52 protein-coding genes and 3 pseudogenes (1 of these 55 cut by a window edge) are annotated in these 57457 nt (G+C 60.9%); 24 read left to right on the top strand and 31 right to left on the bottom strand.

What is annotated here, in order from left to right; all coding sequences use genetic code 11:
- The 4 genes from BACI9J_RS23965 to BACI9J_RS23955 form a co-directional block, all read left to right on the top strand.
- A protein-coding gene (locus BACI9J_RS23965) for an AAA family ATPase (protein WP_159736797.1) crosses the window boundary here: on the top strand, nt 1-229 show its final stretch. It extends 404 nt beyond the left edge of the window; only the last 229 of its 633 coding nucleotides appear in the window; its start codon lies off the left edge, out of view; the stop codon is at nt 227-229.
- A complete protein-coding gene (locus tag BACI9J_RS23960; RefSeq protein ID WP_159736796.1) occupies nt 229-549 on the top strand; it encodes a hypothetical protein in 321 nt (106 codons plus the stop codon). The genes BACI9J_RS23965 and BACI9J_RS23960 overlap by 1 nt, the downstream gene beginning before the upstream one ends.
- A 528-nt stretch (nt 550-1077) precedes the next feature.
- Nucleotides 1078-1332, top strand: a complete 255-nt coding sequence (locus tag BACI9J_RS24825) for a recombinase family protein (protein WP_442858674.1) — start codon at nt 1078-1080, stop codon at nt 1330-1332.
- A 468-nt stretch (nt 1333-1800) separates the two neighbouring features.
- Nucleotides 1801-2673, top strand: a complete 873-nt coding sequence (locus BACI9J_RS23955; RefSeq protein WP_159736795.1) for a hypothetical protein — start codon at nt 1801-1803, stop codon at nt 2671-2673.
- Between the two features lie 322 nt (nt 2674-2995).
- On the opposite strand, the gene BACI9J_RS23950 is transcribed toward BACI9J_RS23955, so the two are convergent.
- A complete protein-coding gene (locus BACI9J_RS23950) occupies nt 2996-5311 on the bottom strand; it encodes a tetratricopeptide repeat protein (protein WP_159736794.1) in 2316 nt (771 codons plus the stop codon).
- A gap of 927 nt (nt 5312-6238) precedes the next feature.
- Between BACI9J_RS23950 and BACI9J_RS23945 the strand changes: the two genes are divergently transcribed.
- A complete protein-coding gene (locus BACI9J_RS23945) occupies nt 6239-8359 on the top strand; it encodes a KAP family NTPase (RefSeq protein ID WP_159736793.1) in 2121 nt (706 codons plus the stop codon).
- An 88-nt stretch (nt 8360-8447) separates the two neighbouring features.
- On the opposite strand, the pseudogene BACI9J_RS24680 reads toward BACI9J_RS23945, so the two are convergent.
- Nucleotides 8448-8660, bottom strand: a pseudogene (locus BACI9J_RS24680) (DUF3806 domain-containing protein); the annotation flags it as partial.
- Between the two features lie 254 nt (nt 8661-8914).
- Between BACI9J_RS24680 and BACI9J_RS23935 the strand changes: the two are divergent.
- Nucleotides 8915-9373 (top strand): hypothetical protein, encoded by a 459-nt coding sequence (locus BACI9J_RS23935; protein WP_159736792.1) that lies wholly within the window; start codon nt 8915-8917, stop codon nt 9371-9373.
- A 95-nt stretch (nt 9374-9468) separates the two neighbouring features.
- On the opposite strand, the gene BACI9J_RS23930 is transcribed toward BACI9J_RS23935, so the two are convergent.
- Nucleotides 9469-9831 (bottom strand): hypothetical protein, encoded by a 363-nt coding sequence (locus BACI9J_RS23930; protein ID WP_159736791.1) that lies wholly within the window; start codon nt 9829-9831, stop codon nt 9469-9471.
- 413 nt (nt 9832-10244) lie between these two features.
- On the opposite strand from BACI9J_RS23930, the gene BACI9J_RS23925 reads away from it, so the two are divergent.
- Both BACI9J_RS23925 and BACI9J_RS23920 read left to right on the top strand, forming a co-directional pair.
- Nucleotides 10245-11942, top strand: coding sequence for an FG-GAP-like repeat-containing protein (locus BACI9J_RS23925; RefSeq protein ID WP_159736790.1), 1698 nt, complete (start codon nt 10245-10247; stop codon nt 11940-11942).
- A 533-nt stretch (nt 11943-12475) separates the two neighbouring features.
- The gene (locus BACI9J_RS23920; protein WP_159736789.1) at nt 12476-12814 is read left to right on the top strand and encodes a hypothetical protein; all 339 of its coding nucleotides are present in this window, start codon (nt 12476-12478) and stop codon (nt 12812-12814) included.
- A gap of 105 nt (nt 12815-12919) precedes the next feature.
- Here the strand turns inward: BACI9J_RS23920 and BACI9J_RS23915 are convergent, their stop codons facing one another.
- Entirely contained in the window at nt 12920-13498 is a 579-nt protein-coding gene (locus BACI9J_RS23915; RefSeq protein WP_159736788.1) for a hypothetical protein, read from the bottom strand.
- Between the two features lie 543 nt (nt 13499-14041).
- Between BACI9J_RS23915 and BACI9J_RS23910 the strand changes: the two genes are divergently transcribed.
- The 8 genes from BACI9J_RS23910 to BACI9J_RS23875 all read left to right on the top strand — a co-directional run bounded on the left by BACI9J_RS23910 (nt 14042) and on the right by BACI9J_RS23875 (nt 23697).
- A complete protein-coding gene (locus tag BACI9J_RS23910) occupies nt 14042-14620 on the top strand; it encodes a recombinase family protein (RefSeq protein WP_159736787.1) in 579 nt (192 codons plus the stop codon).
- Between the two features lie 364 nt (nt 14621-14984).
- Nucleotides 14985-15584 carry a hypothetical protein gene (locus tag BACI9J_RS23905; RefSeq protein WP_159736786.1) on the top strand — a complete coding sequence of 200 codons (600 nt, stop codon included), beginning with the start codon at nt 14985-14987 and terminating at the stop codon, nt 15582-15584.
- A 430-nt stretch (nt 15585-16014) separates the two neighbouring features.
- Nucleotides 16015-17502, top strand: a complete 1488-nt coding sequence (locus BACI9J_RS23900; protein ID WP_236558910.1) for a type I restriction-modification system subunit M — start codon at nt 16015-16017, stop codon at nt 17500-17502.
- Entirely contained in the window at nt 17492-18703 is a 1212-nt protein-coding gene (locus BACI9J_RS23895) for a restriction endonuclease subunit S (protein WP_159736784.1), read from the top strand. Before BACI9J_RS23900 ends, BACI9J_RS23895 begins: the two co-directional genes overlap by 11 nt.
- Nucleotides 18704-18707: 4 nt before the next feature.
- Complete coding sequence (locus tag BACI9J_RS23890) at nt 18708-21740, top strand: type I restriction endonuclease subunit R (RefSeq protein ID WP_159736783.1); 3033 nt, start codon at nt 18708-18710, stop codon at nt 21738-21740.
- A 333-nt stretch (nt 21741-22073) separates the two neighbouring features.
- The gene (locus tag BACI9J_RS23885) at nt 22074-22553 is read left to right on the top strand and encodes a hypothetical protein (RefSeq protein ID WP_159736782.1); all 480 of its coding nucleotides are present in this window, start codon (nt 22074-22076) and stop codon (nt 22551-22553) included.
- A gap of 156 nt (nt 22554-22709) precedes the next feature.
- Entirely contained in the window at nt 22710-23237 is a 528-nt protein-coding gene (locus BACI9J_RS23880; RefSeq protein ID WP_159736781.1) for a hypothetical protein, read from the top strand.
- Nucleotides 23238-23334: 97 nt separating this feature from the next.
- Nucleotides 23335-23697 carry a hypothetical protein gene (locus tag BACI9J_RS23875; protein WP_159736780.1) on the top strand — a complete coding sequence of 121 codons (363 nt, stop codon included), beginning with the start codon at nt 23335-23337 and terminating at the stop codon, nt 23695-23697.
- A 31-nt stretch (nt 23698-23728) separates the two neighbouring features.
- Here the strand turns inward: BACI9J_RS23875 and BACI9J_RS23870 are convergent, their stop codons facing one another.
- From BACI9J_RS23870 to BACI9J_RS23850, 5 genes and pseudogenes are all read right to left on the bottom strand, one after another.
- The gene (locus BACI9J_RS23870) at nt 23729-24490 is read right to left on the bottom strand and encodes a hypothetical protein (RefSeq protein WP_159736779.1); all 762 of its coding nucleotides are present in this window, start codon (nt 24488-24490) and stop codon (nt 23729-23731) included.
- Nucleotides 24491-24617: 127 nt separating this feature from the next.
- Entirely contained in the window at nt 24618-24761 is a 144-nt protein-coding gene (locus tag BACI9J_RS23865; protein WP_201296741.1) for a hypothetical protein, read from the bottom strand.
- Between the two features lie 9 nt (nt 24762-24770).
- Nucleotides 24771-25169: a hypothetical protein gene (locus BACI9J_RS23860; RefSeq protein WP_159736778.1), complete on the bottom strand. Its 399-nt coding sequence runs from the start codon at nt 25167-25169 to the stop codon at nt 24771-24773.
- Entirely contained in the window at nt 25169-25483 is a 315-nt protein-coding gene (locus BACI9J_RS23855) for a hypothetical protein (protein ID WP_159736777.1), read from the bottom strand. Before BACI9J_RS23855 ends, BACI9J_RS23860 begins: the two co-directional genes overlap by 1 nt.
- A gap of 27 nt (nt 25484-25510) precedes the next feature.
- Nucleotides 25511-26356: pseudogene (locus tag BACI9J_RS23850) on the bottom strand (DUF4113 domain-containing protein); the annotation flags it as partial.
- Between the two features lie 159 nt (nt 26357-26515).
- On the opposite strand from BACI9J_RS23850, the gene BACI9J_RS23845 reads away from it, so the two are divergent.
- The 3 genes from BACI9J_RS23845 to BACI9J_RS23835 all read left to right on the top strand — a co-directional run bounded on the left by BACI9J_RS23845 (nt 26516) and on the right by BACI9J_RS23835 (nt 29930).
- The gene (locus BACI9J_RS23845; protein ID WP_159736776.1) at nt 26516-27625 is read left to right on the top strand and encodes a tyrosine-type recombinase/integrase; all 1110 of its coding nucleotides are present in this window, start codon (nt 26516-26518) and stop codon (nt 27623-27625) included.
- Nucleotides 27622-27882 carry a helix-turn-helix domain-containing protein gene (locus tag BACI9J_RS23840; RefSeq protein ID WP_201296740.1) on the top strand — a complete coding sequence of 87 codons (261 nt, stop codon included), beginning with the start codon at nt 27622-27624 and terminating at the stop codon, nt 27880-27882. Before BACI9J_RS23845 ends, BACI9J_RS23840 begins: the two co-directional genes overlap by 4 nt.
- A 761-nt stretch (nt 27883-28643) precedes the next feature.
- Complete coding sequence (locus tag BACI9J_RS23835; protein WP_159736774.1) at nt 28644-29930, top strand: hypothetical protein; 1287 nt, start codon at nt 28644-28646, stop codon at nt 29928-29930.
- A gap of 178 nt (nt 29931-30108) precedes the next feature.
- Here the strand turns inward: BACI9J_RS23835 and BACI9J_RS23830 are convergent, their stop codons facing one another.
- The 8 genes from BACI9J_RS23830 to BACI9J_RS23795 all read right to left on the bottom strand — a co-directional run bounded on the left by BACI9J_RS23830 (nt 30109) and on the right by BACI9J_RS23795 (nt 39532).
- Nucleotides 30109-31092: a substrate-binding domain-containing protein gene (locus BACI9J_RS23830; RefSeq protein ID WP_159736773.1), complete on the bottom strand. Its 984-nt coding sequence runs from the start codon at nt 31090-31092 to the stop codon at nt 30109-30111.
- Between the two features lie 54 nt (nt 31093-31146).
- Nucleotides 31147-32316 carry a Gfo/Idh/MocA family protein gene (locus tag BACI9J_RS23825; protein WP_159736772.1) on the bottom strand — a complete coding sequence of 390 codons (1170 nt, stop codon included), beginning with the start codon at nt 32314-32316 and terminating at the stop codon, nt 31147-31149.
- Nucleotides 32313-33368: a Gfo/Idh/MocA family protein gene (locus BACI9J_RS23820; protein ID WP_159736771.1), complete on the bottom strand. Its 1056-nt coding sequence runs from the start codon at nt 33366-33368 to the stop codon at nt 32313-32315. The genes BACI9J_RS23825 and BACI9J_RS23820 overlap by 4 nt, the downstream gene beginning before the upstream one ends.
- 243 nt (nt 33369-33611) lie before the next feature.
- Nucleotides 33612-34367: an HAD hydrolase-like protein gene (locus BACI9J_RS23815; protein ID WP_159736770.1), complete on the bottom strand. Its 756-nt coding sequence runs from the start codon at nt 34365-34367 to the stop codon at nt 33612-33614.
- A 90-nt stretch (nt 34368-34457) separates the two neighbouring features.
- Nucleotides 34458-35999, bottom strand: a complete 1542-nt coding sequence (locus tag BACI9J_RS23810) for an aldehyde dehydrogenase family protein (RefSeq protein ID WP_159736769.1) — start codon at nt 35997-35999, stop codon at nt 34458-34460.
- Between the two features lie 22 nt (nt 36000-36021).
- Nucleotides 36022-37161, bottom strand: a complete 1140-nt coding sequence (locus BACI9J_RS23805; protein WP_159736768.1) for an iron-containing alcohol dehydrogenase family protein — start codon at nt 37159-37161, stop codon at nt 36022-36024.
- A gap of 20 nt (nt 37162-37181) precedes the next feature.
- Nucleotides 37182-37961 carry an enoyl-CoA hydratase/isomerase family protein gene (locus BACI9J_RS23800; protein ID WP_159736767.1) on the bottom strand — a complete coding sequence of 260 codons (780 nt, stop codon included), beginning with the start codon at nt 37959-37961 and terminating at the stop codon, nt 37182-37184.
- A complete protein-coding gene (locus BACI9J_RS23795) occupies nt 37958-39532 on the bottom strand; it encodes an acyl CoA:acetate/3-ketoacid CoA transferase (RefSeq protein ID WP_159736766.1) in 1575 nt (524 codons plus the stop codon). Before BACI9J_RS23795 ends, BACI9J_RS23800 begins: the two co-directional genes overlap by 4 nt.
- A gap of 174 nt (nt 39533-39706) precedes the next feature.
- On the opposite strand from BACI9J_RS23795, the gene BACI9J_RS23790 reads away from it, so the two are divergent.
- Nucleotides 39707-40516 carry an IclR family transcriptional regulator gene (locus BACI9J_RS23790; RefSeq protein ID WP_159736765.1) on the top strand — a complete coding sequence of 270 codons (810 nt, stop codon included), beginning with the start codon at nt 39707-39709 and terminating at the stop codon, nt 40514-40516.
- A 4-nt stretch (nt 40517-40520) separates the two neighbouring features.
- On the opposite strand, the gene BACI9J_RS23785 is transcribed toward BACI9J_RS23790, so the two are convergent.
- From BACI9J_RS23785 to BACI9J_RS23750, 8 genes are all read right to left on the bottom strand, one after another.
- Nucleotides 40521-41468 (bottom strand): sugar kinase, encoded by a 948-nt coding sequence (locus tag BACI9J_RS23785; RefSeq protein ID WP_159736764.1) that lies wholly within the window; start codon nt 41466-41468, stop codon nt 40521-40523.
- Nucleotides 41465-42130 carry a bifunctional 4-hydroxy-2-oxoglutarate aldolase/2-dehydro-3-deoxy-phosphogluconate aldolase gene (locus BACI9J_RS23780; protein WP_201296739.1) on the bottom strand — a complete coding sequence of 222 codons (666 nt, stop codon included), beginning with the start codon at nt 42128-42130 and terminating at the stop codon, nt 41465-41467. The genes BACI9J_RS23785 and BACI9J_RS23780 overlap by 4 nt, the downstream gene beginning before the upstream one ends.
- Nucleotides 42127-43005, bottom strand: coding sequence for an HAD family hydrolase (locus BACI9J_RS23775; protein WP_159736763.1), 879 nt, complete (start codon nt 43003-43005; stop codon nt 42127-42129). Before BACI9J_RS23775 ends, BACI9J_RS23780 begins: the two co-directional genes overlap by 4 nt.
- Before the next feature lie 25 nt (nt 43006-43030).
- Nucleotides 43031-44374, bottom strand: a complete 1344-nt coding sequence (locus tag BACI9J_RS23770) for an MFS transporter (RefSeq protein ID WP_201296738.1) — start codon at nt 44372-44374, stop codon at nt 43031-43033.
- Nucleotides 44375-44379: 5 nt separating this feature from the next.
- A complete protein-coding gene (locus BACI9J_RS23765; RefSeq protein ID WP_159736762.1) occupies nt 44380-45522 on the bottom strand; it encodes a glycoside hydrolase family 88 protein in 1143 nt (380 codons plus the stop codon).
- 35 nt (nt 45523-45557) lie between these two features.
- A complete protein-coding gene (locus tag BACI9J_RS23760) occupies nt 45558-47111 on the bottom strand; it encodes a sugar ABC transporter ATP-binding protein (protein WP_159736761.1) in 1554 nt (517 codons plus the stop codon).
- 64 nt (nt 47112-47175) lie between these two features.
- On the bottom strand, nt 47176-48138 hold the full coding sequence (locus BACI9J_RS23755) for a substrate-binding domain-containing protein (RefSeq protein WP_159736760.1): 963 nt from the start codon (nt 48136-48138) through the stop codon (nt 47176-47178).
- Nucleotides 48139-48180: 42 nt separating this feature from the next.
- Complete coding sequence (locus tag BACI9J_RS23750) at nt 48181-49215, bottom strand: ABC transporter permease (RefSeq protein WP_159736759.1); 1035 nt, start codon at nt 49213-49215, stop codon at nt 48181-48183.
- A 252-nt stretch (nt 49216-49467) separates the two neighbouring features.
- Here BACI9J_RS23750 and BACI9J_RS23745 point away from each other — a divergent pair, with 252 nt between their 5' ends.
- Entirely contained in the window at nt 49468-50238 is a 771-nt protein-coding gene (locus tag BACI9J_RS23745; RefSeq protein ID WP_159736758.1) for an IclR family transcriptional regulator, read from the top strand.
- Here the strand turns inward: BACI9J_RS23745 and BACI9J_RS23740 are convergent.
- The 6 genes and pseudogenes from BACI9J_RS23740 to BACI9J_RS23715 all read right to left on the bottom strand — a co-directional run bounded on the left by BACI9J_RS23740 (nt 50227) and on the right by BACI9J_RS23715 (nt 54712).
- Nucleotides 50227-51222: a PIN domain-containing protein gene (locus BACI9J_RS23740; protein ID WP_159736757.1), complete on the bottom strand. Its 996-nt coding sequence runs from the start codon at nt 51220-51222 to the stop codon at nt 50227-50229. The two genes, BACI9J_RS23745 and BACI9J_RS23740, sit on opposite strands and share 12 nt — an antisense overlap.
- A gap of 791 nt (nt 51223-52013) precedes the next feature.
- A pseudogene (locus tag BACI9J_RS23735) lies at nt 52014-52448 on the bottom strand (Y-family DNA polymerase); the annotation flags it as partial.
- A 56-nt stretch (nt 52449-52504) separates the two neighbouring features.
- Complete coding sequence (locus tag BACI9J_RS23730; protein WP_159736756.1) at nt 52505-52936, bottom strand: LexA family protein; 432 nt, start codon at nt 52934-52936, stop codon at nt 52505-52507.
- Between the two features lie 177 nt (nt 52937-53113).
- A complete protein-coding gene (locus tag BACI9J_RS23725) occupies nt 53114-54127 on the bottom strand; it encodes an ATP-dependent DNA ligase (protein ID WP_159736755.1) in 1014 nt (337 codons plus the stop codon).
- A 42-nt stretch (nt 54128-54169) separates the two neighbouring features.
- Nucleotides 54170-54493, bottom strand: coding sequence for a hypothetical protein (locus tag BACI9J_RS23720; RefSeq protein WP_159736754.1), 324 nt, complete (start codon nt 54491-54493; stop codon nt 54170-54172).
- A 24-nt stretch (nt 54494-54517) separates the two neighbouring features.
- On the bottom strand, nt 54518-54712 hold the full coding sequence (locus BACI9J_RS23715; RefSeq protein ID WP_159736753.1) for a hypothetical protein: 195 nt from the start codon (nt 54710-54712) through the stop codon (nt 54518-54520).
- Between the two features lie 1401 nt (nt 54713-56113).
- Here BACI9J_RS23715 and BACI9J_RS23710 point away from each other — a divergent pair.
- From BACI9J_RS23710 to BACI9J_RS23700, 3 genes are all read left to right on the top strand, one after another.
- Nucleotides 56114-56551, top strand: coding sequence for a hypothetical protein (locus tag BACI9J_RS23710; RefSeq protein ID WP_159736752.1), 438 nt, complete (start codon nt 56114-56116; stop codon nt 56549-56551).
- A gap of 65 nt (nt 56552-56616) precedes the next feature.
- Nucleotides 56617-56898: a hypothetical protein gene (locus BACI9J_RS23705; protein ID WP_236558906.1), complete on the top strand. Its 282-nt coding sequence runs from the start codon at nt 56617-56619 to the stop codon at nt 56896-56898.
- 76 nt (nt 56899-56974) lie between these two features.
- Complete coding sequence (locus BACI9J_RS23700; RefSeq protein ID WP_159736751.1) at nt 56975-57325, top strand: hypothetical protein; 351 nt, start codon at nt 56975-56977, stop codon at nt 57323-57325.
- The last annotated feature ends 132 nt before the right edge of the window (nt 57326-57457 follow it).

Below are 57457 nucleotides of genomic sequence, written 5' to 3'. Positions count from 1 at the left end.
ACGTGTTCGGGGAGCCCTGACGCGTGTATCAACAAATGCCTTTGAGTCAGAGAGCGCTGACGCAAGAGAGTATCTTGCCGATTACCCAAGCATCGAGCCACTCCAGACTGTTCTGTACGAGCGTAAGGCCTATCGCGACGTAGTAGGTGAGGGGTTAGGTGTCGTGGAATGGAAGAATCCCAAAGCTGCGCGAGAGATCCGCGGTTTAGTAGAGGAGTTGATCGGCTAATGGCGCTCAAAAAACGTTCCGCTTCGGAGAAAGCGCGGGAGGAAGCGATAGAAGCGTTTGGCAACGCAGCTGAACCTCTTCTGGCAGCGCCGGTCGCCAGAGACCAACGCATCACGCCTGTTCGACCGAGTTTCACACCTGAGCTTAGTGATATACGGGATAAGGAGCGCCCGAAAACGATGCTGCTCCGATTCGACAATGACCTGGATCTTGTGGAGCTCCTGTCAATGGTGGCAACCCTGGAGGGGCGGAAGAAGCACCCGATGGCGCTGAGAGCTCTGCGGATTGGACTTGAGCAGGTGCGAGACAGCTATGAGTAGAGAACGCTAGCTGTTTAGTATCACTTCGATAGCGTTCACTACCGACCAAAGGATGCTCGATTGTCCGTAGGCCACCGCCGGTCCCGCACGGCCGGGAGTCGGATGTCGACAATTGAAGTCCGGCTGCACATGAAGTCAGGCGCCTGAACCTGAATATCTTGAAAAGAGGGGGACCGCATCGCGATCTGTGTCGTGGGCGTTACTTTCTGCATGCGAAGTGGCTCACGCCCTTCGGGGGGGATTTCAGGTCGGTGCAGGCCCGCAGTTCGTTGTCTACAAAAGGTAAAGGTTAACGAGACGCTGACATTCGCCTTGACGGAACGCCGATTCGGACCGGTCATATCCGATTCTAAATGTCTCGCCAACTCGTCTCGTCGTGCATCGTCTTAGGACAGCCGATGGATAGGCGCATGAGGCAGATGGCTCGATGAAGCTACTTTGGTAAGCAAGGGTCAGCACACTTGCTCAGGAAGCGCAACGGCAGCTGGACGCACACTCTTGATTGTTGGCTTGCAGAAACGGGATGTCATGTCCGCTAGCCGGGGTAGCGGCCGAGCGTCAATGATCAAGAGGCTTCTGGAGTTGCGGAGGCGGGGACATTTTGGTTGTGTGGCGCGTGGATCGTCTGGGAGTTCGCTAACAGGTGTGTTGAACACGGTTACTCTTCTTCGCGGCAGGGGAGTGGAGCTCCGCTCGATCTCTGATGGGATCAATTCGGCAACCACCGCCGGCCGGTTGATGCTGAATATGCTGGTCGCGTCGCTGCCTATGAACGCGACCTGATTACCGAACGCTATGGGGGCATCGCTGCAGTCAAAGCCAATGACACCAGATTAGGTCCGGCCATTGGTGGATCCTGAGGTGATTGCCTACAAGCTCTCGATCTGTAGAGCAAGAGCGCGAGAGGGGTCGCGCCGCTGCAGAAGCCGCGCGGCTGGCGGGTTGGAGCCGGCCACCTTGTACAGACTCCAGCACTCAGCTGTCCGTGAGAGTGGCCGCCACTAGCCCTTACTTAGTACGTGTCCGCCCGCCTCGGCACCGTAACAGAAATGGGGACCAGGCCGAATGCCGTTCTCCGAAAGGGCATTGCCCAAGTGTTAATCGGAGTTGTTCTAGAAATGGCGCCTTAATGCATGATCGGCAGAGGACTGGTGAGCCAGGCTAGATAGGGGGACGGTATAGCTTTCCTCACAACCGCAACATGACCACAGGAGAAAGCAAAGCCGGACCCTCTTGAATTAGGCTGAGGAAGTGTCATCTCCATCTCATCAGGCCTTAGAACTGCAGCAGATCGTGCAGCAGGTGCCCAAAGTAACAGCAGTAATAAACTCAGGGGCTGGCAAGCACCAGGCAGGGCTTCAGCTCCGCGAAGACGGCAGGTTCTTATTCGCGCACGTTCTGTCGTCCGCCAGCGGCAAGACACCCTTCCGTTTCTGTGTGGGAGATCCGACAGCCAGGTCTTCGGTCTGGAGAGTATTTGCGGGCCGAAATGCCAGTGATGTCTATATTGCGATTCGGAGCAGCGCATCCCTTCACAAGATCAGTCTTCATGAATCCGGTGACTTCAGGTACCAACTAATAGGGATGACTCAGGACGAAGTCAACAGGCCTGATTTCGCCATCGTCACCCTTAGCGATGAAGACGACAAGGACAGCGGTCGGATTCTGCATCAGTGGACTCGTCCCGAATCGTCGCCGGAAGGATGGACCGAGGGTTTCAGGTTGATCATCCCTGGTGACGATCTAATGCCCGGACCCGCTGGGAAAAAAGATCTTGGAGACGTCGAATGGATTCCGGCACCCTCGGACGGCCGGGCAGTGGAGGTTCGGGGCTACTTTGTTGATCCGGGCATGGGCGAGATGGACCTCAGCAGCCTCGTCGGAGAGGTAGGCATCTTCTCGTTCTTGGGTGGCTTCAAGCTTAAGAACGAACAGGTCTTCGTGGTGTTCTCGTCAACGGTCACGCTCCTAGAGTGGGAATTGGAAACGCTGAAGGAGATGAGAGAAAAAGGGCGTGCGAATGCCCACCCCGAGTTTGATTGGTCGAAGGAGAAGGGATCGCGCATCCTGGCCTATCCCTCGGATGAAACAGGATTTCCCACCTTCATTGATGCCAAGGCTTAAATGGCTGATGGATTCAAGTAATCACCTGTGGTGGCGGCTCGGGAACAGCGTCATGCCTTACATCGTCTCGACCGGACGGTCGCAGCTACGAAAGCAGCAGATGCTTCCTGGATGGACATTGACCGCGTGCTGTTGGGATCAACCGGGAGGCCGCGCACGACTGCAAACTAAAAATAGTAAGCGCAACTGCGCGGCCTGCCGCGAAAGCTCGAGATGTCGACTCAGCTAACCGCAGTGCGGTGATGCTACGGGCTAGTGATCGAAGAGCGCCCGGGCGGAACGAATAGGTCCACCTCCAGATGAATCTTGGTCCAGAACTTGATCACTCAGGAGGTGAGGTATTGAGAAATTCGTAGAGGGCAACTGCAGCTTCGGCGTCATCTGCTGACTTCGCCCGTTCGATCAGCAACTGGGCTTCCGTGTCTTCACCACGATGTTTATGGAAGAGCGACAGCAAGACCATCCCCTGGCCGCTCCCGTCGGCTACTGCATCCCGGCACAGCTGTTCGGCCTCTTTTTCATCGTTATCCGCGCCTGTCATGAGCAGGAGCTGCGCGAGATTGACCTTGGTCTGAATCAAACCACCCGGAATCGAGCCGTGCCCGATGGCTGTGCGGTAGTGTTCCATGGCTTGGCCCCGTTCACCCTTGCCGGCTGCAATTACTCCCAAGCAGTGATGGGCAAAGGGTTCCCCCAGTTCTGCGGCCCGCTCTAACACGGATTCTGCTTCCGCAGTTCGTCCTTGTTCCGCTAGAAACCTGCCAAGATTCGCTTGGTATCCAGGGCCCCTCTCTGCGGCCCTTCTGTACAGTTTTTCAGCCTCATGAACGTTGCCCTTTTGGAGCATGATTCCTGCCAGCTTGTGCATAGCGCTGGGATTGCCGCCCGCCACGGCACGACGCGTGAGCAGTTCTGACTGTCCCTCGTCACCCTGCTTTGCGTAGACCTCCGACAGTTCATAGAGGCCCCCCGCGCTGTTCCTTGCCGCTGCTCGCCTGAACAGAACCTCGGCTTCCTCGTCCCGACCAACTTTTGCCAACTCGGCGCCGTAATTTGCCATGCCATACGCGCTGCCCGCCGCTGATGCTCGTCGATACCACTCGGTGGCTTCAGTCACGTTCCCCTGCCTCAAGAACAAGGTACCTAGATTCGCCATCCCATCAGGATTTCCGTGCTCGGCAGCCTTCCGCAGGTAGGTCCCTGCTTCGTCGTAATTTCCTTCGGCCATGAGCGCGATGCCGACCCCCGTCATGCCGTGGCTACTGCCGGCAATGGCTGCCTGACGGTAGTACTCCAATGCCTCCTCGAAACGGTCTTGGAGATCCAATGTCTTGGCCCAGTTGGCCATGCCGTCGGGGTCGCCTGCCAATGCTGCCCGTTGGAACAGTTTGTCTGCGATATCGGCCTGGCCATTGAAGTGGGCAGACAGGCCTGCAAAGTTCAGGCGGGCAGGAGGAGCGTCGTGCTTTACGACGAGTTGCCACAAGTGCCCGGGAATCGGGTCACCGGCTGCTGCTACTTCATCAACCAAGAAGTCAAAAGGACGCCACGAGTCGTCATCTTTCATGGGGAGACCTGCCCTTCCGCCAAGAGGCCTGGTGTCGCTTGCCCATGCAATGGCGCCGGATAGAGCTTCCTCGTTTAGCTGAGAGTTGTCAGCGCCAACGTATCCAGGAAGGGCGGCTATCAGGACGTCATGAGGAATCGTTTCGGCGATGCCCGTCCGCTGCCAATCAATCGCTGTGCTGATCAGTGCGACCCCGATCGGATTGGTGGATTTTCCTCCGAGGAATCTTTCTCGGGCTATGTACCCGCCGCCGACGTATGTCCCTAATCCATATTCGATGATCCCGTGTCGAAGCTGTGGGTCCGCCACCCGAGACGCAAGACGGGCCTGTTCTTGGCTCTCGTTGATTAGATGTACCTTTTGGAACTTTCTGAGAGTTTCCCACTGGGTCTTGGGCATTGCCTCAGAGGGCTGAAAAGCCTCGTACTGGCTTGCTCTCATCGTGGCAACAATTAAGTTGCCAGCCTCGCTCAGCTCATCCAGCCAGCGAGCCTTGAGGTGCTTGGGATCTGCTATGTAGCGATCCAGGTCATCCAGCCAGACAATCGTATATTGCGGAACATCACCGGCTGCCATCAGTGTGGCCAGGCCGTCGGGTACGTCAGGCATAACCACCTGCCGGTCGGGATAGCACTCCTGTACCAGCTTCACCGCCATACGGGTTTTCCCGGCCATTGATGGACCAACGACTAGTACCGGCTGGTTGCCTTCGACGGCCTCCAGGATCTCACCCTCACGATCCCTTTTGAGGTATGGAAGGTTTATGAGAGAAGGATGCACACCCCAATCCTCGAGGGCTACATCCTTGGCTAGGGGTGCTTCCCCGGACTTCGAATGAGCCGTGCGCATGGAGTTCTTTTTAGCGCTTGTGGAATCATCAATTTGTTTGGCCCGTTGCTTGGCCGCAGTAACGACCAAGGGTACTGCAGCGGTCAGAACCACACAGAGCACTAGGACCGGTGTGGGCCATTGGAGCAGAGCTGCCGAACCAGACAGCGAAGAGAAAACGACGAGAGGTACTAGCCACCACCAGGAATTCTCTCGTTTGCTTACTTGAAGCCAAAACGACACAGGCTTTCCTGCCTTGCTCTCCCGTCCGACATTTCCGCTGTCATTCTTCCAGTCGTAGGAGCGTATCGGGTACTTTTACGGCCACAGCGGCTGGTTTGTCTTGCGTGGAGAAGAAGAAGGCACTCGATACCAAATGCTGGGTATGTTGAAGACCTCAGTGCGCAAAGTTCTTAGAACGCTCGTGTGGCCCGTGCTCTGGGAACGCTACCCAGAACTGCGAGGGGATCAGTCGTGACGGCCGTAACTTGCTGCTAACGGTCCATTGGGGGCGGAACGGAATGAAGGCGTCTCGCACTATTTCTGGGGAAGGAACTGTGCGAGGAAGGTGTGCAGGTCAGTCCATCGGGATGTCGGATGGGAGGCCGTGTGCCCGCCAAGAACCACCATTTCAAGGGCGACGTCCGTGATGGGTTTAGCGCAGGCCTCGCAGATGATCCAAAGGTCCTTGCCTTCATATCAACATTGGCAACACGCCTGCTATAGCGCGATTACACGAAGGCTTCGCAAACAAGGCATCATCGTTCTCCGCGAGCGTGAGCATGAGAGAGTCGGGCACCACCTGGGATTCCCAAAGGCAAGAACTGGTGGCCTTCAGCCTTAAAGGCAGGGGTGTACAAATCGGTGCAGGCTCAAGTGCATGTCTGAAGGCTCCTCGATGTAGCTTCGTCGCTGACGTCTCGATCGGTCACAGCTGAGTAGTTGCGTCTGCCGACCGGGCTTCCAAGAGTTAGTCCTGGCTGACCACGATGTGCGGACGCCGATTTCCTTTGGTCACGGCTTCCTAGCAATTGATCCATTGATGAGATAATCAGCGAGATCCAACCGGCTGTCCTCGAAAGGACAACACGCGACCCGGGAACATCGGTCCGTCACGGTCACGTAGTGTGTTCCGCGATGTTCCCTCCGTTGGCGGGGGATGATTGGCGCATGACGCACACCGTTTGGACAGATGAAGCTCTCAGCACGGCGAAGCAGGACGACCTCGGGCGCCTCCCGTATGCCCAGCGGGCTGCAGAACTTATCCAGGCGACGCACTCGTTCGAATCAAGTGCAGTCTTTGGTCTCACTGGCGCTTGGGGCAGCGGCAAGACATCGCTGGTCAACCTGATCGTCGAGGAGTTACAGAAGAAGCACCCCGAGTGGGGTGTAGCTAGATTTACGCCGTGGGCCACTAGCGATGTTCCAGGGCTGCTAAATGAGTTTCACTCGTCCCTGTCTAGTGCTCTTCCCAAGAAGAAGGGTAAGCAAGTACGGCAGGCACTCGCGACGACGGCGGCAGTCGCTGCCCCGGCGGCGAAGCTCATTCCAATTGCTGGAGACGTCGCCGCAGCAGGTGTGAAACTCGCAGCTGATGCTCTTGCGAAGTCCCCGTCATGGCAAGCAGCGTTCAATAAGGCATCGGCGGAACTGAAGGAGCTGCAAAAGCCCATCCTCATCGTGGTCGATGACATAGATCGGCTTCACGGCGACGAGTTGTTGGCACTCTTGAAAGTGGTTCGGTTGCTGGGCCGGTTCGACGGCGTCCAGTACCTTCTCGCCTACGACGACGAGACCCTGTACCGGAGTATGGATGTCTCACGTGCGGTCACTTCACATGACGGTTCGGCGGAGCGGTTCATGGAGAAGATCGTTCAGTATCCGCTTTTCGTACCTACGCTGTTGCGACACCAGCAGATTTCACGATTGAGAAAAGGCCTGACAGGCATCTCTCGGCAAACTGTCGATGATGGTTCGGCCAGCGAGCGTCTCGGCGGGCTGATCGAATGTTTCACGCGCCTACTCACAACTCCTCGAGCCATTGACCGTTACATCGCTCAGCTGCAGCATCATATTCCGCTCTTGCCCATCGACGAGGTCGATGACGAGGACGTTCAACTGCTGACCCTTATTCGTGTCAGCTTCCCGTCCTTATTCAACTCCATACCGCAGTATCGCAGCGAACTAATCTCCGGGCACACCGGTGAATGGACAATCAATGGCCAGTCCCTCGAGTACGAGCCGTTCGACATCGAGCCATTACTAGCGGTCGTCCCCGAAACGCTCCGCGGCACTGCTAGGGATCTATTGGTCTCACTGTTTCCCAAGGTTGCAAAAAAGGGCCAGCTTGCGGTTCATGGAAGTCACCGGCGTCAAAGCGTGCAGCACGAGGAATACTTCGACAGGTACTTCGCGATGGGAATACTCGATCATGATGTCAGCGACGCAACAGTCCACGCCGCTGTCAAGGAAGCGACAGAAGGGGCCGCGACGCCCTTGAGAGACCTCCTTGTCGGAGCGGAGAGCGAAATACGGAACCTGGTGCTCAGCAAATGCCTCAATCCGACGAGCCAGCCGACCACAGATGAGGGACGCATCCAGCTGGCTGAAGTTCTTGCCGAGATTGCCAATGATTTCCCGGAGGACAACAGCGGGCCGTTTGGCGACCGGGATCAGCTTCTCATCTGGATCGGTGACGTCCTCGCGGGACTTGATGAAGGAACGCCAGCGGAGAACCTTCGGGCCGTGATGTGGACGTTCGACACTCCAGCTCTTCGCATCCGTGCATGGAGGCGGCTGGAGTACAGCATCGATCGCGCGTATCGGTCCGGGAAACCGTCCTGGTACGACGCAGTAACAACGATGCTGGTTGAGGACGCAATGGCAGACTTCCTGGACCACCTCAAGCAAGGTGACGACGCTTCGACCAAGTCGGGCATCGGTTACCAAGTCCACTTCGTTCTCTCCCACAGCCAAGAGCAACTGCGGAGTGCTATCCACCAACTGCTTGAGTCGAAAGAAGCAGACGTCTCAACCTTGGCCTCAAGGCTGGTGTCGGCTCAAACCATTGTTGGCACCAAGCCCAACTGGCAACTGTCAGACGACTTTGACCAAGAGACCTTCAATCGACTTGCGCCGCCCACGAACGACCCGTGGTACGACGAGCCCAAGCAGGAGGTCGACATCCGAGACCTGAGTTGGGCGAACCGACGAAAGTTCGCCGCCGGCCGTGTCAGACCCCCATCCGGCATTGTCGATCACGACGACCCCAAAGATTCGGATAGTGAATAGCTTTCCAAGCTCGGCCACACCCGGTGCCGTTAAAGGCCGGCTCCTGCTCAAGGGCGCATCCTGAACAGCTATACGGGAGCCCCTGGGCCTATTTGACCTTGAAGTGTTCGACGACTTTTTCGGTGAGAGCCTTAATGAAGAGCCCGTCCTTGCCGTGGCTCCAGCGTTTCTCAACAGCATCGAGCGGGTACACCAGGAAGTTGTTCCGCTCGGTATGAACGGCCAGTTCCCTGCCCTTTGAGTCCTCGGCGACAACCCACCGTAAAGGCGAGACGCGGACAAGGAGCTCACCGAAGGCAACACCGGCAGCATTTCCAACGACCGACCACGCAAAAGACTAGAGTTCAAGAAACCGATCGAACTGATCGAAAATCTCCTGTTGCAATGACCGCTGGAATCCGCCGAACCTTCACCGGGCGTCCTGCTTCGAACCGAATACAGTAGGGCGAACTGCAGGTAAGAGGCTCCCGGGTTGAGATCAAGGGTAAGTAGTAGCCCGACGTGCCGCATGACGGAAAGAACTTCATGAAATTTGATTCGAGTCTCCGGTTGCCCGTGAGCGTACTAGTTGCCATGTCCTTGTTCGTTCTCACGGGCTGTACCCGCATGCAGGAAACTCAACGTGATGACTTGATCGGCATCTGGTCTTACTCTGCGGACGAGAGCACCGTAGGCAGTTCCGTCCTTGCCGCAACTGTCGATCTAAGGGCAGAAGGTACGGTCCGCGTCGAGAACTTTCCAGCGGCACAGATGACGAAGAAGGATTTCGCCAAGGATCCGATATCCGACACAGGTACCTGGGAGTTTCTTGCTGAACTCCCAGAGGGGTGGGCTCGATATAAGAATCAGTCGGGTGTGGAGCTAAAAATTGCCTCGCCCCGCTCTGTCGCGGGCACCAAGCAGCTCGTACGTCTCGTTATTGAGCGCTATGCCGACGAGGCGCCCGTGCTTCTTTTCTACGTGGGATTCCCAGACATTCTGGATGAGCACTATGTGCTGACAAAGCAGAACTAAGCGAGTTTCGATAAGTACGACTCTGCGCTTACACCGCTCACCAAACCCTAGAAGCGGCGCCCGTTAGCCGATCCTTCACCGGGCGCCCTCCGCGCTCAAGTCTCATTCCAAATCATTGCGGCGAACCAGTCTGCCTTCATTGACCGTGTTTCTATGTCTCCGTCTGGTTCGGTGACACACAAAAGAGCGCGGGCCGTTCTCCCTTCCCGGGTCTTCAGATCAGCGCCCTCGGCGAAACTGTCCAAGTATTCCCAAGTCTTGGACCTAGCCCTCTCTAAGTCATTGGCATTGAAGGTACTGTCGCCGCTCCAATAGGCCTCTGCGGTCCGCAGAGAGGATTGTATCTCCGCCGGAATGGGCAGAACCGACAGATGCTGAAGCAGCACCTTCATCAGTCCATGCCACTCATCAATGCCTTCCGTAATCGATATTGCTTTAGCAACTGCCTGAAGCTCCACGCTATTCAATACCTCACTCCAAACTGGTCGAGGACACCGCTACACCCACGGATAACTCAGGCGCAGCAATCAACAACTGTAGGCTTCCTTATCGGGGATGGCTTGCCACTTCGCCGGAACGCCTTCCGCGATCCGAAGGCCAGGCTTGCGATGCTGATCCAAGCCATCGAGTGATTCTTGTTCAAGTGACCGACGCACCGCGAAGCAGGTCGAGGCGTTACCGCCGCGCGCTTACGCCTCCGCGCAACCTCGGCCCGGCGCCCGCAAGGGGATCCTCACCGAACGCTGCTCGTCGGGTCCTATTTGCCGGTCCAGGGGCGACCTGAGGTCGTGTTCGCCTACTTATGCGGGAATGGCTTTCGCTTCGCCCATGAGGGTCTAGTGGGCCCACAGCAACAGTAGGATTAGCAGTTATGCGAATCCCTTCCTTCGGCCGTGTTTGGGCAGCCGCGGCAATCGCTGCTGCGATTACCGTTTGCCCTCTGGTCACTAGCTCTGCAATGGCCGCCCCGGACGTCACGGAGACAATTCGTGTTGGTGGTATTCCTGCAGGAGCCGCGGTTGACCCGGCTACAGGAACGGTATATGTCACCGATTACAGTTCCGGCACGGTGGCTGTGATAAACGGCAGCACCGTTTCCGCCAGGATTCCCGTGGGGCGGGACCCTCAAGGCGTGATCGTAGATCCAGTGACTCACACCGTCTACGTGGCCAACTGGGGTGAAAACACTGTCTCGGTCATCAAGGGGACAACGGTCACTGCCACCATTCCCGTAGGCGGCCATCCACATGGCCTGGCCGTGGATCCCTCTACCCACACCGTCTACGTTGCTGACTCCCAGTCCGGCACGATTTCCGTCATCAACGGAAGCGCAGTTACCGCAACCATCGCCGTAGGCCATGACTCATGGGATGTCGCTCTGGACCCCACCACCCACACGGTCTATGCGCCGAGCGGGGACGGGAAGTTGTATGTCATTAAAGACAACGCCGTAACAGGTACTGTCGATGTCAATGGCTATGGGCTTGAAGGTGTCGCGGTGGACCAGTACACCCACAAGATCTACGTCACCTCCCCCTCGGCGGGCGGACGCTTGTACGTCGTGGAGGGAACCAGCGTCGTAGATTCGATGCAAATAGCTGGCGGGGCGCCGGAGTGGATAGCCGTTGACCCCACGACGCACTCGGTGTACATGACAACGCTATATGCCAACAACTTATCGATGATCAGCGGACTGGGAGTTAAGTCAGCCATCCGCGTGGGTGAGGCGCCGGTCGGCGTTGGCGTAGACCCTATCAGACATATTGCCTACGTAGCGAACGGCAGTGACGGCACAGTTTCGGTCGTGCGGGATCATGCGAATAAGGACTTCAACAGCGACGCCCACCCCGATGTCTTGGCCAAAGACGGCAACGGAGCTTTGTGGCTGTATCCCGGAAATGGAAGCGGGGGATGGCTCCAGAGGTCGCAGGTCGGGCAGGGCTGGAATGGCATCAGCGCTGCGGTCAGCGCTGGTGATTTTAACGGTGACGGGCATCCGGACGTTTTAGCCCGCGACGGTGGAGGGGCCTTGTGGATGTACCCGGGAAACGGTGTTGGGGGGTGGCTGCCGAGGGTTCTCGTGGGTCAGGGCTGGAATGTGATGTCTGAACTGACTGGACCGGGTGATTTCAGCGGTGACGGGCATCCGGACGTTTTGGCCCGCGACGGTGGAGGGGCCTTGTGGATGTACCCGGGAAACGGTGTTGGGGGGTGGCTGCCGAGGGTTCTCGTGGGTCAGGGCTGGAATGTGATGTCTGAACTGACTGGACCGGGTGATTTCAGCGGTGACGGGCATCCGGACGTTTTGGCCCGCGACGGTGGAGGGGCCTTGTGGATGTACCCGGGAAACGGTGTTGGGGGGTGGCTGCCGAGGGTTCTCGTGGGTCAGGGCTGGAATGTGATGTCCGAACTGACTGGACCGGGTGATTTCAGCGGTGACGGGCATCCGGACGTTTTGGCCCGCGACGGTGGAGGGGCCTTGTGGATGTACCCGGGAAACGGTGTTGGTTCATGGTTACCACCTCTGAAGATTGGTTCGGGATGGAACATAATGAGTTCTCTTCCCTAAGGCTGACAGTTTGCAAAATCAGGTCGTCGTTTAGAACCCAGGCAGCGTTCCTGTGAAATTCCTCGAGCAAGAAAGCAGCCCTAAAGACAGCGCAGAGGCCGTAAGAAGAAGACGTAGACGACGAGTCATGTTTCCCGAAGGAACAGGGGTGATCTAGCAAGAGAGTTAGATATTCGTGGGCCGGCGCCTGAGGCTTATCCTGCCCGGTTTTCAGAGGCCCTGCTCATCCGGCTTCCGACCCGTCTTTTTGACCGGCGTTATACCGGCCGCCTGGTGACCGGTAACGGATCGGCTTATGAGACGCTTTTGGTTCGGCCTGCCGGGCCCTTAGTGCCAACTTCGCAGTAATGTGGGTCAGGCTGTCGGTATGCAGCGCGATACATGGATAAAGCAAGCAGAGAATTTCCGAGAGGCGGTGCTGAAATATGGCCAGGACTAAATCGCGGCGAGGATGGTGGCGCCGTGGCCCACTCACTCCCCGACTGCTCTGCCTACGCCTCGTTCTTGGCGCTGTACTTGCAGTGATTTATTACTTGAGTTTGAACTGGGGCTATCAGCTTGAGGCATGGGAGATCTCCTGGAGTCTGTTTAGTCTCGCCTTTATAGGGGTGATCACGTCGATCCTTGGCCTGATCGTTGCAGGTATTGTGAGCTTCTTCCAGCTTCTGGTCCCGGAATCAACGTCCCGACCAGGACGGGCGCTGTTCACCGGAGGGGTTGCCATGATCGGTGCCGCCGCCGCCACCCTGGCGCTGTTTAGCAACATGCCGCTGAGGTTGAGCCTTAATCTCTGGGCGACCGCGGGCATCGCCGGAGCCCTCGTGGGTGCCGCATTCGCGGTCCTCGCCTACTGGCACGTCGAAGAAGTCTGACAACACACGGCCCGGCCCCAGCCGGCGTCCCGCTGCAGTGCACGCTTGCGGATCCCCTACCGGCCGACCGTTACCGGCGGTCTGGGATAGCAAGGTCGAGGGTCTTCACCAGATGTCCCAGACCACGCCTGCGAACCATTCCGATGTACCAGACTGGGAGTCCTCGTCGCCCAGGGGTTCCAGGACGCACAGCAGTGCTCGGGCAAACCTTGTGCCTGGATTGGTGGGATGCCTGTGCGTCTCGAAACCGTCCAGGTAGTTCCAACATTTGCCTTTGGCCGTCTCCAGAGTCTCGGGGATTCCCCTTCCCAGCGACCAGTACGATTCTGCTGTGGCCAGGACAGGCTGCAGCTCAGGAGGCGACGGTAGTTCTCTGATGTGATGGAGCAGCACCAGCATCAAGCCCTTCCATCTGTCTATTCCCTGGGCGGACGCGACCTGCTCGCCCGCGGATTGCAGTTCCTGTGAAGTCATTGGCCCGTTCAGGGCAGGCATGCCGGGGTGCATTTGGCGACCGGCGATCTTGTCCAGTTCTTCCTTGACCGTCTCGGCGGCATCGGGGTCACCGTCGTAATAGTCCTCGCAGAATCCGGGCACAAGCCATTTATGCGGTGCGAGTTTGAGCACACCTCCGTCCCCAAGTCTGGCCTCCCAACTTTCCGGAATTGCTCCGTCAATGGTCATAACCGCTCTGGAATCAACCCAAGCCAGGCTCCTTTGATCATCTACAAGTAGCTGTATCTCTACCCGCCCGCTGGGATATGCCAGTAGGGAGGTCACCGTATATTCTGTGTCGAGTTCGAGCCAACCGCTACCTTCGAGAGACCGCTCTCCAACCAACGAGGCGGCCCGTGTATAGATGACCTTCACGAGTTTGACCGAACTGCGGCTGGCTCTTGACGGGCGAGCCGTAGGACGGAATAGGGCACTATCGACCGATGTTGGCCCAGGACTACTTCTTCCGGACCGGACGGGTCATCTCTATACGTCCTTCGAGGTGACCATTTCTTCAACATTCTGACAGTGTATGGCCGACCCACCCCGCGTCCGGTGAAGGATCGCTTACCGTGCATCGTTCAAGGATCCTTAGATAAGAGCCGTGGGACTGGGGCCGCTTGAGGACTCAGGCTCGCGAACTTCCGGCAACTCACTTGTCCCAACAATGTGTCTCACTAGGGTATTCTCAACATCACCCATATTTGTCCTTTGATAAGACCCGGAGAAGTGATGGCACGCCTTGGATACGCCCGCGTTAGCTTGGCTGACCAAAACACCGATTTGCAGATCCGGGAACTGGAAGCTGCCGGGTGCGAGCGAATCTACAAGGACCAGGGGATAAGCGGGACCAGGGTGAGTCGTCCGAAGCTGGACCGGATGCTGGACCGTCTCGGCCCAGGGGATGAAGTCGTGGTGTGGAAGCTGGACCGGCTGGGACGCAACACCCGCCACCTGCTCGAGCTCCTGGATGACTTCAAGGCACGAGGCATCAAGTTCCGCTCCCTCCGGGATGGCATCGCAACTGACCCGGCCAGTGAAGTCGGGGGAGCGATGGCCCAGGCTATGGTCACTATCATTTCCGCGTTCGCCCAGCTTGAACGAGACCAACTCTCCGAACGCACCAAGGCTGGCATGGCGGCAGCAGCTGCCAACGGACGGAGAGCCGGACGGCGGGAGGTCACCACTGACCACGAGAAGGTCAAGAGGGCACATGAACTGAAAGCTCGCGGTCTCAAACCGGCGGACATCGGAAAGATCATTGGAGCCAGCCGCGCGACCGTCTACCGATACCTAGCCATGCACTCCTGAGCCACAGAGGAACTATCCCGGAAGTTGTCTTTGTAACTGCTTTCCACGGCAGATGATTTGGGACAACATCTGGGACGGGAGTATTACGCGGAGGTCTGGCTGCGGATGGCACTGCCAGTCGCCACCGGATAGCGATATTCCACGGGGGAGCGTCTCGGTTCTACGGAAGTTGGACTGACCTGCTTTGCCTGCGCTGAGCGCGCAGCTGAAACGAAAATACAGCGGAAGGCTCATCCGTCGGCCCCTAACTGGTTCGTCTCAGCTACGGTGTTGCATAACTCGACTCGTAAAATAGTTAGTCGACGACGGAACGCCAGGAGCCAGCAGTTGGCCTGGGCCGTTGACTCGTATTTGGGGGATAAATATGGATTTTGATCAGTGGCTGAAGGTGGGCGGTGTCTTGGTTGGACTGTCCGGTGCGACGGCAACGGTATCGCTGGCCATGCGGAGTGCGACGAATCGGGAAGCGGTTGCCTATCGCCGGGCGGACGAATCCTTGAAGTTGGCGAAGTCTTTAGCCGAAACCCCGCTGGATCCCGGGGACCCGGACCTCGTGGTCAAGGAGGACCTGCGCAAGGAACTCATCGGGAGGGCTATGTACTCCGCCAACACGTATGCATCTTCTCTGAAGCCTGTCTTCACCTCCTATTGGCAGCCGACTCTATTCATGATTCTCGGGATTGCTTGGTGCGTCCTTGTTTTCTTCAGCCCTTTGGGTCCTTTGCCGCAAAGCGACATTGTGTGGATGATTCCCTACGTTTTGCTGGCGGCGGGCGTCGTTCTCATGGCTACTCGCTGGTTCACTCGGGTGGCAGAACACAAGAGCAACTTCCAGGGGCTCGAACAACGCCGTGGACAGGCCGCGCCTGCAGCGACTCAAGCATTGCAGGAGGAATCGGCAACGGCGACTCAGCCGGAACTTGTCCCGGCTGGAAGCGGAACCGGAGAAACAGGAGCCGGGTAATGAAGTGCAGACGCTGATCGGCTACGCCCGTTAGTTCGGCATGAAACGCGTCCACCAGTTGGGGGTCTCAGATTCACGCTGGGACGCTGCTCGGTGGAGAATCACTTACTGAGACCAAGATCAGTGGATTTCGGAACCTATGCAGACGAACAAGGAATGCCACTACAACGGGCGAGTGTCCCAGCTTGGGGTGTGCCACTTCCAAGGAAATGGGACGGCCCAGAAGTATCGGTGTCTTCTTTGGTCTTTCTCGCTGGCGCCCGTAGGTCGGCCTTAGATTGGGAGGTCCCCATGCATAAAATGGCGAAGATGTCCGCCGAGCGCTACGCAGGTTCCCGGCGACCCCTGACTACCCGTCTCACACTGTGGGTCGGCACAAGATTGATGATCGGAACTTACTTTGACGCTCTCGACCACTGAGCCAGGACATTTGACGCAAAGACAGCTTGAGTCGACCCTTTGGGCGGCTGCCAATGCTTTGCGCGGTCCCGTCGACCCTGGCGATTTCAAGGCTTACGTGTTCCCAGTGATGTTCTTCAAGTGGATCAGTGATAGTTGGGACCATGAGCACGACCAAGCAGTGGAAGACTTCGGTGACGCGCTGACGGCCGAGATCGAGGCTGACTACCACACGTTCGTTATCCCGGACGGCTGTCACTGGTCGGACGTCATCGAGACCGCCCAGCAGACGGGTGCGAAGCTGGACAATGCGCTGCAGCGTATCCAGCAGGCGAATCCGGACGCGCTGGCTGGTGTCTTTGGTGATGTGCAGTGGGCCAACCAGGAACGGCTTCCGCAGTCCGCCCTGGCCGCACTGCTTAACTCGTTCCACTCCGTCCGCCTGGACCCGGACAGCGTCAACGGGGACATGCTCGGCTCCGCTTACGAATACCTGCTCAGGGAATTCGCCGAAGCCTCCGGGAAGAAGGCCGGCGAGTTCTTCACCCCGCGCCATGTCGTTCACCTGCTGGTGAAGATTCTGGACCCGAAACCCGGCGACACCATCGCCGACCCCGCCTGCGGCTCCGGTGGCATGCTCGTTGAAACAGTGACAGCCGTGAAAGAAGCAGGGGGAGACCCCAGGACCCTCCGGCTGCACGGTCAGGAAATCAACCTGACGACCAGCGCCATCGCAAAGATGAACTTGTACCTGCATGGGCTCAAGGAGTTCAAAGTCGTTCGCGGTGATACGTTTCGGGAACCAAAACTCCTACACGGCGACGGACTGCAAAAGTTCGACGTCGTCATCGCCAACCCACCCTTCTCCTTGCAGAACTGGGGGGCCGAAGGCTGGGCCAACGACCCCTACGGCCGCGTTGTCTGCGACGTGCCGCCGGCGAAGAACGGCGACTACGCCTGGATCCAACACATGGTCGCCTCCATGAAGGAGTACACAGGTCGGGTCGGCGTCGTCATGCCCCACGGTGTTCTCTTCCGGGGCGGCAAAGAGGGCGCAATCCGTGAATGCCTGGTGCGAAAGAATCTGCTCGAGGCCGTCATCGGTCTGCCCAACAACCTCTTCTACTCGACGTCAATTCCGGTGTGTCTACTCATCTTCCGCAAACAAAAGCCTGCCGAACGCGAGAACAAGGTTCTGTTCATCGACGCGTCGAAGCGGGTCGTCGCCGGCAAGAACCAGAACACAATGTCCGACGACGACATCAAGGTCATCGACGCTGCTTACAAGCAAGGCGAAGGCTTCGATGGTGACGAACGCCTGCGCCTGCGCCTGGTAGGACTGGACGAAATCGAGGAGAACGACTTCGATCTCAATTTCGGCCGGTACATCACGTCCGAAAGCCTCGCCGAGATCAACGTTGAAGAAGCGCTAATCGCCTATCAGGAAAGCCGGGAACAGCTGGCTGCCGCTGAGGCTATCCTGACTGACAAACTGAAGGCGGCCGGCTTTGAGTTCTGATTGGCGCAATGTCCGTCTGGGCAACGTTGCAACAGTTAACCCGGAGAAGACTCCAGCTTGGGACCCGCCGCACATCATTAAGTACGTTGACATCGCATCTGTAGATGCCAACAGAGGGATCCAGATGGATAAGGTTCAAGAAGTTGCTTTTGGAGACGCTCCTGGCCGAGCAAGGCGCCTTATTCGTTCTGGCGACGTATTGGTGTCAACAGTTCGCCCGAACCTCCGGGCTTTCGCGCCGGTACCAGCAGATCTCGAAGGCGAGGTAGCTTCAACGGGTTTTGCGGTTATTCGTGCCAACCGAGAATTCGTGTCGCCTGAGTTCCTGTGGGCAGTTGTCCGCACACCAAGGTTTGTGGAAGACATGGTGCGGAAATGCACGGGCAGCAACTACCCTGCGGTTCGTGCTGGGGATGTTGCCGACCACTCCTTTGTCCTTCCTGACGCCAATGAGCAGCGGCGTATAGTCGATTTGATTGACGCGGTTGACGATGTGACCAGGTCAAAGATTGAAAAGCTTTCGAAGCTGAAGATATTGTTCGCCTCTACCTTGGAAAAGATGGTGGGGGGTGTCCCGCCAGCCGACGAGGCAGTCGCTCTGGGAGAGCAGTTCCGTGTTATTGATTGCGAACACAAGACGGCCCCGGCGACCGCTGAGGAGTCATTCGCCAGGTCCATAGGAACATCAGACATCCGCGGTGGCCGGTTTTTGCTGGAAACGGCGAAAGCCGTCTCGGAGGCGACTTTTCTCGAATGGACTGCACGGGCCGAGCCGACGCCTGGTGACGTAGTCCTGACGCGTGAGGCTCCCGTCGGCCAAGTGGCGTTGGTAACCCCATCAACGGGAAGACTTTGCCTTGGTCAACGCACGGTGCTCCTGCGCCCCACGGGCTCTATCCCTGGCGCCTACATCTGGGCGGCGCTCCTGTCTGAGTCCTACCAGCGCTTCTTACGGGAGCGATCGATTGGACAGACCGTCGAGCGTGTAAACGTAAAGCTCGTGAAAGAATTGCCTGTCCGAATTCCGGAAGCTTCATATTCACTTCGGGTTATCGAGGCCGCCGAGGCCCTGGCGGACACAATTGACGCTGAACAGAGCAACCTCGATTCCATTCGCCACGTCCACTCCGAACTGCTGTCAGCTCTCCTGTCCGGTGCACATAGAATTCCAGAAACGTATGACGAACTAATGGGGGCGTAAGTTCATGGCGGGGTTCAACGAGGCGAATGCGGTGCAGCATCCGATCCTGGATTTGCTGGTGGCCGCTGGCTGGAAACACATCCCCGGTCATCAGCTGGATCGGCACACCGAGGATGTACTGCTCGAGGCCGACATCCGGGCGGCACTTGCTCGCCTGAACCCTGCCATAGCGGAAGTACCTGAGCGTGCTGCTGAGATTTTTACCCCCCTGCGGAGCATGATGCTCTCGGCGCGGGAGGACGGGCTGGTCCCGACCAACCAGCACTTCGTGGAGTGGCTCCGCGGGCAGAAGACGCATCGCTTCCAAGGCCGGGACGGCTTCGACCCCGTACAGCTGATCGATTTCACCAACCCAGCCAACAACATCCTGGTCGTTTCCGACGAGGTCACCTTCGGGACGCCCGGTCACTCCTGCCGCTTCGACCTGGTCCTCTGGGTAAACGGCATCCCATTGGTCGTGATTGAAACCAAGACGCGGTTGGATGCCCGGATTACTTGGCTGAAGGCCGCCCACGAGATCCACGCCATCTATGAACCGGGATGGCCTGAGTTCTTCGTGCCCAATGCGTTCTCGGTCGCGACGGACGGCAAAGACTTTCACTATGGCGGCGTCGGACAGGACATTGAGTCGTGGGGCGTGTGGGGCTCCACCGAGGAGGACATCCTGCCGGCCGGCTGGCCTCGGGTGAAGCGCAGCGTCGAACTGATGCTGAACCCTCCCACAGTGCTGTCAGTGATCGCCGACTTCACCGCTTTCGAGCTGAAAGGCAAGCACTCCGGACTGCCCCGCCTTCACAAGATCGTGCCGCGCTATCCGCAGGTTGAGGCTGTCCGGGCCATCCACGCCCGTGCGCTGCATGGAACGAAGAGGCAGGGCCTCATCCATCACACCCAAGGATCGGGAAAGACTCTGGCGATGCTGTTCGCCGCGGTGAAGCTGGTCAACGAACCCAGGCTGAAAAACCCGTCCATCATTCTGATCGCGGACCGGATCCAACTGGTCACCCAGATGTACCGCCAATTTCTCCGCACCGGCATGCCGTCCCTGGAAGCACCCGAGTCGGCGCCTGATTTGCGCCGTCTTCTCTCTGAGGACCGTCGTGGACTGGTCTTCTCAACGGTTCACAAGTTCCGGAACGCCGGAGTGCTGAACACCCGGGAGAACATCATCGTCTTGATCGACGAGGCGCACCGCACCCAGGAAGGCCAGCTGGGCAAGTTCCTGCGCGCCGCGTTCCCAAACGCCCGGTTCTTCGGTTTCACGGGAACACCCATTGCTGATGAGGACCGCAACACATACGAGCTTTTCGGGGACCCGGACGACCCAAATCATGCGATGAACACCTATGACTCAGACCGGTCCATCGCCGATGGCACCACTGTCCCCATGCACGTCTCGCCGCGACTGGTGGACTTCCATATCCACAAGGCTGACCTTGACAAGGCCTTCGACGAGCTCGCTGCCGAGGAAGGCCTGACGGAGGAAGAGCAAGAATACGTCGCGGCAAAGGCGACCGACAGCCGCACTTTCTTCGCCAACCCGGAACGGGTCCGGAAAGTTTGCGCGGACATCATCGACCACTTCTACTCCACGATCGACCCACTGGGCATGAAAGCACAGGTTGTCGTATTCGACCGGGGCCTGTGCGTCGCCTACTACGAGGAGCTGACCAGGCAGCTGCAGGCCCGAGCTCCGGACGGTGCCAGCCCTGACGAGGCTGCCGTTGTCATGTCCGTGCAGACGAAAGACCATACCGACTGGCAGAAGTTCCGCCTCAGCGATGAGAAGGAAGAGGCGCTGCTCAACCGTTTCCGCCAGCTCGGGGAACGACTGAAATTTCTGGTCGTGACCTCCAAACTCGGTACGGGCTTTGACGCGCCCATCGAAGGCGTCATGTACTTGGACAAACCGATGAAGCTGCACACGCTCTACCAGACGATCACTCGAACCAACCGGAACTGGAAGAACCCAACTACTGGCCAAGAGAAGCGCTACGGGCTCATTGTGGACTACGTCGGACTCGGAGACGGGTTCGCCAGGGCCATGTCCCCGGCCAACCCGGAACACGCCCGCAAGGAGATCGAGACGGATTCGCTGCTGGAGCAGTTTGAGTTCGAGATTGCGAACGTATTAGACCGGTTCGCGGGGATCGACCGGACTTCCAGCGGCTTTGAGGCGCTGCAGGCCGCCCATGACCGGATTCCCGATGATAAAGCCATGGAACGGTTCGCCGCCCAGTACGGGATGCTGCAGGGCATCTGGGAGGCCGCCTACCCGGACCTCCGCCTGGAAGCCCACCGTGATGACTACAGGTGGCTGTCGAAGGTGTATGCCTCTGTCGCGCCTGCGGACGACACCCGGGACCTGCTGTGGCACCGGCTCGGGGCCAAGACCCTGGAGCTCGTCCACGGCCACATCGGAGAGGTTACCGTCAGCGACACCGGGGTAGACGTAGTCATCGCCGACGAAGGCACCATCAAACGCCTCATTGAAGCTGGAGTCATCGACCCCTCAGCAGGCACAGGGGACACCCAGGTCACCACCGCTGGCGAGGTCATTGACAATATCGCGACCCGCCTGCGTAAGCGACTCGAAGGCGCCCAAGGCTCCCACCCGGCCTACAAAACCCTGGCCGAACGGTTGGAACGGCTTCGGGAACGCCAACTGGCTAAAGCCCACGACTCCGTGGACTTCCTCCGGGATCTCCTGGACCTGGCACGAGACCTGGCCGCCGCTGAACGGGCAGAGAATGAGGCCGGGGCTGAAGGCTTAGACCTGCTGCCGGATCCGAATGTCGGCGCCCTCACTCAAATTTTCGAGGAGTACAAGCCACAGGATGTGCCCGTTATCGTCGGGAAAGTCGTCTCAGATATTGACGCCATCGTCAAAGAAGTCCGCTGGGACGGGTGGAATAACACCAAAGAAGGCGACAAGGCCGTTCGAATCGCCATCCGCAAGGTCCTCCTCCGGTACGGGCTGCCCGCGGCAGGGGAACTCTTTGACCGCGCCTATGCATACGTCTCAGAAAACTACTGAGCGTCGGCTAATTCGGGCTTTCTCAAGCTCAAGCTTTGCTTGTGGCGCCCTCGCGCTCGGTGAGTGCCCCGGTTGCAGCATAGGTCGGCCGCATCCCGCCCCTTGAACCCTGGGCCGTAATCGACGCCGTCCCAATCCCAAGGAAGTGGAACACCTGTCTGAAAAGTGAGTCCTCAAGTGGAGGAGTGCACTAAGCCGAGTAAGACGCCGCCTGCCCAAAAGGTTTCGTGGGCGCCCGACTTCAAGGGAGGTTGCAACCGCGCTTGACGTTGGAATTTATAAAAGCCATACTCAGAAGCGCCAACCCCGGTTATAACCCCTCTTGGAGTCCAAGTGATTATTCCTGTTACCGTGCACGTTCCCGATCACCGGGTGGAAGAGTTCTACATCCGCTTTGGAGAGTTCGTGGCCGACGTCCCTAATCCCGATGCGCCCACCCAGCTGCCTTCCGGGACTGTTCCCTCCTGGATTGAGACTGACGAAGCTCCAACCATGGCTGCACAACTATGGAATGAGATCTCGCTTCCGGGAAAGGGCATTCTTCGTCACTTGATAGAAGGGGCCCGTAACGAGACCGCGCACCTCCTTCCAAAAGAACTCGCCGATCTGAGCAAGTATCCGAAAGGCGCTCCGGGCGTGGCTGGCGTTCTCGGTGGCGTCGGGAAAGCAATTCGTCGTGCGGGGCTTCCCGTGTACATCACCCCTAGGGGAACTTCCTGGCACTACATCTGGGATTGGGACGGTGAGCGCTACTCCATGACCCCCGAGGTCGCCCGCCTGCTGCGGAAGGCGGCGCAACCTGGAGGACGCTAGGTGGCGACTCAGACACCAATAAACTGCCTGCATGACACCAGCCCGACTAGCCAGATCAGAGGACGCCGCGAAGCGGCTAAGTGCGACGGCGTTGCGCGAGTTTCTCGACCCTAAAAGTGACAAAGACAAGACCAGGCAACAGGAAGGCATGAAGCCATGGGATGGACATCCAACGACTACCAACATGAGGGCTGGGTGGCTTTTGTCGCACCCGACGGGCGGCTATCAGGGAGTTCGACCGGAGCAGGAATACTTTTCCACGGGATCACCGGTGAATACCCGCCTGCAGGGGAATTCAATCCTGATGAGGAGATCGTTCCTAACGACCTGATCATGAGCTGGCGTGGTGCCTGCACGTGTGGGTGGCAGGGGGAGCTGTGGCAGAGAGTTCTTACGGCTGCCGACGCTGACCTTGCTACCCGCAAGGAGTACGTTCCGATCGGCGAGTTTGCCGACGTTTCGGGCGAGGTGGAGGACGCCGTTCAGGCGGAATGGCTTGTCCACATCGCACCGTCCGAAGCGATCCTCGGTGTGGAGGCAGCTGCCAGGGAACACCGCCAAGCCGGGCACCGCCTGGATAAAACCGTCGCAGCAGCCAAGGCGGCCGGCGCCTCCTGGACCGAGATCGGACGGGCCGCTGGGATCAGCCGCCAAGCCGCCCACGAACGCTGGGCCGATAAATAGCAGCTGGTGGGTTAGCCAGCTGCTCGGACGTCCCTTGGCCATGCGCTCGATCAAGACCGGACCCTATCTTGTCTGACGTCAAAGGAACGATGGACTCATGAATATATCTTTCAACGATGATGAAGTTGAAGTCCTTGCCGTTGCGCTAGACGTCGCCCTAGGACTTCTGGGCGGTGCCGAGAAGCGAATCATCACACCACTGACCGTCACCGGGGAGGAGTCCCTGGACGCGCTAAATGAAACTGCGAGGCGGAAAGCCATCAAACGTGAACGCCGACGGTTCAAGGAACTTCGGGCCCGACTGAGCCTCGACAGCGACGAGAGCCATGGTGTCCCTGTCAGCGCCGAATTCCTGGAAATTGCGCTTGGCGTACTGCCGACGGCGATGCCGGACGACAGAGGCGAAGAACTCTTCGAACAGTGGTTGATTGACCGCGAAGATGAGGAACGATGCCGGTAAGCGGTCATGCAGTTGGACTCGGGGTTCCCGGTCAAGATGTTCGGTCCCATCCGGGCAAGCGTTTGTTTAGCTCCTTGATACGCGCCGGGTATTCGCCCTTCTTGGCATGCACTTTTTGTCGCGCGACCCAACCGGCCAGTGCCCGTTCTGTGGGGTCCCAAGCGCCACGGTGCGGGTGCCTACCGTTCTCTTTGACCCATTCGATGAACTCGGCGGCTCGCTTTTGCCAGTGACGTTCGACGTTGAGCGTGATCCCGTCCAGCCAGCCAGGGAAGGCCTCATCGAGCGTCTGGATGGCGTCTTTGGACAGCCGACCGTTTCTCTTCTGGTTCCGCAGCACCCACAGAACCTCTGAAAGCCGTTCGGCCTCGCTGCCGTCCCGTCCGTCCGGGGCCGGCAAAGTGCCATGCTCCTTTACATAGGCGGCGACTTGCTGCGCCGATTCAAGGTACGACTGCCTCTGATGGTCCGAGAAGGTCTCACGCCATTCAGGCAACCGGGTATCGAGCTCGCACACGCGGGCCGGGAATCGATCCCGGCGCGCGTCATAGCGTTGCCGAAACAACCACCGGCTCAGGAACCGTTCCGCTGAGTCATCAGCAGCCGCGCTCGGGAATCTGCCGTTTTGCTTCACCCAGGCAATGAAGTCCTCTGCTGTACGCTGCCAGCGCTCTGTCGCGTGATCGGCCCTGCCGGTCCAGTGCGGGTGAGCCTCATCCAGGATCCGCGCGGCATCTTCGGGGAGGGTCCCGGCGGCTTTGAGTCGACGTAGCCGCTCAAGGGCTAGCGCCAAGCGTTTGTGTTCCCCGGTGGAAGGTGTGCGCTGGGTGGGCAGGTATCCGTGATCCCTGTAAAAATCGGCTATCAGCTGGGCGGACTGTTCCGAGGTTCGTGTGTCCCGGCTCTTAGGGCGGGTTTTGCTAGTCCGTGCGGAGGACAATGGCTTTGGAGCTTTCCGGGATCAGTGCCTTTGCGGCGGCTTTGGCTTCTTCGTACGTCTCGCCTTCGGCGTCAACGTAACTTAGTTTGCCGTCGGCGGCCTCTACGGTCAGGGTCACTTTCACTCCCATATCCTAGGCCGCCTTGTCTCTGAAGGTCCGTTCCAACCCCGCGAGCAGGACCGAGGCATCGCTGCTGCGGACCAGATCCACGGGCCGTGTCCCCTGCAGGGCAGGGGAGGGGACCATCATCCACAGTGCGAAGTAGTTGTGCGGGATCCGCAGCTCCATGGCCCGTTCGAACAGTGCCACCACCACCGGCTCCAAAGTTTGATCAGGCCGGAATTGGTAGCCGGGGCAATACGTCCCCCCGTCCAGGAAGACCCGAACCAGCTGTCGAATGACCGGTTCGGGATCCTCATGCACGGCAGAAAGTCGTTCGCGGACCTGTTCCAGGCTGGGGAGGTGGAATTCGGTGCGGATCCGCTCCCACAGCTGTTCAGGGACGGGGGAGCGGTACAGGTCAGCCGGCATTAGCTGATGGATTCGAGCTGCCACACCTCTGCCAGCGGCTCCCGCCGCAGCGTGAACGTGCGCAGCTCCCCGCTGTCTTGGGGCGGTCGGGCTTGGACCTGCCAATGTTCGACGCTGACCAGATCGCCGGTACCGACCGCGGCGCGGGTCCGGGTTTCCCACCAGGCGTCCCTGGTGAACCAGTGAGCGGTGTGGACGTCGGGATCGACCATCCAGATCCTGCCGTCGTGCCGGATCGCCAACGGGGTCCCGTCGGGGCTGAACCGAACATCGACGGCATGCCCGGTTGTGGGGGATTCGGGTGCAAGGGTCATTGTGTTTCCTTTCTTACGTGGCGCCGGTCAGGCGGCCTTGACGAGGGGGAGTTCGTCCCAGTGGGTGGTGTACCTGGGGGAGAGCATGTCGCGTTTCATGGACCAGTCCGGGCCGCCTTTTAGCCCGGCATGGCCGAGTCCGATGGAGCCGCGGCCGTAGCGTTTGGCTACGTCTTCGAGCAGGATCCCGATGCCGCGTTCTTCGTGGGGGTTCTCGAACAGTTCCAAGGGTTTCTGGTTCCCTGACGGGCGCAGGTCAGTGACCATGATCCCGGCCCGGACGTACTTCACGCCCTCGCGGACCTGGGGTAGTAGCGCGTGGGCGGCCTTGGTCAGCAAAACCGGGTCAGCGGTCGGCATCGGCAGCGCCAAGCACACGGAGGGGAAGGATTTTTCGTTCGGGTTGAAGTGCGACGTCGCCGCGAACGCGGTCAGCACCTTCGCTTGCAGGTCGTGTTTTGCCAGACGTGCGGAGGCCATTTGCGCGTACACGCTCATGACCTGCCGCAACCCTGCAGTTGTGGTGATCGGTGTGGAGAAGGACCGGGAGAAGATCAGCTGGTCTCTGCCGATCCGTTCCTCTTCCATCGGGATACACGGGGTGCCTTGCAGTTCCAGGACGGTGCGCATCATGACGATGGAGAATTTGTCCCTGATCGCTACCGGATTCGCGCGGGTCAGGTCCAGGATCGAGAAGATCCCCATCGCGTTCAGGCGCTTGGTCAGTCTGGTGGCCACGCCCCAGATTTCGATCACGGACAGCTTGGCCATCAGAGCTTCGCGCTGTTCGGCCGGCACTGACTCCCAGCGGCAGACACCGTTGAAGGCAAGATTATTCTTCGCCCACTTGTTGCACAGCTTCGCGAGCGTCTTCAACCGTGGACTGTTGCATCTAATGCAATATAACGTGCGGGGACTGATGATTTATGGCCGTCTTCCTCGTCTTGCGACGTCTTCGTTTTCAGCCTAGGCGCGCGGGAGAACGTGCCAAACTTGATTAAAGTTGCATCTATCCATACAGTCCTGTGTTTGATGCAACATTTTCTTGGTGTTACCCAGCTCCGACGAGCCGCTGGTTCCGACAGCGATTTGGAACTCCTTCATCCCGAAGAAGCAGTCTTCGAATCGATGCTCGGATCATGGACCCAGCAGCAGCAAAGCCGCGGGCTGGCGGAGGACACGATCAAAGGCCGCCTCGGAATCGTGCGGCGCTTCTGTGACTATGCCGGTTCTTATCCCTGGCAATGGCAGGCGAGTGATCTTGACGAATATTCGGGAATGTTCCGTTCCAAAGGCCGTGCCGTTTCGACCATCAGACACATGCATAACGCTCTGAGTCTGTTCTGTGACTACCTGATCAGCCCGGACTACGACTGGGTGGAGATCTGTGAGGCAAGGTTCGGCGACACCCCGTCACAGATATGTCTGAGGTGGAACACCACCAGACACGTTCAGGACTATGAAGGCCATCCGTCACGGCGTGCACTGACCCTCGAGGAGCTTCAGAATTTCTTTGACTACGCGGATGCAAGAGTTGAGTCGATTCTGACGAGCGGGCGCAAGGGGGCACTTGCCGCGTTCCGGGACGCCCAAATGTTCAAGACTGCCTACGCCTTCGGACTGCGAAGGTCCGAGCTGCGAGGCATTGATCTTGCAGATCTTCACTTCAATGCGAAGGTCCCGCAATGGGGAAAGTATGCCGCCCTGTCGGTCCGCTTTGCTAAGTCCAGCAGGGGAGGTACGCCCAAGCGCCGGACGGTGCTGCTGGTTCCCGAGCTCGCATGGTGGATCGATGGCATGCGGCAGTGGGTAGAGGAAGGCAGGGACTTGTTCGCACCTGCAGAACTCGCTGCCATGTGGCCTACCGAGCGAAGGAGCCGGGTGTCGCGCGAGTATCTGGACCGCCGGTTTGCCGCGCTACGCAGGGAGTCAGGCATGGACCCAGCTTTGACGCTTCACTGCCTGCGTCATTCCTATGTGACCCACTTGATTGAGTACGGGTATGCTGACCGTTTCGTCCAGGAACAGGTCGGCCACATGCACGCATCGACAACGTCGATCTATACGTCTGTCAGCGGGGATTTCAAGAATCGCATCCTGGCTGATGCCCTGCGCCGCTTCAACACATTGGAGGTGTCGTGAGTACGGGAGTTGAAACGGTTTGGCATCTCCGTAGGATCATGGCCGAACATGGTCTCTTTAAGACGACAGAACTTATTCCCCTTCTGGAGCAGTACGGGGTACACCTGTCCCGGGAACAGGTTTTCCGGCTCGTCACTCAAACACCGGAACGAGCCAATCTGCACGTTATTGGTGCAGTGTGCGCCGCGTTGGGATGCACGCCGTCGGATCTGATCGAGGTTCGGATAGTCGAGGAGAAGACCGCCCCGGTTGAGTAGACTCGCGGCTCTCTGGGTCAGCTGCGACCTAAGCCTGCCCGCATTCACAAACCCCGTCCACCGCTAACTGGAGCATGATCGATCCCGCCCCAGGCGGTGCGGAAAGCCTTGTGGAGATCATTCGTGCATGCCAGGACGTTATGCCGGATCTTCCAGCTTCCGTCATCACCGCTTCTGCGCAACAAGCCGGTGGCCCCAAAGCCCTGGTCAGGCTTGCTCGTGAACTTAGCGCCAAACCGGACGTGCTTGTTTCCGGTCATTCCGACGCTTTGCCAACAACACGACGGCTCATTCGTGACCTGCGGAGGCAAGGCCACTTCCTCTTTCAGCTGCCCAAATGTTCGTCCTGCGGGCTGACGAAGCAGCTGAGACATAGGGATGGCCAGGGAGGCAAGCATTGTGATCGATGCAGCCGCAACGCCAGGAACCCTGACTGCAGCGGGTGCGGCCAGAAACGACCCGGCGGCTACCGCCTGCTGGCAGGGAATCCCTACTGCCGTGCCTGTTTCCGCGGGGATCCCCGCAGCAAGGAGACCTGCATCGCCTGCGGCATGGCCGAAACTCCTGAGGCGCGAAATCTCGCTGGGCCTGTATGCCGGCGCTGCTACACAGCACCACCTGTGACGTGTGTGGTTTGTGCAGAGAATCGGCCTGCTGCCAGCAGAGCCGACGGCAGAGCCGTGTGTATGAGGTGCTACCTACGCCGGAACCGCAGACCGCGGGCGTGCTCGAGTTGCCATGAGGTGCGAATCTCGCCGCACGTGAGCGAGGACGGGCCGATCTGCGGTGAATGCGCCGGTGTAGGAAAGTCCGGTTGTTGTCATGGTTGCGGGGGCGACCAGCAGAAGCTGCACGGTGTCTACTGCGCCAAATGCCTACTCCCAGACAAAGTCCGCGGCCTGATTACGGACCAGAACGGCCAGCCCCATCCGAAGCTCAAGCCGCTCGAGACATACCTGCTGCGCGAGGACGGGAACGCCCAAACAATCCTTACTTGGGTACTCCGCAGCCCTATGGCCGTTGTTGTAAAGGCCATGGCCACAGGAAACACCGCTATTTCCCTTCGCGCTGTGGCTGAACTTCCCAATGCCAGAGCCACAGGATACTTCGCCGCCCTCCTCATGGAGGCAGGAGTAGTACCCGTGGACAACTTCGATCGAGTCCGGCTTGAAGTGTGGCAGAGACAGTTCTTTGCCTCGCTCACAAAACCTGACGAGAGATCGCTCCTGCAGCGCTACGCAGCGTGGGCCGTGAATCCTCAGTTCTCCAATGAAGCCCATCTCAGTAAGACCGACGAAAGCAGCCGTTATCGGCAGTCAAAGGCACACCTGATTGCTGTCACCGAGTTCCTCCAGCACCTCGACAGTCTGGGACTGAGCCTTGAATCAACCCCACAACGCTTGTTCGATAACTACGTTGTGACACACCGGCGAGGGCGTGCCGCTCTGACACCGTTCATTCGATGGGCAAGGAACCAGAGACTCACCCGGCTGCGCAGTGAGTACTTGCCACAACGCAGCCCCGGCGTCACTGCAGTGTCGGAGGACCAGCGCTGGGAATGGGTGAAGTATCTCTTGAACGCGGACGATCTCGGCTTCGCCGCCCGTGTGGGCGGACTGCTGATGCTTTTGTACGGGATTACGGCAACCCGTGTCGTCACAATCCAGTTAGATGACCTGGACATCGACAGCGACACCATCCGAATTAGCCTTGGCTCAGATCCGATCGAATTACCTGAAGCAATGACGTCTCTCGTACGGCAACTCCTGGACAGCGCACGGCGCGCGTCAACCGGGGAGCATATCTGGCTCTTCGCAGGACGCAAACCAGGACGTCACCTGACAACTGCGGCAATGACCGAGCCGCTCAGACGTCGCGGTATCAACTCACGTGCGGGGCGCAGCACCGCCATGATCAACCTCGCCCGTGACATTCCACCTGCAGTGCTTGCTTCCCTTCTGGGAATTTCCATCCACACGGCAACACGTTGGTCGGCTCTCAGCAGCCGCGACTGGGTCGACTATCCGCGAATCCGGCTTGCCGAATAGGGGCCAACCCGGCCACAGCATACGATGCCGACCCATCGTAGGCAGCTACGGAAGGGAACACCTGCGGGGCAGACCAGCCGGGTACGCGGTAACTCAGATTCTTGTCGTGCTGCCGCAAGAAAGGGTGGGGGCCGACACTACCGCGTCGGCGCCCACCCTTTTGCTGAGAGGCCTGCTGTCAGAAGCCCTTGCCGATGTATTCCTTGGCATTTTCTGCGTCGATCTTGACGGATTTCAGGACGATCTTCTTGTCCGGGGTCTTGCCAGTCGCCGCGTCGTAGGCTGCCTTGATGCCTTCGGGCGCGCAGTATGGGTATGTGAACGTGGCGGCCAGTTTGCCGTCGGCGACGGCTTGGATGGCTTCGTTTTGTCCGTCGATGCTGACGATGGTGACCTTGTCGGCGACGCCGGCCTGCTCGAGGGCCAGGCGGGCGCCGAGTGCCATTTCGTCGTTGTGGGCGTAGACGGCGGTGACTTCGCCGGACTTGAAGCGCTGGATGTTGTTTTCGATGAATTTGGTGGCGTTGTTGCGCTGGTAATCACCGTCGGTGGAGGCGACGATCTTCAGGCCGGGGAACTTGGAGATCGCGTCAGCAAAGCCGCTGTTCCGGTCGATGGTTGCCGAGGCGCCGGCGGTTCCCTGGATCTCGATGATGTTGCCCTTGCCGCCGAGCTTTTCACCCATGAACTTGCCTGCTTCTTCGGCGATCTGTTTGTTGTCGGCGCCGATGTGGGTGGTCACGGGGGTGTTCACTTCACGGTCCAAGGTGATCACGGGAATGCCTGCGTCCATGGCCTTCTTGGCCACCGGAGTCAGCGCATCTGCTGTAAGGGGGGAAAGGATGATGGCCTTGGGGTGCTGGGCGATGAGAGCTTCGATGTTGCTTGCCTGGGTTGAGGCGCTGTTCTGGCCGTCGGTGACCTTCACATCGACGTTGCTCAGGTTCTCCTTGGCGTAGGCGACGTTCTGGTCCACCATGGCCACGCGCCACGGGTGGTTCATGGTGCCTTGCGAAAAGCCGATGATCATTCGTTCTCCGCCGCCGCTTTGGCCGGCGGCTGCCGCTCCGGTGTCCCGGTTGCATGCCGTCAGAGCGGTGGAGCTAAGAAGGACCCCAGTTAGGGCGATGGCGGCTTTCCATTTGAGAGTGCGTACGGACATGGTTTTACTCCTCGTTGAGCGTTTGTTGGGGGCCGAAAGTGGTGTGTGCGGGGTCTAGCTGATGGGTAGGAATTCGCGGATTACGGTGTCGCTGCCGTCGGCCATGGCTGAGTCGTGGGCGGCGAGGCATGCGGCGGTGAGGTCGGCTGCCCGGTAGATGTCGAACTCGGGTGTGCGCTGTCCTGCCGCTGCGTTGATGAATTCGTGGACGAGATGGGGGTGGAAACCGCCGATGGTGGTGTACTCGAACACGTCCTCGGGGTCACGCAGGCTCGTCAGCGTGTGCGAGCGGGTGTACTTGTGGATTGGTTCGGGGATGAGGTGCAGCTGGTCGGGCGGGTCGATGCGTTCCTCGGTCACTTCCCGGCCCATGGTGGTGTAGGTCGTCAGCTTCATGTCCGGGTCGAACACGCCGTCGTCTTTGTAGCTCCACATGACCGGCCGGTCGGCATCGAGCTGCCCGGTTTCGAACGTGATGTTGTCCCCTCCGATGGTGAATGCTTCGGTGTAGCCGCGGGGATTGTGGAAGAGGGTCCGGGTGACCTCGGCGAGGGTTCCGTCCTCCATTTGGAACAGGGCTGTCTGCATGGGGTGGGGGTTGCCGTAGGGCTCATGGAGTTGCTCGCGCATTTTTCCGGACCCGAAGCACACCACGCGTTTGGCGCGGGACCCGGTTGCGGCGAACGCCGGGGCCAGGGCGTGGGTTGCGTAGTACATCGGCGGCATTCCTTTCCAGTAGGACGGCCAGCCGTCCATGTCCTGGTAGTGGGCGCCGCGCATGAACTGGATGTTGCCCATCTGGCCGGTTTTCAGGAGCTGCTGGACGAAGAGGAAATTCCTGGTGAAGATGACGGTCTCGGCGAGCATGTAGACCTTTCGGGATTTCTCCTGGGCGGCAACAATCCTCGCCACGTCCTCCATCGTCAGGGCCATGGGCACCGCGACGGCGCAGTGTTTCCCGGCTTCCAGGACCGCCACAGCCTGGTCTGCATGGCCGGTGATGTTGGTCAGGAGGTGAACGGCATCGATGTCCGGGTCATCGAGGACTTCCTGAAGTGAATGGGCACGTTTGGTGATATCCCACCGCTCACCGACCTGGGAGACCAGATGCTGGTTGAAGTCGCAGATGGTTACTTCGCCCACTTGTGGGTGGTGCTTGTAGCTCGGAACGAAGGAGGCGCCGAAGTTGAGCCCGACCACGGCGATGTTCACGGTGCCGGTCATCGGAGGACGCCGACTTCGCTGCCGTGGACCAGTTCCGTGGCGCCTGATTGCGCCGAGGCCGCGCAGGCGTCCAGGACGTGCATGTTCCTTTGCGAGTCCTCCGGGCTGTAGGCCTGCTCGGGGTGGCCGTTGATGAGGCTGCAGAAGGCTTCGATTTGGATGTCGTACTGGCTTTCGTCGTCGAAAAGTTCCTCGCGGGTGCTCTCTCCGGTGTCGACTTTGAGCCTGAGTGGGCCGTCGGATTCGACGAACGGGGGTGTGGCGAAGGGCCGTTCGACTTCGATGCGGCCGGTGGTGCCGACGAGTTCGTAGAAGCTGCGGTAGGCCTGTCCCAGTCCGCCGCTGATCGTTGCCATTTTTCCGTCGGGGAATTCGAGGCTGATCGTGTGCAGGATGTCAGCGCCGGTACCTGGCAGGTTCGCGGTGAGGGCGTGCGCCCGGGTGGGTTCGGTGCCGAACATCCAACGGCAGACGTTGATCCCGTAGCTGCCGACATCGTGCAGGGCCCCGGCCCCGGGGTAGTCCTGGAACCGGACGTTGGATTCCGGACTGGGCAGTGGAACGGAGAACCCCACCCGGACCAGGCGCAGATCGCCGATCTCACCGGAGGCGGCGATCTGGCGTGCCCGGTGGTGCTGGGGGTTGTACCGGTACATGAAGGCCTCCATGAGATGGACGACGTTTTCCTGGCAGGCCCGGATCATGTCGTAGGCGTCGGCTGCGGTGACGCCGAGAGGTTTTTCGCACAGGACGTGCTTGCCGGCTGCTGCGGCCTTCAGGGTCCATTCCTTGTGGAGGTGGTTAGGCAGGGGAATGTAGACGGCGTCGACGTTTGGGTCATCGATCACGGCCTGGTAGGCGCCCTCGCCGGTGTACTCCGTGATGGCGGGGACGCCGTCTGTGGGGAGTGGGTGGGCCGCTCCGGATGCTTTGGAGGATCCGACGGCGGCTAGAACTGCCACGGCCGACCTTTCAAAGGCCGGGCGCAGTGCCTTCTGGTAAACGGCGGCGTTGCCCAGAATGCCGAATCTGATCACTGACGTGTGGTCCATGCGGTCGCCAAACTTTCGTGAAGGGGAAGGGTGACGTGGACCACTTTCAGTCATCCCAAGGCATGCTTTCAATAGCTTTCACCAAATAGCGTTAGCCATCAACAAATGACGGCTGGGTCTTCGGGCCGGGTGACCGGCGTAGCCGGCCGCAGATCCCGGAGGTTTTGGGCAACCAAGAGTGCGCCGTGAGTCAGGGGACTGGCTGACCCACGGCGCGTCGTCGGAGGTTCTGTTGCGGCGCGCTTAGCGCTGCTGTGGGGCTGCCTGCAGGTTCGCGGCAAGGCTCAGCAGCACGCCGGGGGTTACGTCCTTCGGGTCAGCCACCACGAGGGCGGCGCCGGCTTCGGTAAGCTCACCTGGGCTCGCGTAGCCCCAGCCAGCGCCGAGACAGGCGATGTCGTTCGCATGGGCACCCTCGACGTCCTGGGCGCGGTCGCCCACCATGACAGCGGTGGTGGGTTTCAGGGCAGCGAGGGCCTCGGCGATGATTTCGGTCTTGCCCGGGGTGTATCCCTGTTCCCCGGGCATGAGGGCCTCTTCGTCAGGAGCGCCTGCGACGACATCGAAGTAGGCCTCGATGCCATGGGTTTGAAGGATGGTGCGGGCAATGGTTCGGGGCTTTTGTGTGGCCACGCCGAGCGTGATTCCTGCGTCGACGAGGGCATCGAGCAGGTCTGTGATGCCGGGGTAGACCGCGCCCATGGCCATCCCGGTCGTGGCATACCACTGGCGGTAGGAAGCGATGATGCCCGGTATTTGTTCGGGTCGTGCTGTGGTGTGGGTCAGCAGGGCATCGGCGAGTTTCGGGCCGACCATGGCACGGAGCGTTGCTTCGTCGGGCGGGTCCATTCCGGCGGCTGTCAATGCGTGGGCTATGCCGACCGTGATTCCACCGGCCGGATCCACGAGGGTCCCATCCAGGTCGAACAGGACTCCAGGGCCGTTGCTCCGGCGGGTGGTGCGTAAGGGGGTCATTCCCGGAGGCCAGGCACGGTTCACATCGGTTCCTTGGTTCGCTCAGATGGGGTTCGAGGGCAAATAGCGGCAGCCACCTCTCAGTGCCAGAAAGGCGGCTGCCGCGGTGTGGGGTCAGTCGCGCGGAGTCATCTGCGGGACCGAGGCTCCGCCAGCGAGGCTGGCGGGGATGGGGAAGGTTCCTGCGCGTTTGCCCGTGCGGATGTTGACGGACTTCAGCTCGGTGAACTCCTCAAAGCCCGCTTCGCCCATTTCCCTGCCAACGCCGCTTGCCTTGTACCCGCCGAAGGGCATCTGCGGGATGCCGTCGATGGTGGTGTTGGCGTAGACCGTTCCGCTTTGGAGCGCTTTCGCGGTCTCCAGCAGCGTGTCGGTGTTCTTGCTCCAGACGCTGTTGGCCAGGCCGTATTCAACGCTGTTGGCCAGTGCGATGGCCTCTGCCTGGGTCTTGAACTTGGTCACGGTCAACACGGGTCCGAAGATTTCGTCCTGGAAGGCCGGCGCCTGGGCGGTGACGTTGGCGATGATGGTCGGGGCGATGAACTGGCCGTTGCCGTATTCGCCGCCGGTGAGCCGTTCGCCGCCGACGATGACTTCCCCGCCGTGCTGTGATGCGCCTTCGACGAAGGAGGAGACGTGGTCCAGGTGGCCGGCGTGGATGAGCGCACCGACGTCCGAGGCGCGGTCCAGGGGTTGGCCGACCTTCAGCTGGGCGGTCCGCTTGGCGACCTCGGCGATGAATTGATCGGCGACGTCTTCCTGGACCAGCAGGCGGGGCTGGGAGACGCAGCATTCGCCGTTGTTGAAGTTCACGCCGAAAACGACACCGGCGGCGGCGTCTTCGAGGTCGGCGTCGTTGAAGACGATGTTTGCTGCCTTGCCGCCGAGTTCGAGGGAGAGCTTTTTCATGTTACCTGCCGAGGCGGCGACGACTTTGCGTCCTGTCGCGGTGGAACCGGTGAAGGAGACCAGGTCCACGTCGCGGTGTTCGGAGATCGCGCCGCCGGTGGGTCCGTCGCCGACGACGACGTTCACGACGCCTTCGGGGAATCCTGCTTCAGCGGTGAGGCGGGCGATTTCCAGGGCGGAACTGGAGGTGAACTCGGAGGGCTTGACCACAGCGGTGCAACCGGCGGCCAGGGCGAACGGCAGCTTCTGGCTCAGGATCAGGGCGGGGAAGTTCCACGGAATGATCAGTCCGGTGACGCCGATGGGCTCGCGCAGGACCAGGCCGGTGAAGTCCGGGCCGTTGCTGGTGAACGACTTGCCCTGGATGTTCAGCGCAAGGCTGGCCGCATAGCGCCAGAGCCCGGCGGCGCCGGCGATGTCCCCTTCTGCCAGGACGATGGGCTTGCCGGATTCTTCGGCGTCCAACTGGGCAAGGCGGGCGGCGTTCTGGTCGATGAGGTCGGCGACCCGGTTCAGGAGTTTGTAGCGTTCCATACCGGGGGCGTGCTGCCAGGTGCCGGTGTCGAAGGCCGTCCGGGCGGCTTGGACGGCCTGGTCCACATCGTGTCCGGAGCCGCGGAGTACGCGGCTGACGACCTCGTCGGTTCCGGGGGCGCGGCGGTCAAGGAGTTCGTCCTGGGTTTCCTGGACGGTGCTGCCTTGGATGAAGTGGCCGATGAGGCGGGGCTCGGTGAGTGTGTTCGTCATTGGGTTCAGCCTTCCTTTCTGCTTAGAGGGCTTTGCGGTAGAGGTCGATGAGATCCTCAAGGGACGCTTCACGGGGGTTGCCGGGCAGGTCGGCCTGCACGAGGGCATCCTTCGCGAGGGTTTCGATCGCATCTTCGCTGACGCCGACCTCGGAGAGTTTCCGGGGAACGCCGGTGTCGGCGGCGAGCTGGTGGACGGCGGCCGCGGCGGCCAGGGATGCCTGCTCGTCGTCCATTCCGGTGGTGTCCACGCCTAGGGCGCGGGCGATGCGGGCGAACCGGGCCGGGGCGGAAGAGACGTTGAAGTCCATGACGTAAGGAAGGAACAGTGCGTTGGCGGTTCCGTGGTGGACCCCGAAGTGCGCGCCGAGGGTGTTGGCCAGGGCGTGGACGGCGCCGAGTCCGGCGTCGTGGAAGCCGATGCCGGCCATGGAGGAGGCTACGAGCATCTGGTACAGGGCGTCTTCGTCGCCCTTGGAAGCGGCCACAAGGTTCTGTCCGATGAGTTCGATCGCGCCGATGTTGATCGCATCCGTAACCGGGTTGGCGCCTTTGGCGACGTAGGCTTCGATGGCGTGGGTGAGGGCGTCCATGCCGGTGGTCGCGGCGATGCGGCCGGGCAGGCCGGCGACGACGCGGCGGTCCAGCAGCGCGATCTTGGCGAACATCAGGTCAGAGACGATCACCATTTTCACGTGCGTGGCCGCGTTGGTGATGACCGCGCCCTTGGTCACTTCACTGCCGCTGCCCACGGTGGTGGGAACAGCGATCACCGGAAGCGGGGTGCTGGTGAACTTGTCGACACCTTCGTAGTCGGCGATCGTGCCGCCGTTGGTGGCCACCACGGCCACGGCCTTGGCCACGTCCATGCTGGAGCCGCCGCCGATGGCGACGAGAATGTCGGCGCCGCTGTTGGAGCGGGCCTTGTCGGCTGCTTCGACGGTGGAAACGTCCGGGTTGCCCACAACGTCGGAGAAGACGGTGATTTCGAGGCCGCTGTCGTTCAGGACGCCCGTGACAATCTCGAGGATGCCGGCGGCTACGATGCCGGGGTCGGTGACGATGAGAACTTTGGTGCCTAGCTGCGGCAGTTCGTTGCTGAGTTGTTCCAAGGCTCCTTCGCCGAGGATGAGGCGGGGCGGGGAGGAGAAGTGCTGGCTCATGTCGGTGCTTCCTTGCAGGGTTAGTTGGATTTTTTACGGTTGAGGAATTTTTGGACGGCTTCGCGTTGCTCGGGACTTTCGCAGCACTGGCCCACGAGGAAGGCTTCACGTCGGAGGCCTTCAGTGATGCCTTCGCGTTCGCCTGCGTAGATGGCCTGTTTCGCTGCGCTGACGGCGGTGCCGGAGTGGCGGGTGATTCTGGCGGCAAGGTTATGCGCAGCTGCCAGGGGGTCTTCCGAGACGGCGTTCAGGAGCCCGATTTCCAGGGCACGGCTCGCGGACATCGGCTCGCCGGTCAGGATCATTTCCAGGGCCCGGCCTTGTCCGATCAGGCGAGGCAGGCGCTGAGTGCCGCCCCAGCCGGGAAGGTTGGCAAGGGTGATCTCGGGTTGCCCGAGCCGGGAAGTGGGGGAAGCGACGCGCAGGTCGCAGGCCATCGCCAATTCCAGTCCGCCCCCGAAGGCCACCCCGTCAATGGCTGCGATGACGGCCTGGGGGAGGTCTTCGAGTTCGTCGAAGACCTTTTGGCCGTGCAGCATCTGTGCCTCTGCCGCGGCCGCGTCGAGCCCGACCAGGGTATTAATGTCAGCACCTGCGCTGAAGGCCTTCTGACCGGCGCCGGTGAGGATGACCGCTTTGGTCCCTTCGTGGGTCGGGCTTCGCAGCTCGGCGGCGAGGGCGCCCAGAGCGTCGATCAGCTCGGTGCTCAGCGAGTTGCCCTTGGCGGGGCGGTTCAGGGTGGCGATGAGGACAGCGTCGTGTTGTTCGGTGAGCAGGACGGTGTCGGTGAGTGTAGTCATGCCTGTGCTTTCACTAGCTGCGGGTCCTGGGCGGGGAGGGCCAGGTTCATCGGTTCAGTCCGGAACAGTGCGGGGTCCATAACGCGCAGGTCCGGGGCGATGGCCGGGGTGAAGCCCATCTGGGACAGCACGTCCTTTTCCAGGTCGATGCCGGGGGCGATCTCGATCAGGACCGGCCCCTCGGGACCGAGCTTGAAGACGGCGCGTTCGCTGACGAAGTAGACTTCCTGGCCGGTTTCGACGGCGTTGATGCCGGAGAAGCTGATTTGTTCGACCTTGTTGACGAACTTGGGCTTGCCGGTCGGCGGCAGGCCGATCGTTCCGGTTCCATCGAGTTCGTAGTCGCCCTTGGCGATGAACGTTCCGACGAAGACCACTCGGTGGGTGCCTTGGGAGATGTTGACGAAGCCGCCGATGCCGGGGGCGCGGCGACCGAAGCGGCTGACGTTGACATTGCCTGCGGCGTCGACTTCGGCGAAGCTGAGCACCGCGGTGTCGATGCCGCCGCCGTCGTACCAGTCGAACTGGGCTCCGGCGTTGATGCTCGATTCAGCGTTGCGGGCCAAACCGAAATCAGTTCCGCCGGCCGGCACCCCGCCAACATGGCCTTGTTCGACGGTGAAGACAACGTCTTCGGACTGGCCTTCCTCGGCCAGGACCGCAGCGACACCGTCCGGCATCCCGAAGCCAAGGTTGACGACGTCACCGGAGTGCAGCTCGGCGGCCGCTCGGCGGGCGATGACCTTGCGCACGCCCAACGCCATCGGGTCGATGGTGATGTTCTCCAGTCGTTCCCGGCCCTCGAGGTAGGGGTCTTCGCCGGTTGCGTGCGAGAGCCGCTGCGTCGGGTCGACGACGACCGCGTCGATCAGGACGCCGGGAACCTGCACCGATTGCGGGGTGATCTGCCCGAACGGGACCTGGTCGCGGACCTGGGCGATGACGATGCCGCCGTTGTTCTTTGCCGCCTGGGCGGCGGACAGGATCTCCGCGAGCAGTCCTTCGCCTTCCATCGTGATGTTCCCGTGTTCATCAGCGGTGGTTCCACGGATGATGGCCACATCGATGGGTACAACGGGGGTGAAGATCCATTCCTGCCCGGCGAGAGTGATGATTTCGTTGACCGGATCCAGGGCAGCGGCATTGAGCCTGCCACCGGAGATCCGGGGGTCCACGAAAGTGTTGATCCCAACGCGGCTGATCACGCCCGGCCGGTGCCCGGCCGCTTCACGCAGCAGATGAGACAAGGTGCCCTGCGGCAGGCAGTAGGCCTGGATGAGGTTGTCGGCGGCCATCTCCTGCATGCGCCGTGACCAAGCCCAGTGACCGCCGATGACGCGGGTGGTCATGCCGGGATGGGCGAAACGGTCGATGCCGTCACCATTGCCCGATCCCATTCCCGAGACGTGATAGACGGACAGGTTTCGGGGTGCTCCCTGATCCAGGAACCGGGCCTCGATGGCCGCCAGGATCGCGGTGGGCTCGTTGACCCCGCCACCGGAACCGTCCACCATAACTGTGGCACCATCAGGTATTAGTTCCGCTGCCTCTGCTGCGCTGCAGAATTTCATTGATCCATGTTCCGTTCAACTTGGTGCTTGGTGGGGTGACGTGACACTGTTCACCGCCTGACCTAACCAATGTATGAGCACCGAACTCCACCATCAATAGCCACAGCGAAATAATGTTAGCCATTACCAAATGAGCCTGTGTAGTATCGGATCAGGGATAGGAAGGGCCGAGCCATGTCGATACCGAAAACAGAAACCACTCCTGCTGCCGAGGCGGCGGAGGGTCCTCGCGTGGTCCAGTCCGTCTCGCGGGCCATTGGTCTGCTGAAGACCCTCGCGGCGCAGAGCCGGGCAATGACCTTGGGTGAGCTGGCCGCCGCGGTGGGGCTGAGCAAGCCCTCGACGTTCCACATGCTCAGGACCCTGGAGCTGGAAGGGTTTGTCAGCAAGACTGCTGAGGCCGCGTATCAGCTGGATTGGGGTTTGTACGAGCTGGGCAGCTCGGTCATCCGGTCGGTGGACCTGACCCGGGTGGCCCGCGTTCACCTCGATGATTTGGCGGAGCTGACCGGGGAAGCGGTGCTGTTGTCCATTCTGGACGGCGATTCGGTGCTGTACCTGGATCGCGGGCAGGCGGTTGAATCGTTTGCGATGGTGGCCAACATGGGCCGGCGATCCCCTTTGCACACCAACGCATCGGGCAAGGTGCTGCTGGCCTATCAGCCGGAGCAGTTCATTTCAGATTTCCTGGGCCAGCCCTTGGTGCCGCGGACGCAGGCGACGTTGATTGACCCACGGGAGCTGGCGCAGGCGTTGGCGGCGGTGCGTCTGAACGGGTATTCCACATGCTGGGAAGAAGAGGAGCTGGGGTTGTGTTCGGTCGCGGTGCCCGTGCGGGACTACACCGGGAACGTATGTGCGGCCATGGCCGTCGCAGGCCCGGCCCAGCGCGTAAACCACGCTACCGGGCCGGGCCTGGTGGATCTGTTGCTCGCCGCCGCCGCCCGGGTATCCCGGGCACTGGGCGCTCCGGCGGAGCAATGATCGGCTAGCGGCTGACAGGTTCCTTCGCCCCGAGCAGGTCCAGTTCGGACCTGAACGGCATCCCTTCCCAGTCACCGGGAACCATGCACGCGAACGCACCCACCGTCACGGCCGTGAGCAGCCGTTTCCGAACCGGCTCACCCCGCAGGTACTCGGCGATGTAGCCGGCGACGAAGCCATCGCCCGCGCCGACGGTGTCGACCACGGAGACGGGGATGGCGTCCTGCAGGTGCCCGACCCCATCGACCAGGGCATAGCAGCCCTGGTCCCCGAGCTTGATGACTACTTCGGTGGGTCCCAGATCCGCCAAGGCCGAGGCCAGTGCTGTGGGGCCCGGGTTGGTGCCGACGATCAGGGCTGCTTCGTCGTCGCCAGCGAAAACGATGTCCACCAATGGCAGGATCCTGCGGTAGAAGTGCGCTGCGTCCTGACCGGACCACAGCTGGGAACGGAAGTTCAGGTCCAAGGACACCGTCAACCCGGCCGCGCGTGCGCTTTCGACCGCGTACAGGGTCGCGGCCCGGGCCGAGGCCGACAGAGCCGGGGTGATCCCCGTGACGTGCAGCAACGCAGCGCCCTGGAAGCTGCCGGCGGGCAGGTCTTCGGCACTCAGCCGGGACCCGGCCGAGCCACGGCGGTAGTAGGAGACCCTGGTGTTTTTCGGTGTCCGGCTTTCCTTGACCATCATTCCGGTGGGCGCTTCGGTGTCAACGATCGCGTGGACGTCGATTCCCTCTGCCCTCAATTCGCGGGTGACCATCTGCCCGAAGCTGTCCTGTCCGACGCGCCCGATCCAGCTCACGTCGGTGCCGAGCCTTTTCAGGGCGACAGCGAAGTTGCCTTCTGCGCCGCCGATGCCCAGTTGCGCGTCGCGGGTCAGGGCAATCATGCCGGGATTGGTGCTGCGGACCAGGGCCATCACTTCACCGAAGGTCACGACACGGCCGCTCATGGCTTCACCTGGTTTTCCAGTGCGGCCTGTACCGCTGTGCGGGCGCGATCCTTAAGTGCGGCGAGGCTGCCGCCTTTAAAGGCGTCGCCGATCAGTGGCCCGCCAAGGCTGACCGCTACCGCGCCGGCTTTCATCCAGGAGCCGATGTCATCGATGCCAATGCCCCCGGACGGAACGACCTGAATGCCCGGGAAGGGTCCTTGAAGCTGGCTGATGTAGCCCGGGCCGACCGTTGCTGCCGGGAAGACTTTCACCGCTGTCGCCCCGGCTGCCCATCCGGCGTGCAGCTCGGTGGGGGTCAGGCCGCCGGGGTAGACCGGGATCTTGGCCGCGACGGCTGCTTCAACGATGGCTGTATCGGTGACGGGGGTGACCAGGAAGTCGGCTCCGGCCTCGATAGCGGCGATGGTTTGGACGGTGGAAGTGACCGTTCCGACGCCGATTTCGACGGCATCGTCGGTCACTGCCCGCAGTGCCTCGAAAGTTTCCAGGGTTCCGGGCGTGCTCAGGGTCAGTTCAATGGAACGGATGCCCGCTTCACCCAGGGCGGCAACGACAGGGACGTAGTCCCGGGCGTGACAGGCCCGCAGCACGGCGATGACGGGGCAGTCCAGGAGTGCCGCTGAGGGGCGGAGGCGGTGTTCTGCGAGGAGCGTTTTCATGAGGTTGTTCTTTCGTTGTGTTCCAGAATGGCCATGAGGGCCTGGGCAACGCCGTGGTCATCGTTGCTGGCGGTGTGGAAGGTCGCAGCTTCCAGGACCTGGACCCGGGCGTTGGCGGGAGCGATGCTGAGCCCGGCGTAAGCGAAGAGGCCCAGATCGTTGGGGCCGTCCCCGAACGCGACGACTTCTTCGGCGCGGAGTCCCATACCGTGGCAGATGGTATGTATGGCTGCTGCTTTATCGACACCTGCCCGGGTGATTTCCAGGTAGGTCGGGTTCGATATTTGGGCCTGAACGGTGATGGGCAGCATGGCCGCGAGTTGTTCGAGTTTGTCCGTCTCCTGCGGACCGGTCATGAACATCAGCTTGTCCGGGCCTTCCGTTTCGGAGGCCAGTGAGGCCAGGAAGGGACTGAACCCGACGATGTCCGCTTCCCGGCGGATATGGCCGTCGATTTCGGAGACAAGCCATTTTTCGCCGCTGAACCAGTTGGTTGGCAGCCCCAGGGACAAAGCCAGTCGGAGGATGTGGTGGGCGTCGTCCAGCGGTATGAGGTGCTGGCGCAGACGTCTGAGCGTCCCCGCCTCCGAGTACTGGCCCACGAGCGCGCCTTGGGAGGCAACGAACGTGGCCGGTTCGGTCAGGGTCGTCGCGGCCAGGATCGGCCACATCGCCCGTGGTGCCCGGGAGGAGGCGAGGATGATCTGCAAGCCCGCTTGTCGGGCCTTCGTCACTGCGGCAATGGTTTCCCCGGACAGCTGATGGCCGGAGTCCAGCAAGGTGCCATCGACGTCGATCGCGGCAGCACGCAGTTTCGGGTGGTCGGATCCCGGGAGGAAAGGGCCTTTCGATCCGGTGTGCAGCGTCTTGTCCATGGCTCTCCTTCAGGTGGTGGGTGTTCTAGTCCGCGTCTTGGACCGAGGTCAGGTCCCGGTCCGCCGTTTCGGGTGTGCGCAGCGACTGGATGATGGATACGGTGACGACGATCATCATGTACACGGCGACCGGCCAGTAGGATCCGGTGGCCCATGCCAGCAGCGCGGAGCAGATCATGGGGGCGATGCCGCCGCCGAAGATCGCAGAGAATTCCCGGGCCAGGGCCACACCGGCGTAGCGGTAGCGGGCGCCGAACAGTTCGGCGAACATGGCGGACTGGGCAGCGATGGCGCCTTCGACGGCGAACGCGAATCCGACGACGTACACGGCCCCGATCAGCCACACGTTGCCCGTGCCGGCCAGCCAGAACGCCGGGAAGGAGAACAGGAACAGCACGCTCAAGATGGCCAGGTTCACCGGTTTGCGGCCCCACTTATCCGAGGCCCGGCCGGCCAGGTAGGCCGCGGGGATGGCGACGATCCCGCCCAGGAGCAGCATTTGGGGCACCAATGTTGTGGGCATGTGGACGGTGGAGATGAGGTAGGCGCCGATGAAGACCTGGTAGATGTAGGAGTGCGCGTGGCCTCCGACGTTAATGAAGAAGACCCGGGTCAGGGGTTTGCGGCCGTTTTTCAGGACGTCCCGGACTGGTGAGGACGCTTCCAGGCGTTCGGCTTTGAGCTCTCGGAAGACCGGGGACTCCTTCATCCGCCGGCGGATGACGTACGCGGCGATGGTGACGGCGATGCTGGAGAGGAACACCAGACGCCAGCCGTAGCCTTCGAGCTCGGCTTTGGGAAGCAACTGCACCAGCAGCCACACCAGTGCCCCGGCAACGGAACCAACGGCCGCGCCGACCCACACCAGTGACACCATGGCCCCGCGCCGTCCCTTGCGGGCATATTCTGTCAGCAGCACCACACCGCTGGCCATTTCGGCGCCGGCCCCGAAGCCCTGGACGAAGCGGCAGAGGACCAGCAGCACCGGGGCGAGGACCCCGGCCTGCCCGTAGGTGGGCAGCAGGCCGATCGCGAAGGTCGCGGTGCCCATGAGGCTCAACGTGGCCACCATGACGAACTTGCGGCCCAGCCGGTCACCGTAGCGGGAGAAGAACAGTCCGCCCAGGGGCCGGGCGCCGAAACCGACGGCATAGGTCGCGAAGCTGGCGATAAAGCCGATGGCCGGGTCGAAGTTGGGGAAGAACAGCGTGTTGAAGATGACCGCAGAGCCGATGCTGTAGACGACCATGTCGAAGTTCTCGAGCATGGTGCCCACGAACCCGGCCCAAGCGGCGCGGCGCCGATCGGTGGGGGTGACCCGGGGGCTGCTATCGACGTCGGTGGCCGTGGTGGGGAGGTTGGAACTCACCGGGTTTACCTGTTGGTTTCGTTGGTGAGTTTTGAGAGTTTGTGCAGGGCCTCAACGAAGTAATAGTCGCCCCACATGACGCTTTCGTTGACGCCCAAATTGTTGCCGCGGTGGTAGGTGGCTTGCTTGATGACGCCTTCCCAGCCTTCCTCGGCGCGGCCGAGGAACTCCGGGGTGCTCAGCCGGGCCAGGGTGCGGCGTGCGTAGTTCTCGTAGGGTTCAGCGTCGATGCCCTGACCGTGGGCGTGCAGGAGCTCCGCGAGCTGCAGCAGGGCCGAGGAGGCGATGCTGGCCGCGGAGGCTTCGAACTGCAGTTCCGGATGCGGGTCATCGAAGTCGTTCGGCGGGATGATCCGGTCGCCGGTGCGTTCGATGTAGTAGTCCGCGCAGTGGCGTGCGGTGTCCAGGAACCTGGTGTCTCCGGTCCACTCGTAAGCGGTGCCGAAGCCGTAGATCGCCCAGGTTAGTCCGCGGACCCAGCAGGAGTCGGCACGATAGCCCTGGTGGGTTTCGGCCCGCAGGAATTCGCCGGTTTTGGGGTTGAACCATCCCTCATGGATGGTGCTTGAGTCGCCGCGCACCAGATAGCGGCGCGAGGTCAGGGAGTGCTCGGCTGCGATGCTGGTCAGGATTTCGTCGCCGGAGAGGGCGCCGGCCTGGAAGATGATGCCGACGTTCATCATGATGTCAATGAAGGAACTGCCGTCATCGACCCAGGTCTTCAGGTACTTTCCGGCCGGGTTGTAGCTCTTGGCCAGAGTCCGGCCGGCGGTGACCAGCACGTCCTTGGTCTTTTCCGACGGGGCGAGTTCGTGCCATCGTCCCCAGCTGGGAGTCATGAGGAACCCCACGTCATGGGTGCCGTCGTCGTGTTTCCTGGGTTCAACCAGAAGGCTGTACTTTTCAGCCTGTTCCCGCCACCAGGGATCCCCGGTCCGTTCGGCGAAGATCCAAATCAGGCCGGTCAGGAATCCAGAGGTCCACCCCGGGGCCCAGGCATCGTCGTCGAAGTGCCACTGTCCATTCTCGGTGTAGACCGGGATCTTGCCGGGGTGGTTGGTGATGAGGTTCTTGACCTGTTCCTGCGCCGTGGCGAAGGTGGCGTCAAGGTCGAGACTTGGCTTTGTCGCCTGCGTCGGGGTGCTCATGGGTGAAGTGCCTTTCTGGCTCTGTGCTGGTGCTGTCAGAGACCGACAGCGGCGCCGTGGTCGGTGGCGTGGCGCATGATGGATTCCTCCGTTGCGGTCTTACCGTCAAGCTCTGCGGAAACTTCCCCGTCCCGGATGACCAGAATCCGGTCGGCCAATCCGAGGACTTCGGGCAGTTCCGAGGAGACGAACAGGACGGCGAGGCCCTCCTGGGCGAACTCGTTGAGCAGCCGGTACATGTCCTGCTTGGCCCCGACGTCCACGCCACGGGTTGGTTCGTCGGCCAGCAGCACCGAACATCCGGCGGCGAGCCACCGGCCCAGGACGCACTTTTGCTGGTTGCCGCCCGACAGGTTCCGTACGGTGAACGCGGCGTCGGGGGTCCTGATGCGCAGGCTCTTGATCAGTTCGTTGGCCTTCTGCTTCTCAGAGCCCAGGTTAAGGACCCCCGCCGTGGAGTACTTGGAAAGGTCCGCGGCCGAGATGTTGAACGCGACTGAGTGGCTGAGGAACAGGCCCTGGCCTTTGCGGTCTTCGGGCAGCAGGCCGATGCCGGCGTCAACTGCCTGGCGGGGATTGGCAAAGTCAACGGGCTTGCCGAACAGCTCCACGGTGCCTGACGCCCTGCGGTCTGCGCCGGAGATGAGCCGGAGGATTTCCGTACGCCCGGCACCTGCCAGGCCGGCGATACCGACAATTTCCCCGGCCCGGAGTTCGAAGCTGACATCCTTGACCAGTGGGCCGCCGTTGAGGTTCTGTACCTTCAAAACAACGCCCTTGGGATCCCGGTCCCGTGGCGGATAAACGTTGCTCAGCTCCCGGCCCACCATCTGGCTAACTAGCCCGTCTGCGGTGATGTCAGCGACGGGCTGGGTTGCGATGGTCCGGCCGTCGCGCAACACCGTGACGTTGTCGGCGATCTCGAAGATCTCCTTCATCCGGTGTGAAATGTAGATGAAGGAGATGCCTTCGGACTTCAAAGACCGCATGATGTCGAACAGCATGGCTATCTCGGTGTCGCCCAGGACCGCCGAAGGTTCGTCAAGGACAAGCAGCCGCGCGTTCTGGGTCAGGGCTTTGGCGATTTCGACCATCTGCTGCTGGGCGATGCTCAAATCGGCTGCCAGCACATCGACGCCGATAGTGACGCCCAGCCGGTTCAGGGCTTCCCGGGTTTGCCTGCGTGCACTGGCCCAGTCGACAATGCCGAGCTTCGTTCGCGGCATCCGCCCAAGAAAGACGTTCTCGGCGACGCTCAGGTGGGGTGCCAGGGTCAGTTCCTGGTAGATCACCGCGATGCCCAGGTCGGCCATACGCCGGGGGTTGCCGGTTTCGACGCGGGCACCGTCGATGCTGACGGTGCCCGCGTCGGCGGTGTAAGCGCCTGACAGGACCTTCATGAGGGTGGATTTCCCGGCCCCGTTTTCGCCAACGAGTGCATGGCATTCGCCGGTGCCGATTTCCAGACTCACCCCGTCAAGGGCAATGACTCCGGCGAAGTGCTTGCCGATCTTGTCCATCTTCAACAGCGGAGTCCCTTTGGGCGCTGCTGGGGCAGCTGCGGGGCTGTTGTCTGGTTCTGTGTTCATTGTGATGCTCCGGTGGATGAGTTGCCGATGAAGGTGCGGTCAGGCCCGGGGGCCAGGGTGAAGGCTAGAAGCCCTTGCCGATGAAGTCCTTGGCGTTGTCCTGATCGATGCGCTGCGACTTCAACACGATGGACTTCTCGACCGTCTCGCCCTTGGCTGCCTTGTAGGCGGCTTCGATGGCCTCGGGAACCCCGTACGGGTAGGTGAACGTCGCAGTGAGTTTGCCGTCGGCGACGGCTTGGATGGCTTCGTTTTGTCCGTCGATGCTGACGATGGTGACCTTGTCGGCGACGCCGGCCTGCTCGAGGGCCAGGCGGGCGCCGAGTGCCATTTCGTCGTTGTGGGCGTAGACGGCGGTGACTTCGCCGGACTTGAAGCGCTGGATGTTGTTTTCGATGAATTTGGTGGCGTTGTTGCGCTGGTAATCACCGTCGGTGGAGGCGACGATCTTCAGGCCGGGGAACTTGGAGATCGCGTCAGCAAAGCCACTGTTGCGTTCGGTCGTTGCCGAGGCGCCGGAGGTTCCCTGGATCTCGATGATGTTGCCCTTGCCACCAAGCTTTTCGCCGAGGAATTCACCGACGGAGACGGCAATGGCCTTGTTGTCGCCGCCGATGTGCGACGTCACGGGCGTGTTGACCTGCCGGTCGACCGTCAGGACCGGAATGCCGGCATCCATGGCCTTCTTGGCCACAGACGTCAGGGCGTCGGAGGTGACAGGGGAGAGGATGATGGCCTTCGGGTGCTGAGCGATCAGCGACTCCATGTTGGCGACCTGTGTGGGTGCGCTGTTCTGGCCGTCGGAGACCTTAACCTCCACGTCGGCGTAGTGCTCCTTGGCGTAGGCGACGTTTCCGTCGACCATGGCCACGCGGAGCGGGTGGTTCATGGTTGCCTGCGAGAATCCGATCACGGTCTTGCCGCCAGCGGCGCCGGCTTCTCCGCGGTTGCAGGCTGCGGCGGTTGAGGCGACCAGGAGGGCGCCGACGATGGCGACCGCTGCGCGGCTCTTCTTGTTGCGGAACATGGTGTTCTCCCTGTTTGAGTAAGTGCGGGGCGGGGTGGGGTGTTAGTCGTTGCTGTGGCGGTTCTGGATGCGTTCGAGAATGACTGCGGCGATGACGATGACGCCCTTGATGATCTGCTGGGTGAAGGAAGAGACGGCCAGCAGGTCCAAAAGGTTGGACAGGACAGTGACGATGGCGGCGCCGATGATGGTGCCGGAGATCTTTCCCTGGCCGCCGAAGAGGCTCGTGCCTCCGATAACGACGATGGCGATGGCGTCCAGTTCCAGGCTCATGCCGGCGGTCGGCTCGCCCACGGTCAACCGGCTGACGTAGATGATGCCGGTGAGCGCTGCCAAGAGACCTGCTATGACGTAGACGATGAAGAGGGTGCGCTTGACCCTGATACCGGACAGGCGGGCAGCTTCGCGGTTGTCACCAACGGCGTAGACGGCGCGGCCGAAGGAGGTGTAGCGCAGAACGAACGCCGCGACAGCGGCGACCACTGCAAAGATCAGGACGGGAACAGGAATTCCCAGAACGTCACCGGCCCCGATCCAAGAGAAGGCCTCGGCTTCAGCGCCGACGCCGATCGGCTTTCCGTTCGATAGCGTCAACGCGATGCCACGGGCCATGGTCATCATCCCCAACGTCATGATGAACGGCGGAACTTTCGCCAGGTTTACGCCCACACCGTTGAGTACACCGACGAGCAGGCCAACCACGGCGCCGGCGGCGAGAGCGGCAGCGATGCCGTAGCCGTTGGCCAGGCAATACGAAACGGACACTGCCGTGAGGCCGACAACAGCGCCGACGGACAGATCGATGCCTGCAGTCAGGATGACGAAGGTCATTCCCACCGCCACCACGCCAACCAAAGCCGTCTGCCGGGCGACGATGATCAGGTTGTCAACGGTGAGGAAGTACGGGGTGGCGATGTAGGCCACCACGCACAAAGCCAGGAGGACCCATCCGATGGCCCCCTGCTTCAAGATCCGAACTACGGCGTTCTTGCGGGGATTGACCGATTCGGGGGTGTTCGACGGTCGCTCATTTCCGTCCTTCAGGTTGCCCACGCTGGCAATCTTCTGCGTGCTCATGAGATTTCCTTTTGATTGGAGTGCCGGGACTTCGCCGTCCCTAGGTCTGCGCCTGTTTTGGCGATTCAGCTCACATTTGGGGTTGATTCGAAGGTAGCCAGTTCGGCCCGCCCCAAGCAATAGCCAATAGCAAATACCGTTCAGCGCTTGCTAACGCTTGTGATGAGCCGCATACTTGTTTGCATGGGAGAAACAGTCTTGCCTCAGCCCGTGCCCGGGTCAGTTGATTCGCCGGCTAGGCCGCCACGCACAGTGCAGTCCGTCGCGCGTGCCGCGCACCTTCTGAAGGCGCTGGGACGTTTCTCCCGTCCCACGTCACTCAGTGATCTGGCACGCCGGGTCGAATTGAGTAAGCCGGCGACCTACAACCTGTTGAAAACTCTCGAAGTGGAAGGGCTCGTCTCCAAGGACGCGGACGCGCGCTACCAACTCAGTTGGGGCATATATGAATTGGGAAGTGCTGTGGTGAGGTCGATTGAACTGACCAAGCTCTCGCGCTTTCACCTGGACCGGCTGGCAACCGAAACCAATGCCGCGGTCCTGCTCGGCATCCTGGACGACGACAACGTCCTGTACTTGGACCGCGGGCAGACCAGCAGCACGTTCGGCATGGTCGCTAACAGCGGCCGCCGCTCATCCCTGCACGCCACGGCCTCCGGCAAGGTCCTGCTCGCCAACCAGGCAGAGGACTATGTCCATGGCTACATCAGTCGAGGGCTGAAGGCATATACGTCCAACACCATCACAGACTACGAGACGCTGCGGGAAGAGCTGGGAAAGATTGCCCGACGGGGCTACGCCACATGCTGGGAAGAGAGGGAAGTGGGCCTGTCCAGCCTCTCGGTGGCGTTGCGGAACTACAGCGGAAGCGTCCAGGCGTCCTTAACAGTTGCTGCGCCGTCGAACCGACTCAATACCCGAAACCTATCCCGTTTTCTGGTACCCCTTCAACGGGAAGCCGAAGCAATCTCCGTGAAGCTGGGGTGGACCCCCCACGACGGATCCGACGAGTCAGGTGTCTAGGAAGTCCCATTCGCTGCCCAAGACCCATCGCAGGGCGGAAAGTTTGCCGTTGAGCATACCCAGCTCAAAATCTGTGTAGGGGCCAAGTTCTCCCGGGCCCGTATAAACGTGTTCGACGCGCTTACGGCCAGGTCCTGCGATGGCAAGTTCCCGTTGCAGTTCGCCCGCGTCCCCTTCGTCGCGTAAGCGGTACTCACTCTGTTTTGACCGGTGGTACCAAATGCGGTCGAAGAGCATCTGCTCTTCGCGAAGAATTGCGTCCAAACGTCGTGGTTCTTCCTCGAAGTCCGATTCGTCGAACAGTTCCTCGATATCAGTGCCAAATCGCTCTCGGAGGACACTGTCGAGACCGTCAACACCGAGGCCGTAGACGGATGTTTGGCCATCGAAGAAGATCGCGATGTCCTCGTGCGGTTTTCGCCTGTCTGCGTTGGGTAAGGAGAAGTCTTCGCTGTTTGAAGTGATGAAGGCGTAGTGCTCTTCTTCAGCGCAATTTTCGCCGGCGGCCGTCGCGTATAGCTCGATGAGCAGCGCGTCAGCAACGCTGTTCTTTGACTTGTGGAACGGTGCCCGCTTGGAGAGCCCGCGCTCTGTTACCGCCCGGTGGTTTTCATCCGTTGGCTGCAAAACTCGCCCTGCGCTCAGCAGTTCCAGTACATCGTCAAAGTTGCGTGTTGTCATCGCGCCGATGAGGGGCACATGGCGAGCAAGGTCCTCGACGATGGTGAGTGCTTCTGTGCTGTCCGTCCCACCAAAATCGTCGATGTCCTGCTTGATGAGTTTGAACCGTTGGGCAACACTGGCGGTCATGGAAGCCTCGACTCGATCTCTGTTTCGCTCGAACTCGTCGATCACGACTTTGGGGACCAGCAGTTCGAGCTGTCCTTGATGGACCAACACGCGTAGAGCCACAATCCATCGTTGTCCATCCCTGCGCTTGGAGAGGTCCAACCAAGTCGAGGTATCCAGGAATAGGTGCAGCACGACGTTCAGCCTACCGCCATCATTAGTTCCCTCCTCGCCATGGCCATCTGCACGTGAAACCGTCTAGAGGGCTTAGCTGATCGTTTCCAGAACCCATTGCTCTGCCAGTGGTTCGAGACGGAGTGTGAAGGTGCGGAGGGCAGCGTTGGCCGAGGGCTTCACCTGTACTCTCCAATACTCAATATCCACTAGATTTCCGATGCCGACAGGGGCGGTGCGACGTGTTTCCCACCAAGAATCCCTGGCGAACCAATGCACTGAATCTTCGACGACGACCCAAATCCGCCCATCGTGGCGGACTGCCAACGGCGCTCCCATGGGACTGAACCGCACACCGACCGGTGTTCCTACGCTCGTTACTTCACTCGTTGTTGCTGTCATTTCTTACCCGCTCTCCCAAATTCCTACCTGCTACTTCTTTGCGTCGGGTCACCGCCGACGCCCATACCCACGTCCGATAGGTGTAAGGCCCGTCCTTCCACGTCACCTCCGCCGCCTTCGCTGTCCAGGCGAACACCTCGCCATCAACCAGCTCCGCGCAATTCGGAAACCGCAACCACGCTTTCACTGGGATCCCTGGATGCCCGTTGTGCATGGGGAAATGCTTGAAATCTAGTTCCTCCAATGTGAGCCCGAAGGGCTGCGCACGCTTGGCATACCGCGCATGCAGCGCTTTCGCCTGGTCAGGGCCCACTGCTACAACATCTGCCACCTTGAACACCGGTCAAGTGGTGGACGCCCCAAGGAAAATTCGATGAATAAGTCACTCTCGAATAGGCGGCAGTACCGGTAGTCGGAGCGATCCCGACGCAGACCGGCACGCCGACGTGCCGCCGGCATGCGGCCTTCATCTCCCGGCCCAGGTCAAGCAACTCGTCCGGTTCGCCCTTGACGCCAAGGAACGCCTCATCGATGGAGTACACCTCAAGCCAGGCCGAGTAACGGCCCAGCAGCTCCATTACCCTGGCCGAGATGTCCCCGTACAGCTCGTAGTTGCTCGACAGGGCCACCAGGCCCCATTCCTTGGCCCGGGGCCGGAGTTTGAACCACGGGTCCCCCATGGCAATGCCCAGCCGCTTGGCCTCAGGGGAACGGGTCACGGCGCAGCCGTCGTTGTTGGAGAGCACGATGACCGGTTTGCCTTCCAAAGAAGGGTTGAACGCCCGCTCGGCCGAGGCATAAAAGCAGTTCACGTCCACGTGCGCGATTTCCTGCATCCGACGCATTACTGCGGGCTTAGACACTGACGCCACCGTGTTCCCCTTTAGCGGGAAAGCGCGCGTTACACATGGTGGAGGCACCTGGTGGCCACGCCCCAGATCGTCAGTTCCGACAATGCCGGAACCTCGATGTCGGGGAAGCACGGGTTGTCAGCCTGCAGCACTACCCCTGAGGGTGTGATCCGCAGCCGCTTGATCGTCAGCTCACCATCGAGGACGGCCACGACGACGGAACCGTCCTTCGGTTCCAATGCCCGGTTGACCACCAGCTCATCTCCATCGCTGATGCCGGCCTGCTCCATGGACTGGCCGGTGACCCGGACGATAAAGGTGCTGGTCACGTCCTTGACCAGGTGCGCGTTGAGATCGATCCGGCCGTCGAAGTAATCCTGGGCGGGTGAGGGATAGCCGGCGGCCACCGCTACAGGTGCCACTAGCACCGTCACCAAGGACAGTCCCGCATCTATCACACGGGGGCCAACTATCACGCCCACAACACACCTTTATTCGAAACTATGTTCGATTAACAACTGTACTCCAGCGGTCAGACGAAATAAGCCGCCCAGGGGCGGGCGTAACGATTTGCACGCCAATAGGGGACAGCTTTGAGCTGTGCGGAGGGCTCCACCTGCCCCCAGTGGGCACAACCCGTCCACCGCGACGAGGAAGGGTCAGCGGTTTTTGAGGTGCGGTGGGAGTTCGACGTCGGCAGCGTCCAGTTCAGGCCTAACGCGGACGAAACCGACACCGTGTCTGAAGGATTTGCCGGTCCACGCGACGTCGGCCGATATCTCGACCACGATCGGTTCCACCAGTGTCAGGTGAACCGGTCCTTTGTCTTTGCTGAATCTGTTCAGCGAGGTCTCGCTGATCTGTTCCGGCCAGGGATGCCCAGGCTGTGCGGGGCGGAGCTGGCGACCCAGCTCACGCCCTACCCGCGTGGAAAGGCTTGTAGACCGGCCCACGATCCGCAGCTGCCCATCGACCGGCAGGCCGGCAATGATCGCCTGCGGTTGGCTGATCGGGCCAATGACGGCCGCGCAGACCGCGTCCAGAGTGGTTTTTGTCTTCAACTTCAACCAGGAGCGCGAGCCATCGTATGGCTGCGATCCTCCCTTGAACACCAGACCTTCCACCCCCGTGGCGGGCAGATCCTTCAACCAGTTCTTGGCCACTTCCATGTCCGTGGTGGTGGGGGAGAGGTTCAAAGGAGCGGCCCAGTCCCGGGCAAGTTCCTCGAGCAGCTGCCGGCGGCCCGTGAACGGGACACCCCGGATGTCCTGCCCGGCAACGGCCAGAACGTCAAAGGCTGCGAAGGATGCCGGCAGTTCATGGACAATTGCCGGCAGAGCCGCCCTGGTGCTGAACATGCGGCGCTGCAGCGCCTCGAAGTCCAGCCGGTCCCCGTTCCAGATGACCGCTTCACCGTCCAGGACCACGCCGGGCGGAACCTGGTTCCGCACGGCCGCGCACAGTTCAGGAAAGATGCGGGAGAGTTCCTTGCCCTGTCGGCTCCAAAGGGTCACTTCGTCGGAATCATTTAGAACTATGGCCCTGTACCCGTCCCATTTGGGCTCTGCCCAGATCCCGCCCGGAAGGGCAGCAGGGCCGGGGAAGGTCTTGACGAGCTTCGCCAGGGCAACAGCAACCGGTGGTTGCAGTGCCCGCGGAATGGACTCGTCCATGCGCCCAGCCTAAAGGACCAGTGTTGAGCCCCGCCCGCTGAGCTACCAGGTCACCGGTTGCTCAACAGCGAAACGCACGGGGGAGTCGCCTGTGACCAGGTTCGCTGGTTCAGGGCTCATGACGGACATGGTGATCTGATCGATGAAGTCTTCGATGTCTGCTTCGGGAGCGCCTTCACGGGGCTCCATGGGGCCGGGCCGGCCAACTTCGAATCCGGTGATCTCCTCGTTCTCGTCCTTGCACACCAGCAAGGTTTCGTGAACTTCGTTCGCGAAACCTTCGGCCGTCTCCTGATGCGGGAAGCCCTGAATCTCCAGCTCGGCGCTCTTGTCTTCTTTCTGGACGTTCACTTTGAAACCACGCATGCTGCTCCTTTGAGTGTTGCGTGTCTAGTAGCGCTGCGGGTCCGGCCGTCGCATAATCTGAGCCGCGCTTCCTGCGCAGACCACGCCGGAAACCATCAGGATCACGGCAGAGGGAATGAGATACCAGGTGCCGCCGGTGGTCAGGGCACAGTAGAGGCCGTACACAAGGAAGCCCGTCCCCAAAAGCGCCCAGGTCAGCGCTGCTTTCTTCTTGTCCATGGCCCCAGCCTAAGGGATCAAGAACAGAACGGACCTTCGCTGCGCTTCGGCCTGTAAAAGCTTCTTTTTGCCTTACATGGGGCTGGGTTGTTCTCCGTACAAGGCCACTGATCGTAGCCGTCCGGGGGCCCGACCCGTCAACCCACGCAACCGGGCACTCCCACGCGGTCGCTGCGCTCCCTTATTTCGCGGGATTCCCCGGTCACTCTTCGGGGTTGACGGCCCACCCTCGACCGGCTGCGACGTGGGGGCCTCGCACGGCGGGGCAGGAAGGAGGTGGCTACATGAGCATCGACGAAGCGATCAAGCTCGCGACTTCGGTCGTGAGCTTGATGACAGCTGTCATCGCTCTACTCTCCATGCGGAACGCGCGCTTAAAGAGCAAACGCTCCCGAGCTGGAACTCGGAAGCGTAAGCGTAAAGCAAGGAAGTAGGTGTAGCTACGAAACCCGGTGGTCGTGACCGCTTCGGTTGCGGCCACCGGCTCCTTCTCAGACTAAGTCCTACTCAACGATAAGGAAACCCTCATGGAACCACTGGACATCGTGAACTTCGTTCTCTCACTCACAGCACTGGGAGCGGCGATCCTGGCGTACCGCGCCATCTCCAAAGTCCCCAAGGGAGACGGAAGCTAGCCCGGATGCCGGGCGGGCCGCCACACGGCGGCCCGCCCTACCGGGCCAGGTTGCCCTTGGACTCGGCACGAACCTTCTTACGAAGTCAGCGGGTTAACAACACAATCGCTATCGCCACTCCAATGAGGACGGCACCTAGCCCGACAACGACCATGTACCCAGGCTCTGGCCGACCCATCAACTTGGTGCCCGTCTTACCAAACCTTGCTTGCTGAGAACCTTCCATCAATTTGCTGAGCGCTTTGCGCTTTACGATCACGAGAACACCGATAAGTACGGCCACTCCCGCAACAACGCTTCCAATGAGTAGCTCCACGGTTCAGGTGTCCCATCCTAAAGATTGAGGCCAGCCTAGCCCCTTAGGGCCAGCATGCTCGCGGGGCTCGCACCCCTTTTGGGCGTCCACTCCGCTTCGCTCCGTGGCCGGCTGTTGGGCCCGGTCCCGACGTCGCAGAGCTCCGCCGTGCCCGGTCCTGTGTGTCTACGACGTTTTTTGGCTGCTGTCCTTCGGATTCTATGTGTCCGCTCCACCCCGTCTAGCCCCTCCGCAGGCTCCGGGGCCTGCGGTCCGAAAATTCTTTAGCCAGGGATCCTCGCTAGCTCGGATCCCGCAAGATTTTTCTGCCCTTGCCCAAGGGTAGACAGGCCTCCGTCGGCCACAGCTCCGCAAGCTTCGCCAGCAGCCAAAAAACAACGGGGGAGGAAAGAAGGTAGCTGGCCGGGTCACACCGCTCCCTCACCAATCCTCTGCAAAGGACACAAAACCATGAACGCAATCAGCGTTGAGACGATCACGACCGAGGACACCGGCGAAACCATCCACGACGTGCCCGTGCTCGTGGACTACCACATGAACGACGGCTACGACTGGATGGACGTCATCGGAGAACACGGCTGGGTCGTGATCCCCAGCTGGGGATCTGACGGCTGGGATTTGGGCCAGTGGCCCTACGTCATGGTCGCCGGAACCCGGACCGCCGACGCAATCGGCAACCTGTTCGGCATGGCCACCTACTGCGAAGGCGACGTGAAAACGACGTTCTACCGGACGAAGGCCCGGTACTGGGACGCGATCACCGAAGAGGCTTTTTCCCACTGGAAGAACGGGCAAGCCCAAGGCCCGGCAGACCTGCCCGAAGCCGCCGCAGAGCTTCCCAGCCGCTACCGCATCCCGCCCACGTTCCAACCAGCAGCCGCCGCCTAACAGCCCTCGACTCCTTGCCGGGCGGACCCCGCCGCCCGGCAAGGCACCAAACCAGCAAAGGACCAATGACAATGACCGAAAAGCGCAGCATCGCCAACAGCCCGGCCCAAGCCGTGGTCTTCCTCGAAACCCTCGCCGCAATCGTGGAGAAGTCCCCCGTGGCCTACAGCGCCAGCGCAGCCGAAGACCTCGCCGCACATATCCGAGGCGTGGCCGCAGCCGTCAACGCCGAGGCCCACGTGAACCCCGCCGTACTGGACACCACCCGGCAATACGCGGCACTGGACTGGCACACCGAAGCCATAGCCGTCCTGTTCGCCGCAGAACACCGCCCAACCTTCCACTAGCAGGAACTGAGAACCGCTGTACTGCCCGGCCAGAGCCGGGTAGTACAGCCCCCCACCACTTCAAAGGAGCCAGCACATGAGCAACGCCACCACAGCCCCCAAAGGCATCACCGCCCTGATCTACCGCAACGCCCTGGGCGCGGACTTCTCCAATCAGGGCATTTCCGCCCGCGTCATGGAGGTAACCGTCATCGGCGAGGGCATCGACCCCGTTTTCGAAGCCACCGAGGAACGGCCCGCCGTCCGGATCGTCAAAAACGAGAGCTTCCACCGCGAAACCGTGACCCACGCCGAGCCAGTCGCCCCAGAGGATGAACCTGCCCCGTGGTACATGTTCGGCGGCACGTTCATCTTCAGTAGCGATTCACGATTCCGACGCGCAGCCGGACAGTACGGGGCCATTCCGCTCCACGACCGCCGCGAGTAGATCGGAGGGTGGGCCGTTCGCCTTTCGTGGGCGGGCGGTCCGCCGCAAGTGGCCGGCTCGTGGGTGGTTGCCGGCGACGGACCGCCGTTCCCGCCCAAGGGCCGGCACTACTCACCTGGTGCGGGCGGCAAG

It is taken from the genome of Arthrobacter sp. 9V (assembly GCF_902506065.1).
Classification (GTDB): Bacteria; Actinomycetota; Actinomycetes; order Actinomycetales; family Micrococcaceae; genus Arthrobacter.
Note: the sequence above shows the minus strand (reverse complement) of the source record. Positions and strands in the feature narration are given on the sequence as shown.

What these genes read in the sequence shown, in the direction of transcription:
- BACI9J_RS23765 (WP_159736762.1), bottom strand. Translation starts at nt 45,522, where the DNA reads ATGAGCACCCCGACGCAGGCGACAAAGCCAAGTCTCGACCTTGACGCC.
- BACI9J_RS23775 (WP_159736763.1), bottom strand. Translation starts at nt 43,005, where the DNA reads ATGGACAAGACGCTGCACACCGGATCGAAAGGCCCTTTCCTCCCGGGA.
- BACI9J_RS23760 (WP_159736761.1), bottom strand. Translation starts at nt 47,111, where the DNA reads ATGAACACAGAACCAGACAACAGCCCCGCAGCTGCCCCAGCAGCGCCC.
- BACI9J_RS23780 (WP_201296739.1), bottom strand. Translation starts at nt 42,130, where the DNA reads ATGAAAACGCTCCTCGCAGAACACCGCCTCCGCCCCTCAGCGGCACTC.
- BACI9J_RS23715 (WP_159736753.1), bottom strand. Translation starts at nt 54,712, where the DNA reads ATGGACAAGAAGAAAGCAGCGCTGACCTGGGCGCTTTTGGGGACGGGC.
- BACI9J_RS23960 (WP_159736796.1), top strand. Translation starts at nt 229, where the DNA reads ATGGCGCTCAAAAAACGTTCCGCTTCGGAGAAAGCGCGGGAGGAAGCG.
- BACI9J_RS23880 (WP_159736781.1), top strand. Translation starts at nt 22,710, where the DNA reads ATGGGATGGACATCCAACGACTACCAACATGAGGGCTGGGTGGCTTTT.
- BACI9J_RS23875 (WP_159736780.1), top strand. Translation starts at nt 23,335, where the DNA reads ATGAATATATCTTTCAACGATGATGAAGTTGAAGTCCTTGCCGTTGCG.
- BACI9J_RS23790 (WP_159736765.1), top strand. Translation starts at nt 39,707, where the DNA reads ATGTCGATACCGAAAACAGAAACCACTCCTGCTGCCGAGGCGGCGGAG.
- BACI9J_RS23810 (WP_159736769.1), bottom strand. Translation starts at nt 35,999, where the DNA reads ATGACGAACACACTCACCGAGCCCCGCCTCATCGGCCACTTCATCCAA.
- BACI9J_RS23705 (WP_236558906.1), top strand. Translation starts at nt 56,617, where the DNA reads ATGACAATGACCGAAAAGCGCAGCATCGCCAACAGCCCGGCCCAAGCC.
- BACI9J_RS23915 (WP_159736788.1), bottom strand. Translation starts at nt 13,498, where the DNA reads ATGACCATTGACGGAGCAATTCCGGAAAGTTGGGAGGCCAGACTTGGG.
- BACI9J_RS23855 (WP_159736777.1), bottom strand. Translation starts at nt 25,483, where the DNA reads ATGACCCTTGCACCCGAATCCCCCACAACCGGGCATGCCGTCGATGTT.
- BACI9J_RS23805 (WP_159736768.1), bottom strand. Translation starts at nt 37,161, where the DNA reads ATGAGCCAGCACTTCTCCTCCCCGCCCCGCCTCATCCTCGGCGAAGGA.
- BACI9J_RS23820 (WP_159736771.1), bottom strand. Translation starts at nt 33,368, where the DNA reads ATGGACCACACGTCAGTGATCAGATTCGGCATTCTGGGCAACGCCGCC.
- BACI9J_RS23905 (WP_159736786.1), top strand. Translation starts at nt 14,985, where the DNA reads ATGGATTTTGATCAGTGGCTGAAGGTGGGCGGTGTCTTGGTTGGACTG.
- BACI9J_RS23700 (WP_159736751.1), top strand. Translation starts at nt 56,975, where the DNA reads ATGAGCAACGCCACCACAGCCCCCAAAGGCATCACCGCCCTGATCTAC.
- BACI9J_RS23945 (WP_159736793.1), top strand. Translation starts at nt 6,239, where the DNA reads ATGACGCACACCGTTTGGACAGATGAAGCTCTCAGCACGGCGAAGCAG.
- BACI9J_RS24825 (WP_442858674.1), top strand. Translation starts at nt 1,078, where the DNA reads ATGTCCGCTAGCCGGGGTAGCGGCCGAGCGTCAATGATCAAGAGGCTT.
- BACI9J_RS23860 (WP_159736778.1), bottom strand. Translation starts at nt 25,169, where the DNA reads ATGCCGGCTGACCTGTACCGCTCCCCCGTCCCTGAACAGCTGTGGGAG.
- BACI9J_RS23725 (WP_159736755.1), bottom strand. Translation starts at nt 54,127, where the DNA reads ATGGACGAGTCCATTCCGCGGGCACTGCAACCACCGGTTGCTGTTGCC.
- BACI9J_RS23755 (WP_159736760.1), bottom strand. Translation starts at nt 48,138, where the DNA reads ATGTTCCGCAACAAGAAGAGCCGCGCAGCGGTCGCCATCGTCGGCGCC.
- BACI9J_RS23925 (WP_159736790.1), top strand. Translation starts at nt 10,245, where the DNA reads ATGCGAATCCCTTCCTTCGGCCGTGTTTGGGCAGCCGCGGCAATCGCT.
- BACI9J_RS23785 (WP_159736764.1), bottom strand. Translation starts at nt 41,468, where the DNA reads ATGAGCGGCCGTGTCGTGACCTTCGGTGAAGTGATGGCCCTGGTCCGC.
- BACI9J_RS23800 (WP_159736767.1), bottom strand. Translation starts at nt 37,961, where the DNA reads ATGACTACACTCACCGACACCGTCCTGCTCACCGAACAACACGACGCT.
- BACI9J_RS23910 (WP_159736787.1), top strand. Translation starts at nt 14,042, where the DNA reads ATGGCACGCCTTGGATACGCCCGCGTTAGCTTGGCTGACCAAAACACC.
- BACI9J_RS23720 (WP_159736754.1), bottom strand. Translation starts at nt 54,493, where the DNA reads ATGCGTGGTTTCAAAGTGAACGTCCAGAAAGAAGACAAGAGCGCCGAG.
- BACI9J_RS23750 (WP_159736759.1), bottom strand. Translation starts at nt 49,215, where the DNA reads ATGAGCACGCAGAAGATTGCCAGCGTGGGCAACCTGAAGGACGGAAAT.
- BACI9J_RS23845 (WP_159736776.1), top strand. Translation starts at nt 26,516, where the DNA reads ATGCAACATTTTCTTGGTGTTACCCAGCTCCGACGAGCCGCTGGTTCC.
- BACI9J_RS23795 (WP_159736766.1), bottom strand. Translation starts at nt 39,532, where the DNA reads ATGAAATTCTGCAGCGCAGCAGAGGCAGCGGAACTAATACCTGATGGT.
- BACI9J_RS23890 (WP_159736783.1), top strand. Translation starts at nt 18,708, where the DNA reads ATGGCGGGGTTCAACGAGGCGAATGCGGTGCAGCATCCGATCCTGGAT.
- BACI9J_RS23825 (WP_159736772.1), bottom strand. Translation starts at nt 32,316, where the DNA reads ATGACCGGCACCGTGAACATCGCCGTGGTCGGGCTCAACTTCGGCGCC.
- BACI9J_RS23710 (WP_159736752.1), top strand. Translation starts at nt 56,114, where the DNA reads ATGAACGCAATCAGCGTTGAGACGATCACGACCGAGGACACCGGCGAA.
- BACI9J_RS23830 (WP_159736773.1), bottom strand. Translation starts at nt 31,092, where the DNA reads ATGTCCGTACGCACTCTCAAATGGAAAGCCGCCATCGCCCTAACTGGG.